The 57671-nt window shown below is 39.2% G+C and carries 52 protein-coding genes and 7 tRNA genes (2 of these 59 running past the window's edge); 13 read left to right on the plus strand and 46 right to left on the minus strand.

Annotated elements, in window-relative coordinates:
• On the plus strand, window positions 1–7 hold the 3' end of the coding sequence (locus FR7_RS13895; RefSeq protein WP_007935372.1) for an ABC transporter ATP-binding protein. It extends 788 nt beyond the left edge of the window; the window shows 7 of its 795 coding nt (coding positions 789–795); the start codon falls outside the window, past its left edge; its stop codon occupies window positions 5–7.
• A gap of 105 nt (window positions 8–112) precedes the next feature.
• Here the strand turns inward: FR7_RS13895 and FR7_RS13900 are convergent.
• From FR7_RS13900 to FR7_RS13950, 11 genes are all read right to left on the minus strand, one after another.
• Window positions 113–188: transfer RNA gene (locus tag FR7_RS13900), tRNA-Trp, on the minus strand.
• Between the two features lies 1 nt (window position 189).
• A tRNA-Gly gene (locus FR7_RS13905) sits at window positions 190–264 on the minus strand.
• 7 nt (window positions 265–271) lie between these two features.
• Window positions 272–347: transfer RNA gene (locus FR7_RS13910), tRNA-Asp, on the minus strand.
• 121 nt (window positions 348–468) lie between these two features.
• A complete protein-coding gene (pyrE, locus tag FR7_RS13915) occupies window positions 469–1041 on the minus strand; it encodes an orotate phosphoribosyltransferase (protein WP_007935374.1) in 573 nt (190 codons plus the stop codon).
• On the minus strand, window positions 1038–1757 hold the full coding sequence (pyrF, locus tag FR7_RS13920; protein ID WP_007935377.1) for an orotidine-5'-phosphate decarboxylase: 720 nt from the start codon (window positions 1755–1757) through the stop codon (window positions 1038–1040). The genes pyrE and pyrF overlap by 4 nt, the downstream gene beginning before the upstream one ends.
• Window positions 1758–1774: 17 nt before the next feature.
• Entirely contained in the window at window positions 1775–2698 is a 924-nt protein-coding gene (locus tag FR7_RS13925) for a dihydroorotate dehydrogenase (protein ID WP_007935380.1), read from the minus strand.
• Window positions 2695–3462: a dihydroorotate dehydrogenase electron transfer subunit gene (locus FR7_RS13930; protein ID WP_007935382.1), complete on the minus strand. Its 768-nt coding sequence runs from the start codon at window positions 3460–3462 to the stop codon at window positions 2695–2697. The genes FR7_RS13925 and FR7_RS13930 overlap by 4 nt, the downstream gene beginning before the upstream one ends.
• Window positions 3455–6676 carry a carbamoyl-phosphate synthase large subunit gene (gene carB, locus FR7_RS13935; RefSeq protein WP_007935384.1) on the minus strand — a complete coding sequence of 1074 codons (3222 nt, stop codon included), beginning with the start codon at window positions 6674–6676 and terminating at the stop codon, window positions 3455–3457. The genes FR7_RS13930 and carB overlap by 8 nt, the downstream gene beginning before the upstream one ends.
• Window positions 6677–6678: 2 nt before the next feature.
• Window positions 6679–7743, minus strand: a complete 1065-nt coding sequence (gene carA / locus FR7_RS13940) for a glutamine-hydrolyzing carbamoyl-phosphate synthase small subunit (RefSeq protein WP_007935386.1) — start codon at window positions 7741–7743, stop codon at window positions 6679–6681.
• Window positions 7740–9029 carry a dihydroorotase gene (locus tag FR7_RS13945; RefSeq protein WP_007935388.1) on the minus strand — a complete coding sequence of 430 codons (1290 nt, stop codon included), beginning with the start codon at window positions 9027–9029 and terminating at the stop codon, window positions 7740–7742. Before FR7_RS13945 ends, carA begins: the two co-directional genes overlap by 4 nt.
• A complete protein-coding gene (locus FR7_RS13950; protein WP_007935389.1) occupies window positions 9013–9969 on the minus strand; it encodes an aspartate carbamoyltransferase catalytic subunit in 957 nt (318 codons plus the stop codon). The genes FR7_RS13945 and FR7_RS13950 overlap by 17 nt, the downstream gene beginning before the upstream one ends.
• A 674-nt stretch (window positions 9970–10643) precedes the next feature.
• On the opposite strand from FR7_RS13950, the gene mmdA reads away from it, so the two are divergent.
• Window positions 10644–12173: a methylmalonyl-CoA decarboxylase subunit alpha gene (gene mmdA, locus FR7_RS13955; protein ID WP_007935391.1), complete on the plus strand. Its 1530-nt coding sequence runs from the start codon at window positions 10644–10646 to the stop codon at window positions 12171–12173.
• Between the two features lie 108 nt (window positions 12174–12281).
• On the opposite strand, the gene FR7_RS23905 is transcribed toward mmdA, so the two are convergent.
• A complete protein-coding gene (locus FR7_RS23905) occupies window positions 12282–12440 on the minus strand; it encodes a hypothetical protein (RefSeq protein WP_007935393.1) in 159 nt (52 codons plus the stop codon).
• A gap of 184 nt (window positions 12441–12624) precedes the next feature.
• Here FR7_RS23905 and FR7_RS13960 point away from each other — a divergent pair, with 184 nt between their 5' ends.
• Both FR7_RS13960 and FR7_RS13965 read left to right on the plus strand, forming a co-directional pair.
• Window positions 12625–13047 (plus strand): LysR family transcriptional regulator, encoded by a 423-nt coding sequence (locus tag FR7_RS13960; protein ID WP_237715576.1) that lies wholly within the window; start codon window positions 12625–12627, stop codon window positions 13045–13047.
• Between the two features lie 94 nt (window positions 13048–13141).
• Complete coding sequence (locus FR7_RS13965; protein ID WP_007935395.1) at window positions 13142–14398, plus strand: ATP-binding protein; 1257 nt, start codon at window positions 13142–13144, stop codon at window positions 14396–14398.
• A gap of 71 nt (window positions 14399–14469) precedes the next feature.
• Here the strand turns inward: FR7_RS13965 and FR7_RS13970 are convergent, their stop codons facing one another.
• From FR7_RS13970 to FR7_RS14025, 12 genes are all read right to left on the minus strand, one after another.
• On the minus strand, window positions 14470–15144 hold the full coding sequence (locus tag FR7_RS13970; protein WP_007935396.1) for a uracil-DNA glycosylase: 675 nt from the start codon (window positions 15142–15144) through the stop codon (window positions 14470–14472).
• A gap of 206 nt (window positions 15145–15350) precedes the next feature.
• Window positions 15351–15533: a hypothetical protein gene (locus FR7_RS13975; RefSeq protein WP_007935397.1), complete on the minus strand. Its 183-nt coding sequence runs from the start codon at window positions 15531–15533 to the stop codon at window positions 15351–15353.
• Window positions 15534–15793: 260 nt separating this feature from the next.
• Window positions 15794–15879, minus strand: a tRNA-Leu gene (locus tag FR7_RS13980).
• A gap of 49 nt (window positions 15880–15928) precedes the next feature.
• Window positions 15929–16014: transfer RNA gene (locus FR7_RS13985), tRNA-Leu, on the minus strand.
• Window positions 16015–16139: 125 nt separating this feature from the next.
• Window positions 16140–17771: a peptide ABC transporter substrate-binding protein gene (locus FR7_RS13990; protein WP_017531331.1), complete on the minus strand. Its 1632-nt coding sequence runs from the start codon at window positions 17769–17771 to the stop codon at window positions 16140–16142.
• An 82-nt stretch (window positions 17772–17853) separates the two neighbouring features.
• On the minus strand, window positions 17854–18393 hold the full coding sequence (locus FR7_RS13995; RefSeq protein ID WP_237714860.1) for a lytic transglycosylase domain-containing protein: 540 nt from the start codon (window positions 18391–18393) through the stop codon (window positions 17854–17856).
• Between the two features lie 113 nt (window positions 18394–18506).
• The gene (coaE, locus tag FR7_RS14000; RefSeq protein WP_007935400.1) at window positions 18507–19121 is read right to left on the minus strand and encodes a dephospho-CoA kinase; all 615 of its coding nucleotides are present in this window, start codon (window positions 19119–19121) and stop codon (window positions 18507–18509) included.
• Between the two features lie 25 nt (window positions 19122–19146).
• On the minus strand, window positions 19147–19971 hold the full coding sequence (gene mutM / locus FR7_RS14005) for a DNA-formamidopyrimidine glycosylase (protein ID WP_007935401.1): 825 nt from the start codon (window positions 19969–19971) through the stop codon (window positions 19147–19149).
• A 29-nt stretch (window positions 19972–20000) separates the two neighbouring features.
• Window positions 20001–22625 (minus strand): DNA polymerase I, encoded by a 2625-nt coding sequence (gene polA / locus FR7_RS14010; RefSeq protein WP_007935403.1) that lies wholly within the window; start codon window positions 22623–22625, stop codon window positions 20001–20003.
• Window positions 22626–22836: 211 nt separating this feature from the next.
• Entirely contained in the window at window positions 22837–23769 is a 933-nt protein-coding gene (locus tag FR7_RS14015) for a L,D-transpeptidase (RefSeq protein ID WP_007935405.1), read from the minus strand.
• Between the two features lie 108 nt (window positions 23770–23877).
• Window positions 23878–25017: a two-component system sensor histidine kinase NtrB gene (locus FR7_RS14020; RefSeq protein WP_007935407.1), complete on the minus strand. Its 1140-nt coding sequence runs from the start codon at window positions 25015–25017 to the stop codon at window positions 23878–23880.
• Between the two features lie 397 nt (window positions 25018–25414).
• Window positions 25415–25777 carry a hypothetical protein gene (locus FR7_RS14025; protein ID WP_007935409.1) on the minus strand — a complete coding sequence of 121 codons (363 nt, stop codon included), beginning with the start codon at window positions 25775–25777 and terminating at the stop codon, window positions 25415–25417.
• A 183-nt stretch (window positions 25778–25960) separates the two neighbouring features.
• Between FR7_RS14025 and FR7_RS14030 the strand changes: the two genes are divergently transcribed.
• Window positions 25961–26046, plus strand: a tRNA-Leu gene (locus FR7_RS14030).
• Window positions 26047–26152: 106 nt separating this feature from the next.
• Here FR7_RS14030 and FR7_RS23910 read toward each other — a convergent pair.
• Window positions 26153–26317, minus strand: coding sequence for a hypothetical protein (locus FR7_RS23910; RefSeq protein ID WP_007935410.1), 165 nt, complete (start codon window positions 26315–26317; stop codon window positions 26153–26155).
• Between the two features lie 466 nt (window positions 26318–26783).
• Here FR7_RS23910 and FR7_RS14035 point away from each other — a divergent pair, with 466 nt between their 5' ends.
• The 4 genes from FR7_RS14035 to FR7_RS14045 all read left to right on the plus strand — a co-directional run bounded on the left by FR7_RS14035 (window position 26784) and on the right by FR7_RS14045 (window position 29005).
• The gene (locus FR7_RS14035) at window positions 26784–27428 is read left to right on the plus strand and encodes a hypothetical protein (RefSeq protein ID WP_007935411.1); all 645 of its coding nucleotides are present in this window, start codon (window positions 26784–26786) and stop codon (window positions 27426–27428) included.
• A 263-nt stretch (window positions 27429–27691) separates the two neighbouring features.
• The gene (locus FR7_RS23915) at window positions 27692–27847 is read left to right on the plus strand and encodes a hypothetical protein (protein ID WP_007935412.1); all 156 of its coding nucleotides are present in this window, start codon (window positions 27692–27694) and stop codon (window positions 27845–27847) included.
• A 247-nt stretch (window positions 27848–28094) separates the two neighbouring features.
• Window positions 28095–28180: transfer RNA gene (locus tag FR7_RS14040), tRNA-Leu, on the plus strand.
• An 87-nt stretch (window positions 28181–28267) separates the two neighbouring features.
• Window positions 28268–29005: a M48 family metallopeptidase gene (locus FR7_RS14045; RefSeq protein WP_007935414.1), complete on the plus strand. Its 738-nt coding sequence runs from the start codon at window positions 28268–28270 to the stop codon at window positions 29003–29005.
• Window positions 29006–29027: 22 nt separating this feature from the next.
• Here the strand turns inward: FR7_RS14045 and FR7_RS14050 are convergent, their stop codons facing one another.
• From FR7_RS14050 to dat, 4 genes are all read right to left on the minus strand, one after another.
• A complete protein-coding gene (locus tag FR7_RS14050) occupies window positions 29028–29537 on the minus strand; it encodes a hypothetical protein (protein ID WP_007935415.1) in 510 nt (169 codons plus the stop codon).
• A gap of 17 nt (window positions 29538–29554) precedes the next feature.
• Window positions 29555–29884: a hypothetical protein gene (locus FR7_RS14055; RefSeq protein ID WP_007935416.1), complete on the minus strand. Its 330-nt coding sequence runs from the start codon at window positions 29882–29884 to the stop codon at window positions 29555–29557.
• 126 nt (window positions 29885–30010) lie between these two features.
• Window positions 30011–31441: an MFS transporter gene (locus FR7_RS14060; protein ID WP_007935417.1), complete on the minus strand. Its 1431-nt coding sequence runs from the start codon at window positions 31439–31441 to the stop codon at window positions 30011–30013.
• Between the two features lie 112 nt (window positions 31442–31553).
• Window positions 31554–32414, minus strand: a complete 861-nt coding sequence (dat, locus tag FR7_RS14065) for a D-amino-acid transaminase (protein ID WP_007935418.1) — start codon at window positions 32412–32414, stop codon at window positions 31554–31556.
• 138 nt (window positions 32415–32552) lie between these two features.
• Between dat and FR7_RS14070 the strand changes: the two genes are divergently transcribed.
• Window positions 32553–33689, plus strand: a complete 1137-nt coding sequence (locus FR7_RS14070) for an acyltransferase (RefSeq protein ID WP_007935419.1) — start codon at window positions 32553–32555, stop codon at window positions 33687–33689.
• Between the two features lie 23 nt (window positions 33690–33712).
• Here FR7_RS14070 and FR7_RS14075 read toward each other — a convergent pair whose 3' ends face one another.
• From FR7_RS14075 to FR7_RS14090, 4 genes are all read right to left on the minus strand, one after another.
• Complete coding sequence (locus FR7_RS14075; protein WP_007935420.1) at window positions 33713–35074, minus strand: hypothetical protein; 1362 nt, start codon at window positions 35072–35074, stop codon at window positions 33713–33715.
• 107 nt (window positions 35075–35181) lie between these two features.
• Window positions 35182–36945, minus strand: a complete 1764-nt coding sequence (pyk, locus tag FR7_RS14080) for a pyruvate kinase (RefSeq protein WP_007935427.1) — start codon at window positions 36943–36945, stop codon at window positions 35182–35184.
• A gap of 36 nt (window positions 36946–36981) precedes the next feature.
• Window positions 36982–37182 (minus strand): hypothetical protein, encoded by a 201-nt coding sequence (locus FR7_RS14085; protein ID WP_007935429.1) that lies wholly within the window; start codon window positions 37180–37182, stop codon window positions 36982–36984.
• Window positions 37183–37489: 307 nt separating this feature from the next.
• The gene (locus FR7_RS14090; RefSeq protein ID WP_007935431.1) at window positions 37490–40918 is read right to left on the minus strand and encodes a DNA polymerase III subunit alpha; all 3429 of its coding nucleotides are present in this window, start codon (window positions 40916–40918) and stop codon (window positions 37490–37492) included.
• A gap of 231 nt (window positions 40919–41149) precedes the next feature.
• On the opposite strand from FR7_RS14090, the gene FR7_RS14095 reads away from it, so the two are divergent.
• Genes FR7_RS14095 through FR7_RS14105 form a run of 3 tightly spaced genes read left to right on the plus strand, consistent with a single transcriptional unit; the run spans window position 41150 to window position 45341 of the window.
• Complete coding sequence (locus FR7_RS14095) at window positions 41150–42019, plus strand: ABC transporter substrate-binding protein (RefSeq protein WP_007935433.1); 870 nt, start codon at window positions 41150–41152, stop codon at window positions 42017–42019.
• A gap of 37 nt (window positions 42020–42056) precedes the next feature.
• A complete protein-coding gene (locus FR7_RS14100; protein ID WP_007935435.1) occupies window positions 42057–44003 on the plus strand; it encodes a peptidase U32 family protein in 1947 nt (648 codons plus the stop codon).
• A gap of 45 nt (window positions 44004–44048) precedes the next feature.
• Window positions 44049–45341: an aspartate aminotransferase family protein gene (locus FR7_RS14105; protein WP_007935437.1), complete on the plus strand. Its 1293-nt coding sequence runs from the start codon at window positions 44049–44051 to the stop codon at window positions 45339–45341.
• On the opposite strand, the gene FR7_RS14110 is transcribed toward FR7_RS14105, so the two are convergent.
• The 13 genes from FR7_RS14110 to FR7_RS14170 all read right to left on the minus strand — a co-directional run.
• Complete coding sequence (locus tag FR7_RS14110; protein ID WP_007935439.1) at window positions 45342–45632, minus strand: hypothetical protein; 291 nt, start codon at window positions 45630–45632, stop codon at window positions 45342–45344. It lies immediately after the preceding gene.
• A gap of 140 nt (window positions 45633–45772) precedes the next feature.
• Window positions 45773–47788 carry a molybdopterin-dependent oxidoreductase gene (locus FR7_RS14115; protein WP_007935441.1) on the minus strand — a complete coding sequence of 672 codons (2016 nt, stop codon included), beginning with the start codon at window positions 47786–47788 and terminating at the stop codon, window positions 45773–45775.
• Window positions 47789–47827: 39 nt separating this feature from the next.
• The gene (locus FR7_RS14120; protein ID WP_007935443.1) at window positions 47828–48775 is read right to left on the minus strand and encodes an MOSC domain-containing protein; all 948 of its coding nucleotides are present in this window, start codon (window positions 48773–48775) and stop codon (window positions 47828–47830) included.
• Complete coding sequence (gene moaC / locus FR7_RS14125) at window positions 48760–49251, minus strand: cyclic pyranopterin monophosphate synthase MoaC (RefSeq protein ID WP_007939486.1); 492 nt, start codon at window positions 49249–49251, stop codon at window positions 48760–48762. The genes FR7_RS14120 and moaC overlap by 16 nt, the downstream gene beginning before the upstream one ends.
• A gap of 103 nt (window positions 49252–49354) precedes the next feature.
• Entirely contained in the window at window positions 49355–49843 is a 489-nt protein-coding gene (gene mobB / locus FR7_RS14130; protein WP_007935447.1) for a molybdopterin-guanine dinucleotide biosynthesis protein B, read from the minus strand.
• Between the two features lie 33 nt (window positions 49844–49876).
• Window positions 49877–50848, minus strand: a complete 972-nt coding sequence (gene moaA, locus FR7_RS14135; protein ID WP_007935449.1) for a GTP 3',8-cyclase MoaA — start codon at window positions 50846–50848, stop codon at window positions 49877–49879.
• A gap of 215 nt (window positions 50849–51063) precedes the next feature.
• A complete protein-coding gene (locus FR7_RS14140; RefSeq protein ID WP_007935452.1) occupies window positions 51064–51723 on the minus strand; it encodes a response regulator in 660 nt (219 codons plus the stop codon).
• Window positions 51698–52768 (minus strand): PAS domain-containing sensor histidine kinase, encoded by a 1071-nt coding sequence (locus tag FR7_RS14145; RefSeq protein WP_007935455.1) that lies wholly within the window; start codon window positions 52766–52768, stop codon window positions 51698–51700. The genes FR7_RS14140 and FR7_RS14145 overlap by 26 nt, the downstream gene beginning before the upstream one ends.
• A 36-nt stretch (window positions 52769–52804) precedes the next feature.
• Entirely contained in the window at window positions 52805–53239 is a 435-nt protein-coding gene (locus FR7_RS14150; RefSeq protein ID WP_007935458.1) for a GAF domain-containing protein, read from the minus strand.
• Between the two features lie 123 nt (window positions 53240–53362).
• The gene (gene narI, locus FR7_RS14155) at window positions 53363–54064 is read right to left on the minus strand and encodes a respiratory nitrate reductase subunit gamma (RefSeq protein ID WP_007935459.1); all 702 of its coding nucleotides are present in this window, start codon (window positions 54062–54064) and stop codon (window positions 53363–53365) included.
• Entirely contained in the window at window positions 54061–54606 is a 546-nt protein-coding gene (gene narJ / locus FR7_RS14160; RefSeq protein WP_007935461.1) for a nitrate reductase molybdenum cofactor assembly chaperone, read from the minus strand. Before narJ ends, narI begins: the two co-directional genes overlap by 4 nt.
• A complete protein-coding gene (narH, locus tag FR7_RS14165; protein ID WP_007935463.1) occupies window positions 54596–56077 on the minus strand; it encodes a nitrate reductase subunit beta in 1482 nt (493 codons plus the stop codon). Before narH ends, narJ begins: the two co-directional genes overlap by 11 nt.
• Window positions 56067–57671, minus strand: partial view of a nitrate reductase subunit alpha gene (locus FR7_RS14170; RefSeq protein WP_007935464.1) — the 3' portion only. 2085 nt of this gene lie beyond the right edge of the window; only the last 1605 of its 3690 coding nucleotides appear in the window; its start codon lies beyond the right edge, outside the window — the gene reads right to left on this strand; it ends in the stop codon at window positions 56067–56069. Before FR7_RS14170 ends, narH begins: the two co-directional genes overlap by 11 nt.

Genomic DNA, 57671 nt, shown 5'->3' on the forward strand with positions numbered 1-57671 from the left:
CACATAAAGAAAAAAGCAACCACAAATTTAGTGAGTTGCTTTTCACTTGTAACGAAAAATTTAAATAAACTTAAAAACGACACGATAAGATATCGTGTCGTTTGCAAATTTCTGGCAGGGGCAGAAGGACTTGAACCCTCAACCAACGGTTTTGGAGACCGCTACTCTACCAATTGAGCTATACCCCTATGGAGCGGGAAACGAGATTCGAACTCGCGACCCTCGCCTTGGCAAGGCGATGCTCTACCGCTGAGCTATTCCCGCATAATAATGGCGACCCAGATCGGATTTGAACCGACGACCTCCGCCGTGACAGGGCGGCATTCTAACCGCTAAACTACTGGGCCACATTGTCGTGTGATTCACCGACTTAATTATAATAACACAACTTTATCATAAATACAAGAGTTTTTTAACGAATTATGTTAATTTCTTTTTATGATTCTATGGTTATAATGTACTAATCATTTATAATTTTCGACTGCCGCGTTTTGTTATTGGCAGGTTTTGAGCACATGAAGGGCAGTCTTCCGATTGATACGTTTGTACATCCAGGTGCAACAATGCTTGATGAGGTACACCAAAATCAACTTTACCCCCGCTGCGATCTACTAATATACCTACTCCTACAGGAATCCCGCCATGCTCTCTAACAACATCAAGAACTTCTTGTACTGAACCACCTGTTGTAATAATATCTTCTACAATTAATACTCGTTCACCAGGCTGAATGACAAATCCTCGCCGCAAAGTCATTTTTCCATTTTCCCGCTCGGTAAAAATCGCACGAGTTCCTAAGTTCTTCCCCACTTCATGAGCTAATAAAATCCCACCAGTTACAGGACCGATTACTAATTCGACCTGATCCTGAACAAATCTTTCTGCCAATGCCTTGCATAATTTAGCTGTATGTTCTGGATATTGCAGTACTTGAAATTTTTCTACATATTGTGGGCTATGCAAACCAGAAGTCAATAAGAAATGACCTTCCAGGATGGCACCTGTATCGATAAATAACTGCTTTACTTCCTCTTCCTTCATGCTTGTTCCCTCATTTCTCGTAAAATGTCCTTCACAGCCTGCTTTGGGTTTGCCGCAGCAGTAATCGGTCTACCGATTACCAAATGATGCGCACCATTTTTTAAAGCTCTTGCTGGCGTAGCAATGCGGCTTTGATCATCAATCGTTGCACCACTAGGCCTTATGCCAGGTGTAACAATGATAAATTCATTACCACATACAGCCTGAATTTGCGCAGCTTCCTGAGGAGAGGCCACTACTCCATCCATTCCTGCTTTTTGCGCTAATTGAGATAAATGAATCACCTGCTGCGATAAATCTGCATTATATCTAAGAGCTGACCATTCATCTGCATTCATACTCGTTAAAACTGTCACGGCAATTAATTTGGGACGCTGCACTTGTATCTCATCAGCCTTGTTTTTTACCACTCTTGCTGCCGTTTGCATCATAGCTAATCCGCCTGAAGCATGAACATTAAGCATAGTTGCACCCAACTGCGTTAGAGTCGCCAATCCTTGTCCGACTGTATTCGGTATATCATGCAGCTTTAAATCTAAGAATATGTCTTTATTCTGCTGACGAAGATAGGTAATTACTTGACTTCCTACACTATAAAAAAGTTCCATACCAACTTTATAATAGCTCACGCTATCCCCTAACTGTTCCACAAGTTGCTGTACGGTCTCCATGTTATGTACATCCAAGGCTACTATTAAGCGCTGATCACAACTCATTCATTCACTTCCAATACTTATAGATTCACTTTACCTACCAGTTCACTTACATGAGATAAACCACGCTGTTTTATATAGTCCTTCATTCCATCTGCCACAGACTGGGCAGCGCAAGGATTGATAAAGTTCGCTGTTCCCACGGCTACAGCACTAGCACCTGCCAGCATAAATTCAATAGCATCCACTGCTGTTACAATACCGCCCATACCAATAACCGGAACCTTTACCGCCCGAGCAACTTGCCATACCATGCGTACCGCGATCGGCTTCACTGCTGGTCCAGATAATCCTCCTACTACATTTCCTAGTACAGGACGCCATTTATGAATATCAATCGACATGCCTAATAAGGTATTAATAAGGGATATTGCATCGGCTCCAGCGTCTTCTACAGACTGGGCCATAGCGACAATATCAGTTACATTCGGAGATAATTTTACGATCACCGGTAAATCGGTATTGCTTTTTACTTGTTTTACTACTGCTGAGGCACTATCACAGTTAGTACCAAAAGCTATCCCTCCCTCTTTTACGTTAGGGCAGGAAATATTGAGTTCTACACCAGCAACATCAGCTACATTGAGGCGAGCAGCCAATTCACCATATTCTTCAACTGTATTACCTGAAATGTTGACGATAACTGGTACATCATACTCTTTTAAGCGTGGCAATATCTCAGATAAAAATTCATCTACCCCCGGATTTTCCAAACCGATAGAATTTAGCATACCAGCAGGAGTCTCAGCTATTCGCCGTCCCTGGTTGCCGGACCTGGGCAATAGAGTTGTGCCTTTCACAACGACTGCACCAATTTTATTCAGGTTGACAAAGTCCTTATATTCTAACCCAAAGCCAAAAGTCCCAGATGCGGTCATAACAGGTGTTTTCATTTTAATTCCTGCAATGGTTACGCCAAGCATATCACTATCTCCGACGCTCATGATATCACCTCCTGTGCCCAAAAAACCGGACCATCTGTACAAACCTTTTTTCGCAATCCATCTTTCCCAGCACAAGTGCAGGATAAACAACCACCAATACCACAAGCCATATATTCTTCTAAAGATACTTGACAAGGGATATTATAGGTCTTAGCAGCTTTCGCTACACCCTTCATCATAATCCTGGGGCCACAGGTGTAAATCACATCAAAAGCACCACTTTTTAATACATCTGGCAAAAGATCTAAGGTTACACCACAACTGCCTAATGTACCATCATCTGTGGTAATGTGGATCGCATCACACTTGTTATGAAACATATCCGCCCAAAACATCTCTTCTTTGGTACGGCCGCCCATTAGTATTTCTATAGGGCGTGGACATAAGGCGCCAGCTAAAAATAGCAGTGGCGCCAGTCCCATTCCCCCTCCAACTAATAGCGGACGTTGACCATGTATGACAAATCCATTACCCAATGGTCCCATACAATCCACAGAATCTTTGCTAGTCAAAGCCGCCAGACAGGCAGTGCCTTGACCAACTACACGATATATGGTACTTACCGTACCAGTTATATGATCGGCACCTGAAATACTAAGAGGACGGCGCAATAAAGGATAATAGGAATCCGCTACCCTAACATGGAGAAATTGACCTGGTACAGCCTGCACTGCAATTTCAGGTGCATATAGCACTAACTCTTTGACGTTAACACCGATCTCTGTATTGCGCACAATCCGGGCCTCAACCACCATCTTAGGCAAGACTATCCCCTCCACCAACGTAATCTTGTATTGCTAAAACATAAGATAAACGACGTTCTCGCATAAAAGTTAAAACCTCTACTACCGCTTTAGCAGTATCCATGGAAGTAAAACAAGGAATAGCATGTTCTACCGTTGCTCTACGGATCTTATATCCGTCTCGTTCTGGTTCTTTACCATGAGTCAATGTATTAATAACCATGTTAATTTTTCCTGTTTTAATCATTTGTATAATATCAGGTTTATGTTCATGCACTTTATCTACAAGAGTAACAGATAAGCCTAAGGATTGCAGGTGTCTTGCTGTTCCGCCAGTAGCTACCAGATGATATCCAAGATCTGCCAGGCACTTAGCAAGTTCTCCGCCTTCTTGCTTATCTTTATCTGCTACGGTAAATAATACAGTACCATATTCAGGTACATTCATACCCGCACCAGTGATTGCTTTGTATAACGCCCTGGCATAGTGATAGTCAATTCCCATGACTTCACCAGTAGACTTCATTTCTGGCCCTAAGGAGATATCTACTTGCTGCATCTTCGAAAAAGAGAATACAGGCGCTTTTACTGCTGTATAAGGCTTAGCTGGCAGCAAACCAGACTTATATCCAAGGGAGATAAGACTTTCTCCCATTGCTACACGAGTGGCCACATTTACCATTGGCACATCTGTTACTTTACTTAAGAAAGGAATGGTACGACTGGAACGTGGATTTACCTCAATTACGTATACCTGCGCCTCGACTACTACATATTGGATATTAATAAGTCCCTTTACATTAAGTCCCACTGCCAGCCTAGTGGTGTAATCCACAATAGTAGCAATAACTTCCTGGGACAAGGTTTTCGTTGGATATACAGCAATGCTATCCCCTGAATGAACCCCGGCTCGTTCCACATGTTCCATGATACCCGGGATAAAGACATCTTTACCATCAGAGATGGCATCTACCTCCACCTCTGTGCCTTGCATATAACGGTCCACTAACACTGGATGCTCTGGCGATGCTTTTACCGCTCTGGTCATATAGTCTTTTAGCTCTTCTTCTGTATAGACAATTTCCATAGCTCGCCCGCCTAATACATAAGAAGGTCTAACCACTACTGGGTAGCCAATTTTATTTGCTTCTATAACTGCATCTATCCCATTTGTCACTGTAGATCCTTTTGGCCGTGGTATATTATTTTGTTCAAGGAGCTCATCGAATCTCTCCCGATCTTCTGCACGATCAATACTGTCTACACTGGTGCCCAATACCTTGACACCAGCTTTTGCTAAAGGACCGGCTAAATTAATCGCCGTCTGACCGCCAAATTGCACAATAACGCCTTCAGGCTTTTCTTTATCAATAATATTCATTACATCTTCTGGAGTAAGAGGTTCAAAGTATAGGCGATCGGATGTATCAAAGTCAGTACTTACCGTTTCTGGATTATTATTTACAATAATCGATTCCAGCCCCATTTCCCTAAGCGCCCAGACTGAATGCACCGAACAATAATCAAATTCTACCCCTTGACCAATACGAATGGGCCCTGAACCTAATACCATTACTTTACGCTTATGAGACACTGTTACTTCATCTTCTTGCGCATAAGTTGAGTAATAATAAGGCGTAGCCGCTTCAAACTCAGCTGCGCAAGTATCTACCATTTTATAAGAAGGCACTATATTTTGCGCTTTACGGGAAGATCGAATTTCTTCAGTGGAACTACCAGACAATGCCGCAATTGTTTTATCTGTAAAACCCATCTTTTTGGCTTTTAGCATACGTTCCGAAGTAATCTCTTGCGTTTGCAGCAGTACTTCCATCGCAACAATGCCTTTGATCTTATTTAAAAAGAAAGTATTTACATTTGTAATTTTATGAATTTCATCCACTGAAATTTCTCTGCGCAATGCTTCTGCGATCATAAATATACGTTCATCGTTGGCTATATTCAATTTTTTATGTACATCTTCAGTTGATAAGTTAGCCATTTCGGGAATCTGCAAATGATTGACTCCAATTTCCAAAGAACGTACTGCTTTTAACAGGGCACCTTCAAATGAGCGATCGATAGACATTACTTCTCCGGTAGCTTTCATCTGCGTACCTAAGATTCGATCGGCAAACATAAATTTGTCAAAAGGCCAGCGGGGAAATTTAACTACCAAATAATCCAATGTTGGTTCAAAGCAGGCCATTGTTTTTTTGGTAACTGCATTTTGTATTTCATCAAGATGATAGCCAATCGCAATCTTACTAGCCACTTTCGCAATGGGATAACCAGTGGCTTTTGAAGCCAAGGCACTTGAACGGCTTACCCGAGGATTTACTTCAATAACATAGTATTGATTGCTATGAGGATCAAGAGCGTATTGTGCATTGCAGCCACCTTCAATTCCCAATTCTCGAATAATCTTCAGTGATGCAGTTCGCAGCATCTGATACTCGTGGTCGCTAAGAGTTTGTGACGGAGCTACTACAATACTATCTCCCGTATGAATGCCTACAGGGTCAAAGTTTTCCATGTTACACACTACAATACAATTGTCTGCCGCATCCCGCATGACTTCATATTCAATTTCTTTCCAGCCAGCGACACTGCGTTCAACGAGCACTTGACCAATCATACTATACTTTAGCCCGCGAATAACGACATCAATCAGTTCACTTTCGCTATTCACGATACCACCACCGGCGCCTCCCATAGTGTAAGCAGGGCGCACAATGATCGGATAGCCAATCTTCCGGGCAAATTCACAAGCACTTTCTACATCTTCTACGGTGATACTCTCTGGAACAGGCTGACCGATGGATTGCATTGTTGCTTTAAACAGTTCACGATCCTCAGCTTTTTTAATAGCTTCTAATGAAGTCCCCAGTAGTTCTACATTAAAATTGGCCAGTACACCATTCTCATACAAATTGACAGCCAAATTAAGCCCTGCCTGACCACCTAAGGTTGCCAAGAGACCGTCGGGCCGTTCTTTCGCAATAATCGCTTCTAGAAAATCAGGAGTTAAAGGCTCTATATATACACGGTCTGCAACATTGGTATCTGTCATAATCGTAGCTGGATTACTGTTGACCAACACGACTTCCAATCCCTCTTCTTTTAGAGCACGGCAAGCTTGTGTACCTGCATAATCAAACTCCGCCGCTTGTCCAATTACAATTGGACCAGATCCAATTACCATTACTTTTTTAAGGTATTTCTTTTTCGGCATAATTATACTCCCTTCGGCAACAGCGCCATAAATTCATCAAACAAATAGGTATTATCGTCGGGCCCTGGCGATGCTTCCGGATGATACTGCACCGAAAATACTGGTAATTTTTTGTGACGCATCCCTTCTACAGTATTATCATTTACAGATCGATGAGTGATCAATACATCTATATTTTCTAAAGAAGATTCCTCTACCGCATATCCATGGTTTTGGGATGTAATATGCACTCTGCCTGTCAATAAGTTCTTTACAGGCTGGTTGGAACCTCGATGACCAAACTTCATTTTATAAGTATCGGCACCCAAGGCTAAGGCTATCAGCTGATGGCCTAAGCAAATACCAAATATCGGTTTCTTACCAATTAATTCTTTTATCGTTTCTATCGCGTAAGGCACATCTTTAGGATCTCCCGGTCCATTTGATAAAAATATACCATCCGGATTCAGCTTTAAAATTTCCTCAGAAGTTGCATCTGCTGGTAAAACCGTTAATTTACAGCCAAGATTATGAAGGGAATTTAAAATATTTCGTTTTATGCCAAAATCCATTACCACAATATGAGGTCCACTATTCTCCATCACATAAACCTCTGGAGTGGTTACTTCCTGTACTTCTTTCATAGCGGGTACTAGGTCGAAATATTTTTTTATTACTTCTTCACTAACATCCTCTGGGACAATAACACCTTTCATCGTCCCATTTGAACGAATACGCCGGGTAATGGCCCGAGTATCTACTCCATATATGCAAGGAATTTCATTTTCTGTCAAATATTGTATCAACGTATTTTCACATTGATAATTGCTGGGCTCTTCACAAAGCTCGCTAATAATAAAACCTCTTACAAAAGATTTTCTTGATTGCTGGAACAAATCTGCTACACCATAATTTCCAATCAAGGGGTACGTTAAGGCTACGATTTGTCCACAATAAGAAGGGTCTGTTAAAATTTCTTGATAACCCGTCATCCCTGTATTAAATACCACTTCACCAACAGCAGTACTGTCTCCTACTAATGTACCGTAAAACACAGACCCATCTTCTAATATAAGTTTTCCTTTCATATACACACCTTACCCTTACGCATCACAAATTTACCACTTACTATGGTGGCAACTGCTTTGCCCTTTAGTATTTTTTTATCAAATGGAGTATGCTTGCCTTTTGTATAAAAAGCACTACTGTCTACAGTCCATTCTAATTCAGTATCAATAATAGCAATATCTGCTGGCACACCTGCTTTTAAACTGCCTGCCTCAATATTCAATATTGAAGCTGGAGCAGTTGACATCTTTTCAATAATCTCAACCAATGTAAATTTTCCAGTATGGTAAAGCTCGGTCAGAATGACTCCCAATGCTGTTTCAAGGCCTGCAAATCCAGGTGGAGCCTGTCTAAATTCAATATCTTTTTCTTCAAAAGCATGAGGTGCATGATCTGTCGCAATGGCATCCAAAGTTCCATCTTTTAACCCTTCTACCAAGGCAGCAACATGATCTGCAGAACGCAGGGGCGGATTTACTTTAGCTGCTGTATTAAATGCTTTGACTGCTTCATCCGTTAGCGTCAAATGATGAGGCGTTGCTTCAGCAGTAACTTTTACACCACGTTTTTTTGCTTGACGAATTAATTCTACTGCCCCTTTACTACTTACATGAGCAATGTGCAGAAGTGAGTCAGTGTATTCTGCAAGCATTATATCCCGAGCCACGGCAATGTCTTCTGCCACAGAGGGCCGACCCTTCATTCCTAACATAGCCGAAACAGCACCTTCATGCATAACTCCCTCATCCACTAAAGACTCATCTTCAGCATGAGAGATCACAGGACATCCAAACATGCTTGTATATTCCAGGCCTATTTTAAAAAGGCGATTGTTATCCAAGGAACTTCCATCATCAGAAATAGCCACTGCACCAGACAATATCATATCACCAATTTCAGCTAATTCTTTGCCTTGCTGTCCTTTACTTAAGGCTCCAATCACCTTTACATTGACGGCTCCTTCCAGCTGAGCTCTATGCAATATTCCCGAGACTATAATTGCCTGATCTACTACCGGTTTTGTATTGGGCATGCAGGCAATAGTGGTGAAGCCTCCCGCAGCGGCAGCTTTCGTACCTGATGCAATATCTTCTTTTGCCTCCAAGCCTGGTTCTCGCAAATGTACATGCATATCAACAAATCCAGGAGCAATCACCAATCCTTGGGCATCAAAAACTTCTGCTCCTGCCGTACTTAAATTCGCTCCTATTTGCGCAACAAGACCATTTTCAATAAGTAAATCAGCTACCTGATTATAATTCTGAGTAGGATCAATAATGGTTCCACCTTTAAGCAGTAGTTTCAATGTTCTTACCTCCTGTCAGCACTAAAAACAAAGCTGCCATCCTGATTGCCAATCCATTTTTTACTTGCTCCTGAATAACAGATTGATCGCCATATGCTACATCAGGAGATATTTCTAATCCTCGATTCATCGGACCAGGATGCATAATCAATGCATCTGGTTTAGCTAAATCCAAGCGTGCTTGATTAATACCAAAAATACGAGCATATTCTCGCGCTGAAGGAAATAATCCTTTATGCTGCCGTTCTCGCTGAATGCGCAGTACATTTACAACATCAGCTCCCTCAAGAGCTTCTTCTACCCTATTATGCACATGTACTCCAACTTCCTGTATGTAATAAGGCATTAATGTTTTAGGTCCTGCTAAATGTACTTCGGCTCCCATTTTTAAAAGTCCCCAAATATTGGATCTAGCAACTCGACTATGAAATATATCACCAACGATAGCTACTTTTAATCCATCAAGTTTTCCTTTGACTTCTTTCATCGTAAACATATCCAGCAATCCTTGAGTAGGATGTTCGTGAGCTCCGTCTCCAGCATTAATGATGACAGGCGACGCTACATTGGCTGCATATTGTGCTGCCCCTTCTGCTTCATGGCGCATAACAATTACATCAACGCCCATAGCTTCAACCGTATATAAAGTATCTCTAAGACTTTCACCTTTTGTCACGCTGCTGGCACTAGCAGTGATATTAACCACATCTGCTCCCAAGTATTTACCTGCTAATTCAAAAGAAGTGCGTGTCCGAGTACTGGCCTCAAAAAATAGGTTTACAATTGATTTCCCTCTTAATGTAGGTACTTTTTTGATATCTCGATCAATAATCCCCTTCATTTGACATGCTGTCTCTAAAATCACTTCTATTTCAGGCACTGTCATCATTTCAAGACCTAAAATATCTTTGCCGCGTAATGATATCTGGCGTTTACTCACTGTGACTCCTCCTTATATAAAAAACTCCTTACTATATACGCAAGGAGTTTCAATAACAACAAGACAAGCTTGTGCCAAACAAACATCCTTGCTAAACTCTCTGGATTAGCTTAAAGGATAGTATTTGTATTTTTTCTAAAGAATACGCCCTACCAATATTAATTACAATACAGCGTTTTATATTTATGCATGTTTTGCTCATATATATACTATCAAATTATTGAAATGATTGTCAATCCTTTTAACAAAACATAAAAAACCTTCTCACGTGTGGCAACGCAAGAAGGCATAAATATACACTCTATTACATGTCTCCTTTGCAGCCTCACAGGACTACGTTAAAGGCAGTATTCTATTGAATATACTATATCAAATCAGTGTATATTTGTCAACAATATTAAGCATTCCATTATAATATGGATTTAGCCACCCATTCGCATAAAAATGTAGACGTTAGGTAGAATTTTTATTGCCCTTGCATCTTACTCTCATTTATTTAGCAACTCCAACTTGATATAGAGTTTTTTCTTTGTTATAATAAATCATCGCAATTTTAGCACCAGATACTATCATCTGGTAATATTACTTGATTGCAAATTTTTCTTTTGAAATTTCATTGCAAAAGGTAGAGGAAAAGACCCTACCCCCTGCAAAATATTGGAGGCAATAACAACATGTCAACTGTTTTTGAAAAAATCAATGAACTAAAAAGAAAACAAGAAAAGATTAAGCAAGGTGGAGGAGAAAAGCGCATTGAAAAGCAACATGCGAGCGGTAAGCTTACCGCTCGTGAACGCATAGCTAAACTTCTTGATCCTAATACTTTTATTGAATTTGATCAGTTTATCAAACACCGCTGTAATAATTTTGGCATGGAAGAACAGGAAAATCCTGGCGAAGGAGTTATAACTGGCCATGGTACGGTCAATGGTCGCTTAGTATTTGTATTTGCGCAAGACTTTACTGTCATCGGTGGTTCCCTGGGGGAAATGCATGCAGCTAAAATTGTAAAAGTTCAAGAAATGGCCTTAAAAGTAGGAGCTCCTATTATTGGAATTAATGATTCGGGCGGTGCACGAATTCAAGAAGGTGTTGATGCATTAGCAGGATATGGTGATATCTTTTTCAATAATACCATGGCTTCAGGAGTGATTCCTCAAATCTCAGTTATTATGGGTCCATGTGCTGGTGGAGCGGTCTATTCTCCTGCACTCACTGATTTTGTTTTTATGGTGGATAGGACGAGTCAAATGTTTATCACAGGGCCGCAAGTTATTAAGACGGTTACCGGCGAAGAAGTCTCTGCCGAGGTACTAGGCGGTGCAATGTCTCATAATTCCACATCAGGGGTTGCCCACTTCATTGCTGCCAATGATGAAAATTGCCTGGAACAGGTTCGTTATTTATTAAGTTTTCTACCAAGTAACAACCTCGACTCTTTGCCTACATACGAAACTACAGATGCGCCTAATCGCATGGATGAATCCTTGAATACTGCAATTGCTGATGATCCTTCGATTCCCTATGATATGAAAAATATTATCAGAATGATTGTAGATATTGGTGAATTTTATGAAGTCCAACCTTTTTTCGCACAAAATATCATTACTTGCTTCGCTCGCATGGGCGGTCAAAGTGTAGGAATTATTGCAAGCCAGCCTAAAATAATGGCGGGATGCATGGATATTAATACATCTGATAAGAGTGCTCGTTTTATCCGTTTTTGCGATGCCTTTAATATTCCTTTAGTGACTTTAGTAGACGTCCCTGGTTTCCTGCCAGGCACTAGCCAAGAATATGGCGGAATCATTCGTCATGGTGCTAAAGTCTTATATGCCTATTCTGAGGCAACCGTTCCTAAAATTACTGTTATTACCCGTAAATCTTATGGCGGGGCATATATCGGCATGTGTTCAAGACACCTGGGAGCCGATATGGTATTCGCTTGGCCAACAGCAGAAATTGCCGTAATGGGACCTGCTGGAGCAGCTAATATTATTTTTCGAGGAGACGCAGAAGTCGCAGAAAAAACACAAAAATATGTAGAGGATTTTGCAACACCTTACAAAGCTGCCGAACGAGGCTTTGTTGATTGTATTATTGATCCCAAAGAAACAAGACCCCGTATCATCGAAGCACTTAACATGCTTAAAACAAAAACAGAAACAAGGCCCGCAAAAAAACACGGTAACATCCCTCTATAAAAGTCAAAAGCGCTACATCCATTTCGTGTGGAATGTAGCGCTTTTCTTTCTAAATACTCTTACGTATATTTAGAAAGCGCTTTCAAATGTAACAGAAAATTTCAATTGTTAGCTAAGTACAGCTAATGTAGACCAAAATTCTTTAGTTTGTGTAATATCTACATTTTTATTTTTCTTAACATTTGCCTTTTCTATTCTTGTTTTATCTTTTTTCATAGCATTCATTCCTCCCATAAAATTTTCTTGATATGCTTGTTGATTAATCATAAAAGCATCTCCTCACTCTCTATATAAAACATTTTTCTCTCTCTTGTTTCTCTGCTTTCATTTTAAATCCAATCCTTTTATAAGTAAAATATATAATTGCAATCTTTACTATAACTAAAATAGATAGTAAACTGTGTTCAGAGGTGTTTACTATGGATATACGACATTTAAATATTTTGTTGAAGTGGCTCGTCAAAAAAGTTTTAGCAAAGCCGCTAATATAACACACGTATCCCAGTCTGCGATTAGTAAAATGATAAAAGATTTGGAAGCCGAATTGGGAACCTCCCTGTTTAATCGAACTTCGAAATATGTACAGTTAACTGATGCAGGCATAGTCTTCTTAGATCAGGCACAACAAGTAGTGGTAATGTTTCATAATCTTACTACTGAATTCGAAAATAAAATCAAAATGGAAAAAGGCAAAATTTTCATCGGCCTGCCTCCAATCACTAGTTCTACCATATTTGCTGAGTTACTGGGAGAATTTAAAAAGAAGTATCCACAAATCGAAATCAACCTATCAGAATATGGATCAAAAAAAGTAGCACTCGCAATCCAAGACGGAACCTTAGATATTGGCGTAATCTGTATCGTACCAGAATAGCAAATAGTATAGACAATGACTCGCTATACTATTTGCTATTATTAATTTCTTCGTGATAAAATGAGTTTTAAATTATAGAAAGAAGGATTCTACCATGAATAACAAACATTTTCCACTACAAAATTTATTACTGTATCGCAGCATCCTCTCCGACAGCATTGTAAAAAAAATGCAAATTCTCTGGGAAAGGAATTGCCCTCATTATATATATTATGAATTGTATAGTGAAGTTTTAATCAAGGCGGAACAATTGCACTTAGAGGGAGATCTACTAAAAAATTATATTATTTATTTAGTTTCTAAAGATGAAAATCTTTTTAGTAAAACTGCTGAAAAGAGCAATGGAATGCTAGATACAAATTCCTCTTTATATCAGGCAGCATTACATGATTGCAAAGTTTTTAAAAATTTTCTAATTCGAGATTTACCTACTATAACAGGAAAAGATAGCATCGATTTAATTCATAATTTTGTACCAACTGCGTACAGTAAAGCAACAAGCAATATATCAACCCTTTATAATCACTTTGCTACAGAATCCTCCCCACTTGATGCGCTGGTTCAAGAATTAATGAATCACTATTCTTCTTATTCTTGTGGCATCATGTCTGACTATACCGCCTTGCGCTGGAGCAGCAGTACAGGCCTTATAGGAATAAAGAATTATGACACCATTCAACTGCAAGATATAACAGGATATGAGCACCAAAAAGAAACATTGCTGCAAAATACTCTTGCCTTTCTTAATGGCAAACCAGCAAATAATATTTTACTGATTGGTTCTCCAGGAACAGGAAAATCATCTTCTGTTAAAGCACTCTTAAATGAACCGATGATCAAAAATCTTCGTCTCATAGAAGTTTCTAAATTAGAACTAAAATCTTTCAATCAATTACTGGGGATTCTCAGAGAATATTCTCAGAAGTTCATTATTTTTCTGGATGATTTATCTTTTGAAGAATTTGAAATTGAATATAAATATTTGAAATCCATTATTGATGGCGGTGTGGAAAGAACCCCTTCCAACGTTCTGATTTACGCCACTTCTAACAGGATGCATTTAATCAAAGAAACTTGGGATGATCGAAAGGGAGATTCAGATGATGTACATCGCTTTGATACGGTAAATGAAAAGTTGTCCTTATCCGACCGTTTCGGCATCACTCTCACCTATTTGTCCCCAAATCAAGTAGAATACCTTATCATTGTAGAGCAACTGGCAATAAAAAATAAAATCAGCCTGCCATTAGAACAATTGCAGGCTGCAGCACTAAGATGGGAACGGCAGCATAACGGACGTTCAGGACGAACAGGACAGCAATTTATTAATCATCTTTTAAGCCAGAGATAACACACAAGACCTCAGCTATAGAGCTAAGGTCTTGTGTGTTGTATATATTTTTTTAGAAAAATCAGCAACTATTATAGATTATCAATCTGCCAATTGATCGGACTTTGTCCTCTTGATGCCAGAATTGTATTTGCTTTCGAAAAAGGCTTACTTTTAAAGAAACCTCTGCATGCAGATAATGGACTAGGATGAACCGATTTAATAATATGATGATTCTTATTCGTAATTAAGCTTGTCTTGGACTGAGCATTACTTCCCCATAAAATAAAAACAATGGGTTCTTCTCTTTGGTTCAACAAGCTGATAATCTTATCTGTCACCTGTTCCCACCCCATATTCCTATGAGAATTCGCTTGCCCTGCTAAAACAGTAAGAACGGTATTAAGAAGCAACACCCCCTGATCTGCCCACTGCTTAAGATAGCCATGATTCGGTATATAACAATTTACATCATCTTTTAGCTCTTTATAAATATTCATTAAAGACGGCGGAGGCTGGATTCCCGGCTTTACCGAGAAGCTTAGCCCATGAGCCTGATTCGGTCCATGATATGGATCTTGCCCCAATATGACTACTTTTATATTCTGATAAGCTGTATAATGGAGAGCATTAAAAATATCATATTTATCTGGATAAACGGTCTTGGTTCGATATTCTTGTATTAGAAATTGCCGCAAGTTTAAGTAATAGTCTTTTTTAAATTCGTCTTCAAGCAATTCTTGCCAATCATTTTTAAATATTATCATATTTCATCACCGTTTTTTATTATAGCATACATAAAACGTTAATTAAATAGCTTCAAAACACAAATTTCGCCCCTTTTCACCAGTCACACAGACAGCTATCTCTTTACGAAAAGCCTTTAGAAAAAAATTCTAAAGGCTTTTCAAGAGCGATTTGGCAAACTAACGAATAGAATGTTTCCTTCTGTACAGGCCAAATCTTTTATTTTTTATTTTTTTAGGTTTTCTTCACTTTCAAAACCATCAAAAGAAATATCAGGTGCTCCACAAGTGAATGGAGTGTTACAGAACGGACAGTTTGTTGGTAATTCTCCCTTTTCTGTTGAAATGATAAAGGGATAATGGCAATTGTCACATAGATATTTCTTACTCGTTATAACATTTGTATACATTTAAATCCCCTCCTACTATTCACAACATTATTATCGGATAATTCTTACATCTTTCCTTGTTATTATTTTAACATACTTACTTTGTTAAAACAATAACTTTCTTTTTATGAATACAATATACTCTTTTAAAATATTTTTTGGTAAAATGCAACAGCTGACCTTAGATCCTTCTAGGAAATTCGTAATCACACCTGGCAAAAGATATCTATATAAAATTAAAAAGCTTATAAGCAAAAGCCTATAAGCCATTAGTTAAGGTTTGGTGCGGTAGAATGGATTTGAACCATCACGAGGTTGCCCCCGCCAGCCCCTCAAGCTGGTGCGTCTGCCGTTCCGCCACTACCGCGCATGAAATATGCAAGCATATTTGTTTAACAAAATAAACATCGAAAAGTTGGTGCGGTCGAGAGGACTTGAACCTCCACGAAGTTTCCCTCACTAGAACCTGAATCTAGCGCGTCTGCCGTTCCGCCACGACCGCATAGTAAGTCATTTCAGCACAACTTTATATAGTTTGATTTTGCCGACATATACTATTATACCTTTTCATAACAAAATGTCAACAAAGATTTTCAATTATCTTTGTAAATTGGTTTTCTCTTCCTGCTACTTTGCTGCAAAACCCCATTGCCAAGCATTCCACAAATTACCAGAGGGAGTTGGGTTGGCCTGATAATTCATAACCGTCTTTTTTACTACATCGATATTGTTTCTAAAATAAAGGGGTATGATTGGGCATTCTTGTATAATCAAATCCTGAATACGAAAAGATATTTGCTTACGTCTTTCAATATCGACAGTACGGATACCTTGATCTGTCAAAGCATCAATTTCTGCATTTCTCCAACCAGAGTAATTCTGACCATCATATTGATTGTTTCTATTTGGTATTTTTTTAGAATTCCACAAATTAAAATTATTCGGATCAACCCCAGCAACCCAAGCATACATAGCTGTTTCAAACCGACGATTCTTTAAAAGATCATCAAAGAAAATTTTTCCTTCTACCATCTTAACTTCTACTTGAATGCCAACTTCTTTTAATTGATAAGATATAGCTTGAGCTGCAAGCTCTCGTGTTTTATGTCCCGTTGGCACACTGAGGGAGAATGATAACTTACGTCCATCTTTTGCAAAAATTCCATCCATTCCTGGCTGCCAGCCTGCTTGAGATAAAAGTTCGCGAGCTGCTGCGACATCATGTGCAACTGGCGTTATTGCAGGGTTATATCCCCAGGATAAAGGGGATTGATCACTTACAGCTGTACTTGCTGAATTTTTCAGCACATTGGCAATAAGAGCTTGCCTGTCGATTCCTAAAGCAATTGCTTGCCGCACCTTTACATCCTGAAACAAGGTATTGTCTAAATTAAAATCAACATGCTCCCATATCATAGTAGGAGTATTGACTACCTGAATACCTTCGATACCTTTTATTTGATCGATTTGAGCTGAAGGTACTTTAGTCACAATATCCAATGCGCCAACTTTTAGTTGACTGAGCATAACATTTGTATCAGGTATGACTTTATAAAGGATGGAATCAAGGTTAGGCTTACCGCGATAATACGCTGTATTGGCTTCTAATAAAAGAGCTTCCGACATATGCCATTCCTTAAGTTTAAAAGGGCCTGTTCCAATAGGAGCCCGATTGAAAGAAGATTTATTGATGTCTTCTTTTTCTAATATATGCTTTGGCAAAATGCTCTTAAACAGGGTTAAATAAGGTGGATAATATTCTCGATATTGTATAATCACCGTATAGCTGTCAGGTGTATCAATAGCCAGAATTTTATCATAGCCTTCTCTGGATATTACATTGACTCCTGAATTCATAATCATTTGCCAAGTAAATTTAACATCTTCAGCAGTAAAGGCTTTACCATCATGCCAAGTTACACCAGAACGAAGTTTATATTTTATCGTTAAGCCATCGGGGCTTACTCCGCCATTTTGCAAAGTGGGAACTTCAAGTGCAAGATCCGGCAGCCATTCTCCCTTTGCATCATTTATTATTAAACCGCTAAAAATCAAACTACTGACCTCTGCAGTTGCTGAGAGATCCGACAATAATGGGTTTAATGTGTTTGGTTCTTGCAGACTACCATAAACTAATTGCCCGCCTTGTTTGATCTCATTCTTTGGAGATTCTGGCAGGGTTTTAGAGCTGCAGCCACTAGCCAGCATAACAAACACTAGCAGACACAGCATTATACTACATCTGCGACTAAGTATCATTACAATTCTCCTCAGAGGAGCCCGATTATTCATCTCGTATCTTACTGACATTGTTCTTCCATATCGCAAAGCTACCGCTCTCCTATCTACCATATAACTCCTGATAGCGCTTTTTACTATATAAAACTCGATCTACATATTTTTTAGTTTCTCCAAAGGGAATTTTTTCAGAATCGTGAAACGACATATCCCATGCATATTGCCCCATCCACTGCTTTACATTGCCCCTGCCACCATTATAAGCAGCTAACATTAATACTTCATTGCCCTTAAATTCTTTTTTTAAGGATGCTAAATACCAAGTTCCCATACTAATATTTATTTCAGGATTCTCTAGCTGCGTAGTCGTAAAGTCATTGTTTTCCATCTGTTCGGCTACCCATTTTGCCGTTTCAGGCATCATCTGCATCAATCCTAAAGCTCCCTTAGGAGACAAGGCTTTCCTATCAAATTTACTTTCTGTTCGTATCACACCAGCAACAAGAAAGGGATCCAGCTCTCTCTCCAGGGCGTACTGATACACAATATCCTGGTAAGGAAAAGGGTAAATATATTTTTTTTGAAACCAGTCAGTATTATATACTCCATATCCAATAATGGCCAATATTACTATATTTCGCACCAGGACTTTCATCCAGGTTAAAATCCCCAAGAAAATCACTCCGTTGCTATGTTAGTAGGTATCATCCTACAAAATTCTACTCAAAACACGAAGAAAGTAGAACAACTAATCCTTCACGCCATAACATTATTCACTTTCTCACGTACATTCTGCCATGCTGCTATGACCTGCTGTTTTGTGTTCTTAACATCTAACGTATTATCAATTACCAAATGAGATCGCTTAGCCTTTTCAGTTATATTGAGTTGTGAATTAATTCGATCCATAGCCTCCTTGTTTGTTAACTGATTGCGAGAGATTAACCGTGAAAGCTGTACTGATGGATCAGCGTAAACTACCCAAACTTCATCGACCTTACTTTGCCAACCCACTTCAAACAATAATGGTATATCGATAACAACAGCTTTATGCCCCAGCTGTTCCGCTTTTTTAATGCAATTATCAACTTCTGCTTCAATATAGGGATGAATCATTTTCTCCAAGCAGGAACGTTCCTTCGGATTTTGAAATATAATATTTCCTAACATTTTTCGATTCACATTTCCATCCGGAAGCATAATTTCATCACCAAAGTGAGCCATAATCGCAAGCAAGGCAGGCTGCTTAGGCATAACCACTTCGCGGGCTATCTTATCTGTATCAATGATGTAAGCTCCCAGTTTTGCCAGCATAGAACTTACCGTACTTTTTCCACTTGCAATCCCACCAGTTAGACCAATCACATACATGAAGCATTCCCCCACAATTCGGTGCTTATTTTTGACACTTTGGACAAAAATGAGTTCCACGGCCGGCTACCTCTTTACGCTGAATCGGTGTGCCGCAAGAAAGGCACGGCTCATCTTTACGTCCATATACGTTAAGGTGATACTGATGACTGCCACTTTTCCCATCACCATCACGGTAATCACGGAAGGTCGTTCCTCCATGCTCTATACCATCTGCAATTACTTTATTAATCGCATGATACAATTTTTCATTTTCGTTTTCACTTAAACTGCTCGCGATGCGTTCTGGATGGATACCAGCAATAGCCATGCATTCGTCCACATAGATATTGCCCAATCCTCCTATATATTTTTGATTCAATAGGATCGCTTTAATTTTTCCGTGGTGTTTTTTCAGCATTTCCGTTAAGTAAATTAACGAAAATTCAGGGGTTAGGGGTTCTGGGCCCATAGTAAAAAGACCAGCAATCCTCCACAATTCATCAAAGGGCATTAGATATAAAGTTCCCAATGTACGAGTATCCGCATATACCAATATATCACCATTATCTAATTTAAATAGAATACGAGTAAACTTGTCTTTTTCTCCATCCCGCGTGATATACTGCAACCGCCCTGTCATGCGAAGGTGTATAACCAAGACTTGCTTATCGTCTAAATGAAATAATAAATATTTACCTCTCCTGGCTACAGTCTCAATTTTTCTGTTTGTTAATACAGCTTGAAACTCTGCAGACGAAGGCCATTTCACCAATCGCGCCAATAAAAACTCAACTTCTACAATTGTACGCCCTGAAATTTTCTCGATGAGGCTGCGCCGAATGATTTCCACCTCTGGCATTTCTGGCATGTTTGACCTCCTAGTTCATGTCATTGATGTTATTTCGCATCTGCCCAATTCTTTCCGATTTTTACATCCACGACTAATGGGACTTTTAACGCAACACTTTGTTCCATTGCTTCTTTAACTATTTTAGAGACTTGCTCTACTTCACCAAGAGGTACTTCTAATACCAATTCATCATGTACTTGCAATAGAATACGACTTTTTAATTTTTCTTTTTGCAATGCTCGATATACATCAACCATCGCTTTTTTTATAATATCAGCAGCCGTCCCCTGAATGGGAGTATTCATGGCCGTACGCTCTGCAAAGGAGCGCTGATTAAAATTCTTGCTATTAATATCAGGCAAATAGCGACGACGTCCCAGTAAAGTAGTAACATATCCCTGTTGATGAGCCGCACCAACAGATTTGTCCATAAAGGCTTTCACACCATTATATTTAGTAAAATAATTCTCAATATATCGGCCCGCCTCTTTGCGACTGACACCTGTATCACGTGATAAACCATAATCACTGATACCATAGACAATACCAAAATTTACAGCCTTTGCCCTTGAACGCAATTCTGAAGTAACTTCTTCCATCGGAACTTCAAACACTTCTGCTGCAGTACGAGTATGCACATCTTGCTCTTTGTCAAAGGATTCAATGAGATTAGCATCACCCGACATATCAGCTAAAACTCTCAGCTCAATTTGAGAATAATCAGCAGACATCAGATAATCATACCCTGCACCAGGTATAAACAACTCTCGAATTTTCTTGCCAATTTCAGTACGTATAGGGATATTCTGCAAATTTGGTTCCGAACTGCTAAGTCTGCCTGTAGCCGTCACCATTTGATTAAAGGTAGTATGTATACGACCTGTTGCAGGAGAAATCAGATCAACCATTCCATCCAGATATGTCGATTTAAGTTTGGCTAACATTCGATATTCTAAAATCGTATCCACAATAGCATGTTGACCTGCTAACTTTTCCAATACCTCTGCGTCAGTAGAGTATCCAGTTTTTGTTTTTTTCATAACAGGCAGGTTTAGTTTTTCAAACAGAATGACTCCTAACTGCTTTGGAGAGTTCACATTGAATGTTTCACCTGCACATTGATAAATCTTAGTTAATAATAACTCAATCTTTACCCCAATTTCCACTGACATAATTTGCAAATATTCACGATCTACTTTAATTCCGTGATTCTCTACTATGGATAACACTTCAACTAAAGGAAGTTCAATTTCGTTATACAAATGAATCAGCTCATTATCAATCAGACCTTGTTTTAATATAGGGTATATGTCATGTATGACTTCAATAGCCCATACAGCAAAAACAGGTTCTTGATACATTTTTTGCCATTGAATCGTACTGAATTTTCCAAGATATTTTTCTTTCAATATTGCAAGTGAATACTCATTTGCAGTGGGTTCCAAAAGATATGCTGCTAATATCGTGTCAAATACAAGCCCTCCTAAGAAAGTCCCCATACCAGCGCATGCGTGGTACATCTTCTTAGCATCATGAGTAACTTTCATGATTGTTGCATCCGGAAACAAAGTCAGAAATTCCTGCCACCCTGCCATTTCACTGGAAATATATTTAATTTTCCCTTCCAGGATAATTGATAGACCTCCTACATGAACAGAAGGCAAATCCCCTGTAATTATTGGATAAAATTCTAAGATTCCAGTTTTTCTTATCTGTGTAATTAAACTCGCCAACTCAGCAGCATCGGTTATCTCATCAACCTGAGGCAGTGCTTCTGCCTCTATTTCTTGCTCTTGCTCATGCCCAGGGAAAATACTGTGTACTCGCGCTAGAAGACTTTTAAATTCAAATTTAGCAAAGAGTTCTTTCATTTTTTCAAGATTAGGATGGATTCTAAAATCATACTTTGTAAAGTCGATGGACATATCACATTTAATAGTCGCTAATTGTTTTGACAACAAGGCGATTTCTTTATTATTACGCAAGTTTTCCTGGAGTTTTTTCCCTGAAATATTTTCAATATTCTCTAAAACATTTTCGATAGAACCATATTCGACAATTAGCTTTATAGCTGTTTTTTCTCCGACCCCTGGAACGCCTGGAATGTTATCCGAAGCATCCCCCATTAAGCCTTTGAGATCAATTTGTTGCCGTGGATTCACGTTATATTTAGCAAAAAATGCATCTTTATCAAAAATGTCCATATCAGATATACCTTTTTTCGTTAGCATTACTTTGGTGTGAGGATTAATCAATTGCAAGGCGTCACGATCGCCGGTAACAATGATCACCTCATGCCCTGCTTGCCCTGCCTTAGCCGCTAAAGTACCAATAATATCATCGCCCTCATACCCTGCTTCTTCTAGCTCTCTAATTCCTAATGCTGCCAACACCTCTTTTGTTAATGGAAATTGTTCCGACAACTCTCTTGGCGTAGGCTTACGCTGTGCCTTATATTCAGCATATACGTCATTACGAAAAGTAATTTTCCCTTTATCAAAAGCTACAACCATATAATCTGGTTTTAACTCACCGAGTAATTTTACCAGCATAGTTGTAAAGCCATACACTGCATTTGTATATTGTCCGTTACTTGTAGTTAATGGAGGCAAAGCGTAAAACGCCCTATGTACCAAGCTGCTTCCATCGATGATTATAAACTTTTCAGGCATATGCTTACCACCTTAATTAATAAATTTCAACCTTATATACTTAGCTAAACAGTTGCAAAATCCCTTTATATTTCCCATTTTTTTATTTTAAAAAGGATGCTGAAATAGAAGGAAATCTATCCCAGCATCCTTTTTCTATTTTATGCTAAATAAGCTGCTTTTATCAGCACTCTAATAAACAACATTTTTTATACTGCTACTAATGCAGTTTTTAATCACTATTGAGCTCTAATTCATCATTCTCCCGAAAATCCGTCCGTAAGCTAAATAACTTTTCAATATTTTCTATTTTACTATAAATAATATCATTTTTAATCAGACCTTGATATGCAATATTATCTTTCCAAATTAACTTTTTCTTATCATCCCATATAAAGCCACTTTTACAGGCTGAAGCAACAGCCCAAACTGGCAGATAAGTGGAATTGCCAACCAAAATTCCTTTCTGATCCAATCGAGTATGATTTATTTTTATATTCTGCTCCTTGGCAAATTCTACTTGCTTACCACTCTCTTCTCTTAAAATCGCTGACAAAAACTCTTCATTTACAAATCCCGTATATCCATATTCAGCTAGTTTTGCATTCACATCAGCTAAAGTAATAGCATTATAGCCATAAACATCCGGATAAATCCCAATTGATGCTTTCCCACTTTTTCCAATATCAATTTTAATCCGCTCATAGGTTATTGTTACTGGCGTATTATTCGTAACAATCTCAAACAACTCTTCCGCTTCCTCCTCTCGCATTCGCACGCAGCCATTCGATACTGCCATGCCGATTGTCCAAGGAGCATTGGTTCCGTGTATTCCATATAAAGGTAAAAACTCCATCCAACGATACCCCAAGGGATTATCAGGTCCTGACATTACAACATAATTACGTCCGGGGGGAATCCAAATGGGATCACGTTCCTTACTGACAATATAAAAATTACCCATGGGAGTTGGTGTAGAGGGCTTACCAATTGCTACATAATATTCTTTGTTCATTGTATTACCATAATACAATTGCAAAGTGCGGCTAGGCAAATTAATAATAATCTGAGGTAAATTATTTTGCTGCGCCGCAGCACTAATAGGCAACAGGATAAAAATCAATAGAACAAATATGCTGATTACATTCCTTGAAGAACAAAACACAGACATCCCTTCTTTATCAAAAATTAAAGAACACTAAACATATATGAAGGATGTTCTGAGCATATGACAGGATATATTTTTCCATATTTTAAAATAACAAGGTTTACGTTACTGTAAGTTTAAGATTTGTTGATGCACTACTGCTAAGCGATTGGTACAATCATCAACAATTGGCAGGTAAACATGTACTTTTGTACCGCCTTTTTCACCTGCACTAATATTAACAAAACCACCATGTTCTGCAATAATACGATTGGCAATAGGCAGTCCCAGCCCGACTCGATCCAATTTAGTTGTATAAAAAGGTTCGAATATACGTGACAATATTTCTGGTGTTATACCTGCCCCAGTATCATTTATCGCAAGCACCAACATACTAAGCTCTGCATTCATCCACGATTTTATGCTCAATACCCCTTCTCCATCCATGGATTCTATAGCATTTTGCATAATATTCATTATCGCTTGCTTAATAAGATTTTTATCTGCAGTAATAATAGGAAGATTCTTAGCTAATTCCTTATTTATATTGATCTTTTCACCACCTAACTCTTTAAAACTTAGCAATAATGCCTCTTCCAGCAAACGATTCAAATCAACACCCGGTTCTTTTTGCACTGGTGGTTTTGCAAAAAGAATTAATTCTTTTACTACATCATTGATATAAGACACTTCACCCAGTAAAGTTTCTAATACATCACGGCGTACAGTATACTTATCATCATCAATACGCCCTAACATAACTTGCAGATACCCACTAATCGTAGTTAAGGGGGTTCGTACATGATGAGCCACACCAGCTGCTAATTCCCCCAATGACACTAGCATCTGTGTAGTCTGTATTTGCTTTATGGCAGCTCTGACAGCAGATACATCCTGTAATATAACGATCATACCATTGAATTCACCCAAAGAATCGACCAGTCGCAATGCATCAATATGAAGGTAAATAATTTGATCATTCATTTTCAAGCTAATATTAGCAGTCTTAATATCCTCATATTCTGAAACATCAAAGATTTTCAGGAATTGTTCACCATATTTTCTAAAAATAAATTCCGCCCTTTTTCCGATTACAGCAGAATGATCCACTCCTCCGATTCGTTCTGCCTCCCGATTCAAACTTTTTATGCGCATTTCTCGATCAAGATGTATAATCCCATTTGTCGTCGATTCAAAATATTCTTTATACTCATCTTCTTTTACTAAATGTACTAATCTATTTTGCGAAGTTGCCGCTAAGTACATATTTTGCCCTCTCCTTACCTTCCTATTTATTAAAGTGATACTTAATATTCTTGTAAATAATTGTAAGTCCTGCTAAATTAGACTAAGTTCTTTTCGTAAAATTGCGACATAATTCTAAGTAAACCAGCCCGTTTTGTCGAATATTCTTATGCAAAGCCCCAGCGCCCTAGTGTTAACAAGCTTGTTCCGATTTGATTTTCTACTTCATTTCGACACAATAACTTTTATTTGCTATAGACATTTTAACATCGAACCGTATTTTTTACCATTTTATTACATTTTTAATCTATTTTACCATATTTTTACACATAATTGTATGATGCTTGCTTTATAAAAAAAATAAGGATGGCAACGATGCCCTCCCTATAACTATAAAATTGATTCAAAGATTTTTTACTTACTCCCCAAGGTATTTTTGATGAAAATATCCAGGATCAACTGTTTTAGGCACTACCGCATGAAACCGCAGCCATTCATTTCCTTGTTCTTGCTTCGCTAATAGATAACTTTTCACAGGAAAATCGTTATCATCAACACTTAAGAGAAGACTTTGGTCAGCAGCAGAATTCAAATCGCCTTGAGGATTACGATCCGTATAAAAATACTGATCAACAAATTGTAAATTACCTTCATTATCATACCCTACATCAAAATAAATCGAATCACAGTCAATAATAAATTCATATTCACCTTCATTGCTAAGTGTCTTGCTGTTCAATAAAACTTTTTTTACAGGTAAACGCCCCATTTTTGTTGCCATAATACCATCCTCCTCATCTCCATAGATGTACTCTCAGAAAACAGCCCCATATATGATACAATTGTTTCCAAAAAACAAATAATTATACCAACTACAGAATTTATTCTTGACAAGCTTCTTCTTATCATGGTATTATATCAATTGTCTGGTGAGCAAAAGCCTAACACCAAACAACTTAGCAGTGCCGAAGTGGCGGAATTGGCAGACGCACCTGACTCAAAATCAGACGTGTACTCCACGTGCCGGTTCGAGTCCGGCCTTCGGCACCAGTATTTTATAAGACTTTGCATTTATGCTAAGTCTTTTTTTCATGGGAAAGTAAAACATTCTGAACGCGAAGATTATGGTCTTTGCCTCCTTTATAATCTTCTATTATTAAGCTTTCTTCTTTAATTCTTCAATAACCTTTTTGGCTCGTTCTCGGTCATTATCACTGTTAAAGGAGAATGTTCCATCTTCACAGATTCGGTAGCTGATCCCCGCTCGATTGAATGCTTCTAGCATCTCTACCGCCTCTTCAAAATCATATTCTACACTCATAACGCACCATCCTTATTATTATCATCCTCTGGCAAATATTGTTCAATTATTGATATTTTTATTATGCATTTTTTAGAAGCTTTAATTCACAATAATATTTCAACACGCATCCTTTTATTATTTTCTACTTCCCTGCACGGTTTGGATTGATACAGTCCATAAGGGGGTGAAATTTTATCAGCTTATCGGTTATTCTTACAGTGATCAATATAACTATGGTTTCTATGCTACTGAACCCTACGCCAATCTAGGAAGTGACCGCGAAACTATAAATAGCATACTCTCTAGTATTAAAATACTAAAATGACCACACGCCAGCACTCAATGCTGGTTTTTTCTTATCCCGCCCTTTCAGATTTTTTAGTGCTGTATTGGATAAATTGTAAGATATAACGAATAATATTTTTATAATCGTTTTTGATAGGAAATACTAACTTTTAAATTACTTGGTAAAAGGAGTGCTCTCTTGGATACTATAGAAATGATTATTCAGACAAAGTCTACACTTCATAACCTTGTGGTAACCAAATGGTTTACACAAGATCTATTGTCTATTAAATGGTGGGGACAAATAGGATTTGTTATTTTCTCTTACATCCTTTGTTTTTCGTTAATGGATAAGACTAGGCTAACAAAAACAATATTATTTGGAGCTCTCATATCTGTATTTGCTGTTGTAGTCGATATAGTCGGTTCTAACTTCAATTACTGGACACATACAGTATTCATTCTCCCAATAACACCAAGTATATTTCTTTACGACATTACGGCGTTACCTATGTACTACATGCTTATATATCAACACGCTTACTCATGGAAAAGCTATGCAGTGTGGAATATAGGAGCATCTGCAATTATGGGATTTGTCTTTTCGCCATTACTGGTAATACTGGGTAGTATACAGTTTAGTAACTTTTCTTATCTCGATAACTTCCTGATGATATCTTTTATTGGTTTTCTGGCAAAGGCAGCAACGTCTCTTATTTTTTCTTTTGAAGATCAGTACCAATCAACCCAGCGGACCTCACAGCCTTTCGCTCGCTTACAGCCATCTATGAAACCATTAGATGAACCAAAAGAAAATCAGGATGACACAAGAGATAGTCAATAGTCTAATACTCTGGTTAACGGCCTCATGTTATCCTCCGTCCCCAATATTACCTCTCTATTACCATCCTCATAAAATCGTTTAAGCTTTTATCAATAACCTCTGCAGTAGTCGCATTAGCTTCATTCCCTAGCCCGATAAATCTGATTCTACGCATTTTTCTTTACATAGTCACATGGCTCTCGCCCCCTCATAAATACATTAATTTTTATAGAGAAGTAAATTTTTATACATATTGGTTACACTATCAGTAGGAGGTGATTATTATGAAAAAGGAAATCAATGAAATGGATTCTAGTATTCCCGAATCTGAAATAGTTACCGAAAACCAAGATTCTGCAGACACTGAGATGAATACGAACACACAAGCTAAAAACAACCACGGGGGCTTCGTAATAAGTAATAATCAAATGCCAAGTTAATGAAAGGCGCTGGTGTTACCCAGCGCTTTTTGCTATTAGATATTTACCTCGTAACATTTAGCACACGGACTGTCACTGACATATATCCACATACCGACCTGTTCTTTGCATTTCTTCGCGACCTTCGCAGTTCATTATTGGTTCTATTTATAACTTTTTTACCCAACTTCCCATTACCGCAACTTGACAATAACGGTCTGTTATGTTATCATGATATTCGTTGAGCCAAGTGCTCAATATAATTTATGCCGAAGTGGCGGAATTGGCAGACGCACCTGACTCAAAATCAGACGTGTACTCCACGTGCCGGTTCGAGTCCGGCCTTCGGCACCAGTATTTTACAGCCTCTAATTTTCAATAATTAGAGGCTTTGTTTATTTCTGCAGGAGTTTTACACGATACTGTCTAATGAAGGATATTATGAATACACTTAAAATTGATAATCATCAACTAACATATACTATTGTATCTCAAAAAAATCGAAAGTCGATTCAATTAAAATTAACATCATCCAGTCATCTAACTATAACTGCCCCTACCCGCTTTCCTAAGGAAGACATTGAAAAAATAGTATTTGAAAAAAGAAAATGGCTTGTAAAACAAATAACAAAATTGAAAGCTGCAGCAAACAACCCCATTAATAAATCAGTTTGTGATAATGCGGCAATACTGTTTTTAGGGCAGCCCCATATCCTTAAATTTATGAGTAAAGATACTCATAAACCTACAGTTCACTTAGAAGAGAATCAAATTATGCTGAATATTCTTCCTTTAACTGAGAAGGATGCAAAGGCAATAGCCGAAAAACTCCTTAAGCAATGGTACATCCACTATGCTACTGACACCTTAGCCGCAAGAACAGCTTTTTGGGCATCGGTCATTAAAGTAAATCCAAAACGAATTACCATTAAAGAACAAAAAACCCGCTGGGGGAGTTGTTCTTCTAAAGGCAATATCAATTATAATTGGAGAATCATCATGGCACCGATGGAAGTCATTGATTATTTGGTAATTCATGAGCTTTGCCATTTGCGCATACCAAATCATTCTCAAGCTTTTTGGCAGGAAGTAGGAAAATATTCACCTCATTTCAAACAATGTCGGGAATGGCTTCGCACGAATGGAACGCTAATCATGACCCTCCTCAGCTGTACATAAAAAAGACGTTTGACATTGTTAGTTATAACAATGTCAAACGTCTTTTTATTATACCAGCAAGAATGCCGCCCATTATTCCAGTTATAAATTGTGGCCAACTCATAACAAAGAGTAGGCCTGCGGCAATTTTTGTAGGAATCGCAATGAAAGTTAACAACCAATTAAAGGCAACATACATCAAAATACTTTTGCCTGCAGCAGCAGCAAGAATTTTCATCCAGTACTTCTGATTTTTTCCTATTAAAAATATTCCTATAAATATAGCATTTCCCAATGCAACTGGTATGATAAAAATAGGAAGAGGCAACACTTGCTGAAAATATGCCACTATAGGCACTAAGGATACAAGGACAATAGCAGGTCCCGCTCCTGCCGTTTCAGCAGCAATCAAGAAACAAGTATTCATCAGGCTACCAATTAAAAAGGTAGACAGAAGAGGAGGTATAGGAATTAACAAGCGTATTGACTGAAATAGCAATGCGAGAGCCAACAATAATGCTGTACGAGTGAGAATCGCAACCTTTGGTCTCATCGTGATAAAGCCCCTCTTTACTTATGCCATTTATGACGGTTCACTGGTCGATTATTAGAGCCACGAGAACGGCCAAATAGCATCCATGCCAACAATGCTATAATAAGAATATTACCAACAAGACCACTAATAATTCCCACATCAATTAAGACGGAGACAGCTGTTAGTCCACCAAGAAATGACATGCTCGACTTTAAATCAATAAAAGGATATCGCCTTAAAATCAAATAGGCGATCCCAAATATCGCCAAATCAATACATACCCAGATAAAAGGGTCAACAACTATATACTTGACAACACTGCCACCAATCATTACCATGAATATCCGCAACCATATTTGATTCATTTTTTTGCCCTCCTTTAATAATACACTTGCCATTACACTTTTTCTGCTGTTATATACTTTTACTATAAATAACAAACAATACTCTTGTCAACTTTTTACCAAAAATAGAATGGCAAGAAGCAGCTTTCATTTAACAACTCTTAAATGTACATGCCCTTTTCTACTTAATGAGATAATGAGTCCAATACCAGCAAAACAGGCACCAATTATTAATGCAAGATGATATGCTGCCAAAAATGCACTCATATATGCATCCTGATTTAGAATTAAAGCCCCCGCCAGCTCTTGCTGTCTCTTACTTTCAAAGACAGATACAGCGACTGCTGTACCACTTACCATCCCAACATTGCGCATTAAAGCACTAATTCCGCTTGCCAATCCTACTTTTCTAACGGGTACGGAACTTAATACGCTATTATTATTCGGTGATTGAAACATCCCATTACCAATCCCCATAATCCCCTGACCTATAGCAACATGCCAGATAGTAGAATATGCATCCAATGCAGCTAAATAGAATAAACCTAGCATCAAAATTCCTAAACCGCTGCTGGTTAATAATACAGGACTAACTCGTTCCGATAAATAACCACTAAGAGGAGCGGCAATTGCCATTAATAGGGGAAAAGGAGTGATTGCCAAGCCAATCTGAGTTGGTGTCAGCAGCAAAACAGAGTGCAAATAAAATGGCATGAGCATATTATTAGAAAACATAGCCATAAAAGATAATAAGCCTGATACATTCCCTGCAAGAAAAGGCCAACGTTTAAATAAGGATAAATCAATCATCGGCTCTTTAATTTTTCCCTCAAACCAGATAAACGTACTCAGCAATAACAGGCTTATTATGCCAATACTGCCTGTTATTAAAGAATTCCAGCCCCATTCATGTCCTTCGCTTAATACCACGAGTAACCCCGTCATTCCTAAAGCAAATAAAGCAGCTCCTTTAAAATCAAAAGTTCCAGCCGCATATTTCTTCTCAAAAGGTAAAATGTAGTATCCTAATAAGTAGGCAAGAATTCCAATTGGCAAATTAATGTAAAAAATCCATTCCCAATTAAATAGTCCTACCAAAATCCCACCTAAACTCGGTCCAGTCATAGCAGCTAACGCCACTACCGTACCATTCATTCCAAGGACTCTCCCTCGCTCTTTGCCAGGGAATGTTACACTTATAATCGCAGGAGCATTGGACATTAACATGGATGCACCGGCACCCTGCAGCACTCTTGAAGCTACTAAATACCAAATCGTACTAGATAAGCTACACAATAGTGAACCAATTGTGAAAATCGCAAATCCTAATAAATAAATCTTACGTCGACCATACATATCACCAATCTTACCAAACAAGGGCAGCAAACTTGAAATAACCAATAAATATGCCGTTACCACCCATTGTACATCTGTTAATTCTACGCCAAAACTAGCAGCAATTAACGGTAGAGCGACATTTACAATACTAGAATCCAAAACTGCCATAAATGTCCCCATTACGGTAACAATAAAGATCAGCCAGCGATAATAAGGTAAATTCTTCAACTTATCTTGCATCCTTTAGCCTCCATAAAATAAAGCGCAAATTCTCATTACTACTATATACAAAAATAGCAAGGTCCATCCCCTGCTATTTTTGGTATATCACATTTGATTCATAGGAATGCGCTTAATTCCATCCGCATTCTTCATCAATTAGCTGCGTATATGCAGCTTGCAATTTACGCGTAATCGGACCGACAACTCCATCATTTACCAGTTTTCCATCAATAGAATTAACGGGCATAATTTCGGTACTAGTCCCTGACAAAAATGCTTCCGATGCGCCTTTTACAAAAGATACATCAAATGCTTTTTCCAAAATGGTCAAATCTAGCTCTTTCGCAAGTCGTTCTAATAAAATCGTACGAGTTATACCTTTTAAAATTAAATTCGTTGCTGGATGCGTCCAAATCACGCCATCCTTCACTACAAAAAAGTTGCTGCTCGTCCCTTCTGTTACAGAGCCTTCTCTTACCATTACCGCTTCATAACAGCCAGCTTCTTTCGCCTGTTGCTTACCTAGTACATTACTTAATAAGTTTAAGGACTTAATGTCACAGCGCAGCCAGCGTTCATCAGGTATCAATATGATTTTCACACCATTATCTCGCAATTCTTGCTTAACCGGTCCGCTAGATCGAATAGACATAGTCAAGCATGGCACTACTTGCTCAGGAAAAGGATGGACTCGAGGCGCAGCCCCTCGCGTGATCTGCAAGTAAATAGCTCCTTCTGTAATACCACTTTCTTTTATTAAAGCCTCATGAAATTGAACTAACTCTTCAAAGGTATACGTTGCAGGAATACGAATGGCCCGCAAAGATTGGTACAGGCGATCTAAATGCGGCCTTAAAGCAAAGCATTTACCATTATATACTTTGGTAACTTCATATACTCCATCACCAAATTGATGTCCTCGATCTTCCATCGTAACAACCTTCTCATTCATATCGACAAATCTACCGTTTATTAATCCTAGTTCTCTCATTACTAAATCCCCCTAAAAATTTTATATGCTTAAGACTCCCTTATTCCCCATCTGCTTTATAGCAGACAAGCAGGAATATGATATCCGCATTACGAATAAGATAATTTTACATAAATCTAAACAGAAAGGAAATTTACCATGTCTCAGAAAAAGATAATAGCAATTGAATATATTCGGGGCATATCCATGCTTGGAGTGATTGGCATCCATACTGGAGCCTACTCCTTAAGTAATCCCAAAGTAAACATCCATTTGTTTGCTTTATTGGAGATTCTCACACGCTTTAGCGTTCCGATTTTTTTCTTTGCTTCAGCTTTTGGCTTATTCTTCACACAAAACCTTACAGCTCGATTCAACTACAAAGACTTTCTCGTCAGACGATTACGTACTGTTTTAGTCCCATATCTCGTATGGTCCATTATATATATGATTCATTATACCTTCGTAAGTGGCGATAGTACCATATGGCACCCTCCCCTTCTCTATGAGTTTGCTTTCTTTGGACTGGCTTCCTATCAGCTTTACTTTCTGATTATTTTATTATGGTTTTATGCCCTCATGCCTTTATGGCGAATTGCCGTATCCTACATCATCCAGCATCCTGCCCGCAATCTGAGCATCATCTTACTATTGCAGATACTCTTTAACTATTATTCCAGCTATATACTACACGCCGATTTCAGTAACCACTATATAAATAAATTAATCTATCATCGTCTGAGTTACTGGATTTTCCACTATCTATTTATCTTCTTATTAGGAGCTGTATGTGCTGTAAAATATGAGCACTTCAAAGAATTGATCAAAAATCATCAAACCGCTGTCGCAAACTTTTTTTATCTAACTCTGGCAGGAATCTTATCTTACTATTATTATTTGCTATATTGGCTGCACTACACACCAGAAGCTGCTGTCAATACCGCTCACCAGCTTAGTCCTATCGGAGTACTATATACCTTATCCACCACATTATTTTTGTTCATGATATTCAACAAGGAAAAGCTTCCCCTTGGAATCAAAAGCATCCTTTCCAGGTTTGGTGAACATTCCTATACAGTTTATCTTGTCCATCCTTTGGTCATGTATTATCTCATCAATTATATCGCTGGACAAAACCTAATGATGACCGCCCTTGTCACCATTGCATTTTATCTAGCAGCAACCCTTATCAGTCTGGCCTTTTCTCTTATTGTAAAACGAGTAAGTACATTTCTGCCAATTATCAGCCTTTTATTAACAGGCAGTAAATTATCAAAACCAAAATCCGGTGTATAATTATACCCGGATTTTTTTGCTCATTACATTTTAAATCGTAATCTCTCACTATCTGTAAATAAAATAGGCTCAGTAAGCACATTCGTATAAGGCAGATTCTTTTTTACTTTCCGTTTATCCTTTAACCAAAAAAGTAATAACATTTGACAATATTTTTTTATTGATTTGTGATTTGCTGCCATGGCAGGGTTCTCTACCCAGCACTTAAAAATATCTACAATGGTTTGTCCTGAAGAACCAACTAACTCTTGTTTGGCAGCAAAAGAAATAATAATCAGGGATTCTTTAACCACTGCAAATAGCATCTTATGCTTATATTCATCAATACACTGAACAAATCTCAGTTCAGACCATAATAACGATCTTCCCACTTCCAGCATAGGATGAAATACTGTGAAAGCTCCTAAAATCCCATGGCGAGAAACAGTTAACTTTATTACTCTTCCCGCAACCTCCACTACCTTTATCCACTGGCAATAATCCTGCCTTAAGATAGCGATGGAAAACAAGAACTTTAAGATATTTCCAGCTAACAAATTATTCGGATTTAGGCAAGCAGATGCTGCAAGATTGCCCCATTCTTCATATAATAATTCCAACTGGCTATCGAGTACCTTTGATTGAATTAAAGCATCTGTAAACTCCTCTATCATCGCAAATAATGCCATGTTATTAATTCCAACAATACGATGAAGCCAAGCTGTTAACATACTTACCAGCTCTTTTGCAACCTCTTCGTTAGGCTGGTTTGCAGTAAACCAAGCAGATAAGCGTATACTCATTTCTCTAAATAAAGCAATATCACGGCGCCGCAAGCTTAAAACACCCATGGCCTTAAACGATGTAATTGCTGCAGTTATGATTTTTTTATCTTTCGCTGCATCTCCCCTGTCCATAATTAAAAAAATGCATTCTGTTATCTTCGCAACTAAAAAATTTTGTCTTTGCTTTAACGCTATAACACCAATTAATGTTAATTGCTCTGCTGCACCAGGAATACATTCAGGTGATAGCTGACGAATCAACGGTCTAAACGCATCCAAGATGAAGCTGGCCATATCAGGCTGTTTCTCATTCAATGCTGCTACACTAATAGCCATTAACCGTACTGCCTCGTCCTGACGCATTATTCCATAGCCAAAAGCCAATTTAAGTAAATCAATCGCTTGATAAGCCATAGCAGTATCATTACTAGCGATACTTTTATGTAAAAGTACATACACTTGTTTTAATAATCGTTGCGCTGCTTTTTTATCCCTACGGGAGCTGCGAATCAATGTATTCAAACGAAATGTTAATATTTTAAAATTCCAATTACATTTTCGATAATAATAACGAATTAATAGTATCGTTAAAACACTGCTTATCGATGCTACCCAAAACAATAGCAACACCCTCCGCTCATCTTAGATTCTTTAAAGCACCATAAGGCTCCGCTAAGCGAAAGCCTTATGAGTATAGCAGCGACAAGATTTAAAAGAATCATAGCTCTCTATCTAGCGTTAATTTCTCCCTGATAGATGAGCCCTCTTGCTCCATCAACAGTAACCAGCATTCCATCCTGCAAACGTTTCACTGCACCATCTACCCCGATTATCGTTGGTATTCCAACGCTAATACCAACGATAGCGGCATTAGAAGTCAATCCCCCCTCCTCTGCAATAATGGCTGCTGCTTTAGATGCATAAATAGCGGTTTCTTCATCGATGCCTGTTACGACTAAAATATCTCCCGGACGAAACTTGCTTTTAACTTCTTTAATGGAGTGAGCAACACAAATATTTCCAGATACCGATCGCTGACCAATTCCAACTCCTCGCAATAAGATCCTTCCAACAACATGAACACGAATCATATTGGTCGTACCAGACATTCCAGCAGGCACACCCGCGGTGACAACAACTAAATCGCCTTCATTAACTAAACCTTGTTCCACGGATTTAGCGGTGGCATTTTGTACCATTTCATCTGAATTTTTGGTAGTTACGCCTAAAACAGGTTGAACACCCCAAAACAGCATCATACGACGTAAGGTCTTATCATGGGGCGTAACTGCAATGATGTTGGCTTGAGGACGATATTTCGAGATCATGCGAGCTGTATGCCCATGTTCTGTCGCCGTGATAACCGCAGCAGCATTTAATTCATAAGCGATCTGTACCGTAGCATGGCTAATCGCGTCCGTAGTTGTATTTTTCAATGTCATACCTTTCGAGAGTAACAGCGTGTTATATTTCAAAGACTCTTCCGTGCGCATGGCAATCCTCACCATTGTTTGCAGAGTCTCAACCGGATAGCATCCTGACGCGGTTTCACCACTGAGCATGATACAATCGGTTCCATCTAAAATAGCATTGGCAATATCACTGGCTTCCGCCCTTGTCGGGCGAGGATTCATCATCATCGATTCTAACATTTGTGTCGCGGTAATAACAGGTTTTCCCACCTTATTACATTTTTCAATTAAGATTTTTTGTACAATAGGAACTTCTTCAGCAGGAATTTCTACACCCAAATCACCTCTAGCTACCATAATTCCATCAGCGACTTTTAATATTTCATCAATATTTTTCACGCCTTCAGCGTTTTCAATCTTAGCAATAATCTCCATTTGCCCATTCACAACTTCTAATAATTTACGAATCTCTATTATATCTGCTGCACGCTGGACAAAAGACGCAGCAATAAAATCCATATCCTGCTTAACGCCAAATAAAATGTCTGCCTCATCCTCTTTTGATAAGAAAGGCAAATTAAGACTCACACCAGGCACCGCTACTCTTTTACGATCACTAATTTCACCACTGTTTTGTACAGTGGTAATAATCTCATCTCCGATTACATCATCCACATGAAGACTGACTAATCCGTCTGATAATAAAATCGTATTACCAGCAGCTACTTCTTGCGGCAATGACTTGTAATTTACGGACGCCATCTTTACAGTTCCTAAGATCTCCTTTGATGTCAAAATAAATGCTTGTCCTATTTTTAACTGAACTTTCCCGTTGACAAATTTACCAAGCCTTATTTCTGGTCCTTTGGTATCTAGCAAAAAGGCAATGTTCTTATTTAATTGTTTACTGGCTGTGCGCAACATTTGGATACGCTTTCCCTGCTCTTCATGAGATCCATGAGAGAAATTAAATCGACTAATATTCATGCCAGCTTCCAGTAAACTTTCCAAAACACCTGGCTTATCAGTACTTGGCCCTAATGTACAGATAATTTTCGTCTTTTTTATTATGTTGTACACCCCCTTGTTTAACCATTGCTCATTATCTATGAATCATTACTTTATTGCATGTTGACAAAGAATCGCATGGGCTTCATCCGCTTCTGATTCTAATACTAATATTTCATACAAACCATCACCGACAACAGACGCAACTCCAGCTTGCCTAGTATTTGCCAAGATTCCTTCTGTACATAGTAAATTCTTTAATTGGTCAGCTTGCGCTTTATTCTTTGCGATATATATTACAGTCCACATATTTCCTCCTGCTACTTCTTTCATTTTTTTAACAATTGTCTATAAATCTACGAAGCATTCTATTTCAAAATAAAATCTATACATTGCTTTCTCCATATTAGAGCGTATTCCTGCTAATTTTTCTTAGGCGTGACAAAAATATAATTTCTTCATCTACTTTAGAGCTAACGCCCACTATTTAAGGAAACTTTGTAATATCTTGTCTACCATATTATAATAATATGGACGGGAAGGAGCAGCTATCGCTGTACTGCTTCTCACAGGAAAATAAGGAAAACACTTGGCTTACAACCAAGTGTTTTCTTATTTATGCAATGGTTACCTGCCCTTTACCAATGATAGTTTCTAATGCTTCTATCGCTTCGGGAGTAGGCCTGATCCAAAATTGCTGTTCTGTTTTTATCACACGCCGACTATCTGTCAGATGCAAAAAGACAACACTAGAACCGGGAAATTTCCTAAAGGTTTGTTTTAATTTTTCAAAAACATCCCCGCTTTCTTGCACTTTACTAATTTTAAGCCGCACTTCCAGATTTTGCGGATCACCAAGTAATTGAATATCATCTGCAATTACTTTCGCCTTATCCTCACTCATGCTCAATCTGCCAGATACCCGAACAGGTGTATCTGGTAATAAAATTTTATTGAATTTATCAAAGGTTTTAGGGAAGATCACGATTTCTATCTGCTCTGTAAAATCCTCCAGAGCAATAAAACACATCATTCCACCATTCCTAGTAGTAATACGCTTTGCACTAATAATCAGTCCCGCTACTTTAATATTCTTGCCATCACCATATTCACCAGTAACCAACTCAATTAGAGGAGTGAAACTGTTCATCTTCTCTCTATACGCATCTAAAGGGTGTCCCGTTACATAAAAGCCAGTGATTTCTTTTTCCAATACCAGCATCTGTTCTTTTGGGATCTCGGGAATATCTGGCAGAGTAATCTCATCTGCATCATTTAAAGTCTCTTCACAAAACAAGCCGATCTGCCCACTGACCTTATCCCGCTGACGCACTGCAGCCATGTCGATTGCTCGTTCTAGTACTGCTAATAACTGTGAACGCTTTGCACCCAATGAATCAAATGCACCGCATTTAATTAAACTTTCGATTACCCGTTTATTAATTAAGCGCATATCCACTTTAGTACATAAATCTACCAGCGACTCAAATTTTCCATTAGAATCACGAGCAACTACCATATTTTGAATAGCATTCTCGCCAACGTTTTTTACTGCTGCCAAACCAAAACGTATCCCATTCCCATCTACACTAAAACTACTTTGACTGGCATTGATATCAGGCGGCAGTACATCAATACCCATTTGACGGCAAGTCTCAATATAAGAGCCAATTTTCTCATTGGTCCCCATAACACTTGATAATAAAGCTGCCATAAATTCTTGAGGATAATTCGCCTTTAAATAAGCAGTTTGATAGGCAACCAAAGCATAAGCCGCACTATGGGATTTATTAAAACCATAATCAGCAAAATGTGCCATCAAATCAAAAATTTCCCCTGCCATCTTCCGTTCAATGCCCCGCTCACCAGCCCCCTGCAAGAAATTCTCCCGTTGGGCATCTAGTACATCGTGCTTCTTTTTCCCCATGGCTCGTCTAAGCAAATCTGCTTGTCCCAAGGAAAAACCAGCCATCACCGAGGCAATCTGCATAACTTGTTCCTGATATAAAATAACACCGAAGGTATCACATAAAATTGGCTCTAATAAGGGATGTACATACGTAACTGTTTTTTTACCATGCCGACCATTGATAAAGTCTTCTACCATGCCACTTCCTAAAGGACCTGGCCGATATAGCGCCACTAGAGGTATTAAATCGGCAAAGCATTCAGGTCTTAGATCCTTCACTAAAGTAGTGATACCGCTTGACTCTAACTGAAAGACGCCTGCTGTATCGCCATTAGTCAGCATAGCACTTACTTTAGGATCATCTAAGGGAATATGATCAATATCAATCTTTATCCCCCGACTTTTCTGTACAAGCTTAATCGTATCACCAATAACAGTTAGTGTTCGAAGCCCTAACAAGTCCATCTTTAATAAACCCAGTTCTTCTACCTTATCCTTATCATATTGCGTCGTTAAAAATCCTTCGGCAGAATTTTGCAGCGGCACATAATGAGTCAAAGGCTCTTTAGAAATCACTAGCCCTGCAGCGTGGGTAGAAGCGTGCCGTGGCAATCCTTCAACTGCCATTGCTAAATCTAATAATTTTCCTACCGCTGATTCATTTTCATAAGCAGCACGAAAATCCGAACTGATTTCCAAAGCCCGCCGCAGAGTAATCCCCAATTCATTCGGTACCATTTTGGCAATTCGATCGACTTCACCATATGGCATATTTAAAGCTCGCCCTACATCTCGAATAGCTCCTTTAGCAGCCATCGTTCCAAAGGTAATAATCTGGGCTACCCGATCGGCACCATAACGATCCGATACATATTCAATGATCTTGCCGCGATTCACATAACAAAAATCAATATCAATATCGGGCATAGTAACCCGCTCAGGATTCAAAAATCGTTCAAACAACAAGCCGTAAGCAATTGGATCAATATTAGTGATCCCCAATAAATACGCAACAATACTACCTGCAGCCGATCCACGGCCTGGTCCTACGGGAATTTCTTGCTGTCTGGCATAATTAATAAAATCCCAAACAATCAAAAAGTACCCCGAATAATCCATCTTCATAATAACGCCTAACTCAAAGGCCAAACGATCATTAATCTCTGGAGTGACTTCACTATAGCGTTCTTTCAACTGATCCCGGCACAGCTTTTCAAGATAGTCATTTGCTGTAAGACCTTCTGGTACAGGAAATTCAGGCAAATATAAATTGCCAAAATCTAAGGTCACATTACAACGCTCTGCAATGCGGCAAGTATTTGCAAGGGCTTCTGGATACGCCCCAAATAACTGTGCCATTTCATCAAAATCTTTCAAATAAAATTCATCACTGAAGAATTTCATTCTAGCAGTATCATCTACGGTTTTTCCCATTTGAATGCATAACAACACATCATGACATTCTGCATCCTGCTTGTTAATATAATGTAAGTCATTGGTCGCGACTAAGCCAACATCAAATTTACGAGACATTTCGATCAAAAGCGTATTTACCTTTTTTTGTTCCGGTATCCCATGATCTTGGATTTCAAGAAAAAAATTATCTTTTCCAAAAATGTCAATATACTCTTGAACCAACGCCTCAGCAACAGTGATATTATCTTTTAATAGCCAGGAAGGGATTTCTCCTGCAATGCAGGCACTTAGGCAAATGAGTCCCTTACTATATTGGCTAAGCAGTTCTTTATCAACTCTCGGTTTATAATAAAAACCTTCGGTATTTCCTCTCGATACCAACTCAATCAAATTACGATATCCTTCATCGGTTTCAGCCAATAATACCAAATGATAATAGGCTTCCCCTTCCACCATAGTTCTTTCCCGCCGGGAACGAGGAGCCACATAGACCTCACAGCCAATGATGGGTTTAATACCTTGCTTTTTTGCTTGCTTATAAAAATCAACAATGCCATACATTGTACCGTGATCGGTAATCGCGATTGCTGGCATATTGAGTTCTTTTGCTCGTTTTACCAGACTTCCAATACGGCTGGCGCCATCAAGTAAGCTATATTCTGTATGTACATGCAAATGCACAAATGACCTAGCATTAGAGTGCTGCAATTGTTTTTCCATCTATTTCACATCCTTTTAGATGACACAATTCTTATTCCTATAGAAAAGTTCATTTTTATTATACTTTATAGTAAGAAATAACGGAACCACTATGTAATTCATTCTTTCTGATTGAACAATAACAGATGTCTTTGTAGGTAAGACCAATATATTTTTTGTTATGTTTCGCAGGTATTTTCATAAATAAGTTGAATATATAGAGGTTATAAATGTTTAAAGAGGTGTTGTGAATTGTATACTATAGGCATTCTGCAATTGACGCAAAATTTAGATGATGCCGTCCATGGTTTTAAAGCAGAACTTACAGAACACGGTATTCATGCCGAGTTTCATTATTTAAATGCCGATGGCAATATAGATCAGCTTGCTAAATTAGCAAATCAACTAGCCGAAAAAGAAGTGGATCTCATCTTTGCTTGCTCGACGCCAGCTGCTGCGGCTGCTGTAAAACTTACACAAGATATTCCAGTAGTATTTACACCTGTATTTGATCCTATCGGTGCTAATTTGGTACTTAGCATGACAGAGCCTGGCGGTAAAGCAACTGGAGTTGCAGGCATGGTCAAAGCAGAAGATAAATTAAACTTTATAAATCGTCTCTTACCTGCCATCAAAAAAATCGGTATGCTTTATCATACTGAGGACTCTAATGCGATTGTAGAAGTAGCAAACTTTCGTAAACTAAACAATCCCAAAGTGCAATTTATAGAAATTCCTATAAAAGAAGCAGAGAATTTATCCAATTTGCCGGATATATTACCTCATGATTTAGATGCTTTATTTCTGCCAATCGGCAAAATCATTGAAGATAATTTTGCCACTATCGTTTATTATACGGATACCCTTGAAATTCCTGTCATTGCTTCTCATGCCCCCAATATATCTGACGGCGCCTTGGCTGGTTTGGTAGCTAACCACTATCAGTTAGGTAAAGATTGCGCCGTGAAAGCGATGCAAATTTTAAAAGGTGCTAGTCCTAGCCAAATACCTGTCGATACTGTAAAAACACCAGAAATTTGGCTGAATCAGTTTACTGCGGATAATCTAGGGATATCTTTTGCCGAAGATTTAAAAGAAGAAGCCACAGAAGTTTTTGAATAAAACTACCCTATCTAATTAAATTGCTGGAGATGAAAAAATGCTATTAACACGAGACTCTGTAGAATTACTCGCTCCCGTTGGTACATGGGATGTATTAGAAGCTGCGATTGAAGCCGGAGCCAATGCGGTATATTTAGGCGGAAAACGCTTTAATATGCGTATGTTTAAAACAACTGCCAATTTTGATGATGCTACTCTTGGTAAAGCAATTGAATATGCCCACCGTCACAATGTCGCCTTACATGTCACTGTCAACAACCTAATTAGTGATCGTGAGCTTGATAATATGCGCTCCTACCTTAAACTCCTTGATGAGTTAAAACCAGATGCACTCATTGTACAGGATTTATCCATTTTACAATTGGCTCGTGAAATGAATCTGAGCGTTCCCTTACATGCTTCAATTATGATGAATACTCATAACGAGCATGCCGTACGCGCTTTACAAGGCTATGGAATCAGCCGGGTCGTCGTAAACCGCGAAATGTCCTTATCCCAGCTTAGTCTACTAAAAGAACGTACTGGTATTGAAGTAGAGTATTTTATTCATGGTGATATGTGCATTTCCCATAGTGGCCAATGTGTACAATCAGGAGTTGTTTTTGGACAAAGTTCCAATCGGGGCCGCTGTCTAAAACCGTGCCGTTGGCCGTACCAATTAGTAGATGCAGCAACAGGTCTTCCAATCGACGATCAGGCCCCTGGTCCTTACAAATTAGCCATGAAAGATATGTGCTTGTATATGAAACTGCCTGAACTGATCCAAGCAGGTGTATCTTCTTTCAAAATTGAAGGGCGCATGCGTACTGCGGATTTTGTGAGTGGCATTGTTAAAACATACCGTAAAGCGATTGATCGTTATATTGCAGATCCAATGGGATACACACCTGATTTACAAGACTGGGAAAACTTGCAGAACACACGTTCCCGAGACTTTTCCACTTGCTATGCCTTAGGCAATCCTGGAGCAGCAGCGATTGGTTATAGTGGTAAACGTGAGCCACGTTTCTTCAGTCAGGCCGTACGAGAAGCGGATATGGCAACCCTTGCCAAACGATCACTTCCAAATCCAACAAACAAACTCTTTGCTCCTGCATTAAGTGTTCGCGTTGCTGATCTAGCTTCCCTGATCGCCGCTTGCCAAAATGGTGCTAATACGATCTATATCGGTGGCGAAGTCGCAAAACCTGGTATTCCGTGGACGCTCCAGACAATGGTACAAGCTGTAGAAGAAGCTGGCAAATATGGTGCAAAAGTTATTATTACGACACCACGCATCACGATGGAACGAGAATGTGGTGAATTAGAACAATTTTTCAGTTCCCTTGCAAAAATAAATCCCCATGGCTTAATGGTCGGAAATTTAGGTGCCTTGACTTTGGCTCAGCAGCATACTGCTCTTCCACTACAAGCTGAGTTTTCTTTTAATGTCTTCAACCATGTAGCAGCGCAGTTGTTAAAAAATAAGAATGTGAAAAAAGCCACGATTTCTCTCGAAGCCACTTATGAACAAATCATGCAATTGGTTGAGAATAGTCCCCTTCCTTTAGAATTCATTGTTCATGGTTCATTGCCAGCAATGATTACCGATCATTCCATACCAGAAGCTGTACTTACTAACCAGTATCAAAGCGACTATGATCCGGCATTGGATACAACTCGATACGCTTTGCTGGATACAGCAGGCCAGCAGCATCCTATTATGGTAGATCAATATGGACGCAGCAACCTTCTCTTTGCTAAAGACTTGTGTTTATTACCCCATTTGCACTCCTTAAGAACTGTACAGAATTATCGCATTGAAGGTCAATATTATACTCCGGAACTTGTTGGACTGATTACAAAAATTTATCGTGAAGAACTTGATAAAATCGCCGCCGAGCAATCAACCTATCACTTCGATGAAAGCCAGCTAGAAAAAATTGCAGCAGCAAGTCCCAGAGAATTAGGTATCGGTACTTTCCGCTACCGCTTATCCAAGTAATTTAAAAATTCCTCGTCCTATAAAAAATCGAAAGGTGAGATTGTTTTGAATCACTATATTGGCCCTGAAGAAATTTTACGTAAAAAGCGGGAATATTTGATTCCCTGCGCATATCACTTTTATAATCAACCTATGCAATTAGTCCGGGGTAGTATGCAATATTTATATGACTCCGCCGGTAAAGAATATCTGGATTGTTTCGCTGGTGTATCCGTTGTTAACTGCGGTCACTGCAATCCCGAAATTACCAAAGCAATCTGTGATCAAGTAAACACATTGCAGCATACTTGTACGATTTATTTAACAGAAAACATTGTAAATCTAGCGGAACAATTAGCCCGGCTCACACCTGGAAGATTGCAGAAAACTTTTTTTTGTTCTAGCGGCAGTGAAGCCAATGAAGGCGCTGCTTTGTTAGCCTCTTTATACACAGGGAGTTCTGAATTCATTAGTTTACGGCAAGGGCTTCATGGGCGTACTAAATTAGGAATGAGCCTTACTGGTCTTAGTATGTGGCGCACCGACAATACTCCTGTTGGCGGCATTAACTTCGCCCCTAATGCTTACTGTTACCGCTGTCCTTTAAATAAAAAATATCCCGAATGCGATCTAGCCTGTGCAAATGAAATTGAAACAATAATAAAAACAGCCACTTCCGGAAAAGTGGCTGCCATGTTTGTCGAACCGATTCAAGGCAATGGTGGTATGATTACTCCACCATTGGATTATTTCAAACGCGTCAAATCAATTCTGGATGCCTATGGTATTTTGTTAATCGTTGATGAAGTCCAAACTGGTTTTGGACGTACAGGTACTTTTTTTGCCATGGAACATTATGACGTAGAAGCGGATATCATGACAATGGCAAAGGCACTTGCCAATGGCACGCCTGTTGGAGCCTTCACTGCCAGAGCCGAAATTGCAGATGTCTATACTCGTCCTGGAGCATCTACTTTAGGTGGAAATCCTGTAACAGCTGCCGCAAGTCTAGCGACGCTGCATTATCTTACCAAACATGATCTCCCTGGCAAAGCTGCTGTACTAGGCAAGATACTAAAGGATGGTCTTATTGTCCTACAGCAAAAACATCCCATTATTGGAGATATACGCGGCTTGGGACTTATGATTGGTGTGGAATTAGTATACAGCGATAAAACACCTGCAATTAAAGAAACTGATTTCATTTTGGAAGAAATGAAAAATCGCGGCATTTTAGTCGGCAAGAATGGTCCTAACCGTAATGTCCTGGCATTTCAGCCACCACTGGTAATTACTGCTGAAGATCTTCATCGGCTGCTAAATAACTTAGATGATGTACTATCTTTGATAGAAATCTAATTATAATTCACGCATTAAGCGTTCCGGGCGTATCCGTTTATGGGTATGCTCTTCTTTTTTCAGCATAACTTGTAGTTGTGACGGGCGTCGTTTCACTGCTTTTATTGTTCTCGCATGAGCAATAAAAGCTACAATTGCTATCATTGCCCACAAGCCGACAAAGACCCGCCCCGCTGATGATGCAATCAGCTCAGGTATAAAGAGGGAAAATAGCGTCAACATTGTCATTAACGCTAAGATGCTTATTAAAGATCCAAATTTACCTATCTTTTCTTTAAACAAAGTTCTCATAACAGTCACTCCTTACTTAGTTCAATTGGCCTGTAAATAAGTGTGCTAGTTTAATTTATTCTAACTTACAATTAACTATTACCAAAATCTTAGATTTTATGTACAAAATATAACCAAATTCAATCCTACCACAATGTTGACTAGTGAAAGGAACGAACATCAACCTTTGTATCGTAAAAGGTACTCGCTGCTCCACGATCTGTAAGCCGCTGGGATGTTAATGCATTCACCGAACTTTTTCCCGGGGTATTTTTGATCCAGAAGATTCCTTCTGTCACAACAATGCCACTTGGAACTTCAGAGGCTATTTTAAGAATAAATACAACTTCGCCTCGTTCATTAAAAGCAATAACCTCCTGTCCATTTTTAAATCCCTTCTTTTCAGCATCATAAGGATTCATCATCAAATACATCGCTTTTCTTTTTTCCAAAAGATCAGGCCGTTCATTAAAGGAGGAGTTAAGCGAATATAAACCTGGAGCATTCATGAGCCAAAAAGGTGCATCATCCCCATGAGATGGCTTATAGGTAGGGAAGGGATCTATTTCCCGCGGGTTAAAAATCTCGATTTTTCCCGATGGAGTTTTAAATGTTATTTTGTAATCAGGCGGCAACGGCAATTCTGCTGCCATTCCCTCCTGAACCTTGTTCATATCAATTTGTTCCAGCCATGGCTTAGGAGATTCTAGCAGCTGCTGAATGATTTCATCAGTTGTTTGCTCAAAGAAAGATTCCTCAAATCCCATAGCACTTGCTAATAACCTGAAAACATCCCAATTGGATTTTGCTTCTCCTACTGGTGGAATCACCGGATATGCCCGTTGAACACAATAATGCCCATAAGAGCGATAAATATCAGAGTGCTCTAAAGAACTGGTAGCTGGCAGCACTAGGTCCGCATAACGAGCTGTATCGGTCATAAAACGTTCATGAACAATCATAAACAGCTCTTCCCGCAATAGCCCTTTCACTACAGCATTCTGATCTGGTGCAACAATAGCAGGATTAGAATGATATACATACATACTCATAATAGGAGGATTTGTTATCTGCTGCAAAGCATGACCTAATTGATTCATATTTACAATTCGGGTGGGTTCTTGCATAAAATCCTCCCGGATTATCGAATCCATAGCAAAAGCACTTCCTGTGCCAATACTTGCTAATAGCCCGCCCCCCACTTTTGCCCAAGCTCCCACAAGAGCTGGAAGACATGTAATGGCACGGACTGTCATCGCGCCATTACCATAACGTGATAGACCGCTGCCCATAACAATAAAAGGAGCCCGTGCCTTTCCATATAGAATCCCTATCTCCTCGACACTAGCAGCATCAATTCCGGTAATTTTACTTACTGCATCTAATGAATATTCTGGCAAAGATTCTTTCTCGAAGGCCTCAAAGCCTTGTACATATTGAGCAACAAACTCTTCAGCTATTAACTTCTTGTCAACTAAGACACGCATCATACCTAAAGCCAAGGCACCATCGCTGCCAGGTCGCACCATGATTACCTTATCAGCAAATTGAGCCGCTGATGATTGATAGGTCTCAATCAACCAAACCACTGCTCCTGCTTTCTTGGCCTCTCGTATCTGATACAGCAAATGAATATTCGTCGCTAGAATGTTCGTCCCCCAAAGAATAATTAAATCACTTGCTGATACTTCTTGAGGATGGGGTGCTAGGCTCGAACCCATAACTGCCGACCAGCCATACCCCTTAGCTGAAGAACAAATTGTCCGCTCTAAACGCGATGCCCCTAAACGATGAAAAAAAGCCTCACCAATATTACGCTGCACCACGCCCATTGTTCCAGCATAGGAGTAAGGTAATATCGCCTGCGAGCCATATTCAGCAATAATTCCTTGCCAGCGTTCTTTAATATGAAAAATTGCCTCTTCCCAGGAAATCTCTTTAAATTCTCCTGCACCTTTTGATCCAGTCCGTAATAAGGGTTTCGTCAGCCTCTCTGGGGAATGCACTGTTTTCTCATAATGATTCATTTTAGAGCATAAAGTTCCTCTTGTATGAGGATGATCTGGATCTCCTGTAACTCTTACCGCTTTCCCCTCCACCGTTTCCACCATAAGTCCGCAGGTATCAGGGCAGTCATAGGGACAAACGGATCGCTTTACTTCGATTTTAGGATTCACTACGCAACCTCCTATTGAACTTTTAATCATCCATTGTCTTTAGTTACAGCCTTTTTCCACTCCACATTCACCACCCGTACCGTGAAGAATCTCTAGAGCATGAGGCAGTACAGGTAAAATAATTTCCAAACATTCCCGGACTGCTTTAGGACTCCCTGGCAAATTTACAATCAAACATTTACCTCGAATGCCTGCTACTGCTCGACTTAACATTGCTCTTGGAGATATCGCAGCACTCTCTCGCCTCATGGCTTCTGGTAAACCAGGAACAGCCCTTTCAATAACACGCAACGTAGCTTCCGGGGTTACGTCCCTCGGTGAAAATCCAGTCCCTCCTGTGGTAAGCAAAAGCCCCACACCAAGTTGATCTACCATTTCTATCATAGCTTCCACTAATACATTCTGGTCATCAGGCAGTATACGATAGTCAATCACCTGCCCGTTTATATTCGGCACAAGCTTCTCAATCTCTTTGGCACTGGTATCTTCTCGTTCTCCAATTGCTCCTTTGTCACTAGCCGTAATAATACCTACTGGTATCCCCTGCCAGACTTCAATCTCATCCTCTGCTTTTACCCTGCCACCAACTAGTACTCGGGTGAAAATGCCTTCTTTCGGCATAACGCATTGACCAATCTGCTTGAAAATCTCGCAATGATGATGACAACTCTTGCCGATTTGAGTTACTTCCAGTAAGGTTTCTCCTGTCTTTAAATAGGTTCCAACGGGTAGTTTAAAAAGCTCTAATCCTTCTGTCGTGAGATTTTCAGCAAAGTCTCCCGGAGCGAGCTCCAACCCCTTTTTTTTGCCGATTTCCTTCATTTTTTCAATACTATCTACACTAAGCAAGCTGATCTGCCGATGCCATTTTCCTGCGTGAGCATCGCCTTCCATCCCCCAATTTGCTCTCAACTTCGCCTCACCTATATTTTCTTTGCGCACCCCTTTTTCCTTGCTGATACAAACAGCGGCTATTTTGGCAGACATGAATCATCCTTCCTTTCAAACAGGCCACTCTTACCGCCTTCTTTTTTCATTAAACAAATGTTTGCTATTACCATAGAACGATCAATTGCCTTACACATATCATATATTGTCAGAGCTGTAACGCTAACGGCGGTCATGGCCTCCATCTCTACACCTGTTTGCCCGCTCACCCTAACAGCAGCTTCTATCATGATGGATTGCTGCTCTCTGGTAAAATGGATCTCAACCGAACTAATTAATAGAGGATGACAAAGCGGTATGAGGTGCTGGGTCTGCTTTGCAGCCATGATACCTGCCAAACGTGCTACTTCTAACACATTTCCTTTGGCAATTTGACTGTCATATATTTTTTCTAGTGTTTCTTTTTCCATAAAAATTTGTCCACGAGCTACTGCTTGTCTTTGCGTTATATGTTTAACAGTGACATCTACCATGTGGCTTTCGCCCTGAGCATTAAAATGAGTAAATTCTGCCATAATTATGTACAAATCCCTTCCATTTATAAATAAATGATAAAAATATAGAACTCACCTTTACAGCTGCAGCACCACAGTCTCTGGTCTTCTAGCGATCTGTCAGCTATATCTTTGATAACCGAATTCTATTTTCTAAAAAATCAGCAACCTCTTTGATCGCTTCCAGCTTAAAATAAGGGACACCAGTATAAATTTGCTGATCTGCAACTAAGGCAATCCGATTCTTTTTTAGGCCAATATATTCTCGTCCCTGCCGATGTACCTCAATTTGTGGTTTCTCTTCCAGTTTAAACCCCTCTGTTAAAATTAAATCCACATTGCTAATCCCTTGAATAATCTCATCCAGCGCAAGTGGCTGGGTAAGGGTGTGCACGATTGCTACTTGATGTGCAGAGGCAATGCATACAACATCAGCACCAGCTTGACGGTGCTTCCATGTATCCGTCCCAGCATGATCCATTTCAAAATCATGACCATCATGTTTGATCACTGCAATACGATAACCACGATTTTTCAGCTCACGAATAACCTTTGTCAAAAGCGTCGTTTTACCGCTATTGGAATAACCTACAAAGGAAACAAGGGGTATCATAGTCACTTTCCTTCTTTCTACTATTACTTTAAATTAGCCACCAATACGATGCATACCTCTTTTACCTTTTCCCCCATTCTTCAAGTCACATTCCTTAGGTTTATTCCAGATCACTTGTTTTATCGTATCCAAGAGCTTTTGATCAGAAATTCCTGCACGCAGCCTTTCACGCAAGGAATATTCCTGGTTCGATAACAGACAAGGTTTAAGATTGCCATCAGGAGTAAGACGAATTCGATTGCAAGAACTGCAGAAATGTTGAGAAATAGGAGTAATAAAACCAATTGAGCCCTGTGCCTGAGGGAAGCGATATATTTGAGCAGGTGAGTGATTACTCATTTCAGGAATCAGTTTGGCAAAGCCAGCTTTTAAAAGTTGCTGCTTCATTTTATCTGCTGCAAATAAATATTTTCGTTCCAATGCAAAGGGCATATATTCAATAAATCGAACCTGATAGGGATTATTTATGGCCAATTTCGCAAAATCAGCAATTTCATCTGAATTTATACCATTCATAACTACCATATTTAACTTAATCGGTGTAAGGCCTATTTCTTGCGCTTTTTTTATTCCTGCCAATACCCGATACAATACATCATGTCCTGTTATCTGTTTAAATCGCTCAGGATCTAATGTATCAAGACTCACATTGATACGTTTCACCCCAGCTTCCTTTAAAAGAGAAGCATATTCTTCCAGCATACTACCATTCGTTGTTACAGCCACTTCTTTGATCCCAGGAATAGCTGTTACCTTATGTAAAAAGCCAATAATCCCTTTACGTATCAAAGGCTCACCACCAGTAATACGTACTTTATCAACCCCTAAACTGGCAAAGGCAGTAATAATGCGCAAGATTTCTTCATACCGTAAAATATCATTATGCTCCATCCATTTTACACCTTCTGAAGGCATACAGTATAGGCATCGAAAATTGCACCTATCCGTTACTGCTACTCGCAGGTAATGAATGCGCCTTCCCACACTGTCATATAAACCATTCATCCTGCAACCTCCTGTCTTATTTTTATGCAAAATACTATGGTCTTTATCCGATGACCAACTCGCTATAAGACTCCCCCTCTTCCAAAAGATAGTTCGTGTGCAATTAAGTCCGGCGGATAAGTACAACAAATCGGTCATTTGGTGTTAACCCCATCTAAATCAAGTCTCTTGCAACAATTCTAAATGAAGATTACTCTCATACTGTATTGATAGTATTAGCCTTCCAAATCTAATAATCCTTTTTTCATTGCGTATCTAACCATTTCCGGTCTAGTTTTTAAATCAAGTTTTTCCATGATTCTAGCCTTGTAAGCTTCAACGGTCTTAACAGAAAGACAAAGTTGCTCAGCAATGTCTTTATTAGCATACCCCATAGCCACCAAGCGCAATGTTTGTTTCTCTCGTTCTGTTAATAATTGCAATGACTCAAATTCTTCGCTTTTATTTCCCTGCCGTAAAAATCTCTCAATTAAAGATTTAGCAGCAGATGGATATAAATAAGATTCCCCTTGGTGAACTGTGCGAATGGCTTTGAGTAAATCAAAGTCAGGAGCAGTTTTTACAATATATCCCACTGCCCCCGCCTTTAAAGACTGAAATAGATATTCTTCATCATCGTGCATGGTTAGAATCAGCACTCGAATCTCTGGTAGTAATTCCTTTAATCTAGCAGTAGCAATCAGACCATTCTCACCTGGAGGCATGCTCAAATCCATAAGTACCACCTGAGGAAGAAGTTTTACCCCTAATTCTACCGCTTCTCTTCCATCAGCAGCCACCCCTACCACTTGCATATCCTGCTGGGAATTAATTAACATAGCTAATCCCGAACGGACAACAGCGTGATCATCAGCTATTAGAACACGAATGGTCATAGATTATTTCCTCCTCTTTGCCCAAGGGAACATATACACGAATCGTAGTACCATGATCACATCCGGAAGTAATTTTAAGAGTACCGCCAATCAATTTCGCTCTTTCTCGCATACCATAAAGCCCTAATCCTGTTCCCATCACTTCTATTTTCTCTAGATTAAAACCCCTTCCCAAATCTATAACTGCCAAATACAATAGTTGATCCTGTTCTTCAAAATGTATCTCTAATGTATCAATATTCGCATATTTAGCCGCATTTATCATAGCTTCTTGACAAATACGATAAAGTGCTGTTTCTATCGATGCTCCATAACGACGCTCTTGTCCTACAACGGATAACCTTGTTACAATTCCATAGGTTCGCTCAAACTGTTTAATGAAAGAACGTAAGGCTGGTACAATTCCCCAATCATCAAGTGAGGAAGGTCTTAGATCTACAGCAATATGTCGGACTTCACTCAAAGCTTGAACCGCCATATCTCTCACTAATTGAAAATGACTTTTTAAGTCATTTTCTAGTTCCATCTGTTCAATTATATTAAGTCCTACAATCATGCTGTAAATGGTTTGCCCCACTCCATCATGCAGCTCACGAGACACACGCTTACGTTCCCCTTCTTGCGCCTGAATCATATAATTCGCCATTTTTTTTTGAACATATTTTTGGTCTTGCTTATTGTATTCGGACATATCGCGAAGTACGACGATCAAAAAACCACCAGCATTCTGCGGCAAACGAGTTGTACTAGCTGATACCGAAAAAATATGTCCCTTTCTGTGCAATAAACGAATTTTAAAGGAAGACATACTTTCTAAGGTAGTAAAACAATTTATACAAACTGTAAAATCTGCACACCTTTCCATCCCATGACAAATATCACATAAACTCATTTTATGAATCAGCTCTTCAGTACAATAGCCCGTCAGCATTTCGATTGACGGATTCGCATCAATAATAATACCCTTATCATCTAAAATGACAATTGCATCGCTTCCATACTGAAAAATGTCTTTAAATAATGGCTCCGAAGTTTTCTGCCTCACGCCAATAGCCTCCATTATAGTAAATGCATGCTTTTCTCAGATACCTATTATATTTTCCATTTCTTTAGCAACTTGTTTCACTAATCCAACTATCACTTCTTCTATTCTACATGGATTACGATAACCAATTAATAACACACCTTTTACTCTTCCCGCTATCAAGACTGGAACTCCCAAAGCGGATCGCAGTTCTTCAGCATAAAGAATGGGATATTCTTGAGGGTCATCATGTTGCCTATGCTCATAATTCTCTAATATCATTGGCCTACCTGCCATCAATACTTTTCCTGCAATTCCTTTACCAGAACGTAATACAATTCGTCGAAAACGTTCATTTTTATTACCTACTGCATATTTCCAACGAATAACAGCTTCTCCTGGCTCTTGACAGGCAAAAGCCGAGAAGTCAGCATCAGTCCGTTGTCGTAACTCCTCCAAATATTTATTAATTACTCCTGCTAGTGTATCCATTAAGAAATTCTCCCGAAATATTAATTTTACTTACAATTTAGCACAGTTTCTATTTAAAAGCAAAGACAAAGAAGGTTATGAAATAAGGGCAATCTAAAAAATAACTTTGATTGCCCTTACAACTCAATGAAATGATTTTACTTTTAAGTCCTTACTAAAATATTGAATATATGCTCTGTTGATATATTCAATAGGCATACTCCATACATGTACCAATCTTGTAAAAGGCCACAATGCAAATATTCCAAAACCCACTACAACATGAAGTTTGAACACCAAAGGTACAGCAGCCATAAAGGAAGCAGCAGGCTGCAAAAATAATAAACCTCTAAACCAAGGACCAATGGTTTCCCGATAATCAAAACTACCTGTACTCAGTACATTTGTAATTGTACTTGCCAACCCTAACGAAACTTCAATCAGCACCAATATCACAACAATTAAATCAGCTGCACTACTAACTGCAAATACACGATCATTGCCAAAGCGGCGCAGCGTAAGAATAAGAATACCTGCTAATGCGACCAGGCCAGCTGGTCCTCCACCATAAACAGCAGCCATATGATACATCTGTTCATTTACTCCAATGGATTCAAAAAAGGCCTTAGGGATCAACAGACCAGAAATGTGCCCTCCAACGACGGCTAAAATACCAGCGTGAAACAACATACTACCCCACCATAAACTACGTTTTTCTAATAATTCACTTGATTTAGCTGTCCACCCTAATTGATCCGTATTATAACGATAAATATGCCCAACAACAAAAATAGTTAACGCTATATAAGGATAGATCACCCATAGAAATTGTTCTGTGAATTTCATGATAGATCTCCTCCTGTATGGACAGTTTCTACACATGCCGCTGGTACTGTAGATGGGATGCAAAGCTCAAGCAATGCAGCGTAAGGATTATGTTTTTCCTTAAGTTGCTGCCATAATTTTTCCATACCAGGACCTACAATTTCTAGAACCTGCTTACATGATTCCTGGTTAGCAATCGCTAAGAATTCAAGCAACAGGGGAAGATAGTCAGGTAATTCCTCTGTATCTACCTCAAGTCCAGCTTGTAAATAGATTGCTTTCAAATCTGCCAGCACCTGACCACGCTTTCGATCATCAGGACAGAGCAAGGAGGTAATATACAAATTACAGTGTTCGCTAAAATCAAAAGTGTCTACATATTCTGCTGCTAATTCTTCACAACTTCTGTGGTCCAAATAATCCAGAAAAGTATCTATATTTTCTTTCTTGGGCAAATGTTCCAATTTACTTGCCAGTATACGTAATTGATTGATTTCCAGCCAGCCGCTCTTAGGATATTGCAGCAATATGGAGAGGAATTGCAACATTTCTTTAGCTATCACCTTCTTCACCTCCAGTGCTATAGAAAGAGTTACCCTGGGGCAGAGAATAACCACAACTACCTTGTTGTTTATATACATTCACATATTTTTCTTGATGTGATGTGGGAATAACAAAGCGATCCTCATATTTGGCAATGGCCAGCAGACGATACATACGCTCAGCAGCAATTTCATCAAGACCAGCCTTCCTTAGCTTATCCACATCAACTGTTTTGTTCATATTGATTGATCGCATATAGGTTCGCATCGCAAGCAGTTTACCTAAAGCAATTTTTACAGCTTCTGTATTACCAGCCGTCAAGATATTGGCCAAGTACTCGATGGGAATACGCATATCATCGAGTAACGGAAATAAATTTTGATTTACTCCTTGTTCTTTTGCCGCACTAACAATGGGACTAAGAGGTGGTATATACCATACCATTGGCATGGTGCGAAATTCCGGATGCAGCGGCAGTGCCACCCCATACCGTACAGCTAAATCATAGATGGGGGAACGCTTCGCATCCTCTAACCAATCTTCACGAATGCCATCAAGGCGAGCCTTTGCAATCACTCCAGGATCAGCCGGGTCTAAGAATACACCAAGCTGAGCCTCATATAAATTCTGTTCATTGACAGTGGATGCCGCTTCTTTTACTTTATCTGCATCATACAATATAACGCCCATATACCGCACACGCCCGGAACAAGTTTCCGAACAAATAGTTGGCTGACCAGATTCCACCCGGGGAAAGCAAAAAATACATTTTTCGGCCTTATGGGTTTGCCAATTAAAATAAACCTTTTTATACGGGCAACCCGTCATGCACAGACGCCAGCCTCGACAAGCGTCCTGATCGACTAAAACAATGCCATCTTCTTCCCGCTTATAAATAGCACCTGAAGGACATGCTGCCACACAGCCGGGATTTAGACAGTGTTCACAAAGCCTTGGTAAATAGGCCATGAAGGTCTGTTCAAACTCAAATTTCACTTTTTCCTGCATCTTTACTATATTCGGGTCCTTATTACCAGTTTGATGGGCACCTGCCAAATCATCTTCCCAGTTTGGCCCCCACTTCAACTCCATATTCTTACCAGTAATCACTGATTTAGGACGGGCAACGGGCTGATAGCGCTTGGTGGGACTGTTCAGTAGTTTTTCATAATCATATGTCCAAGGTTCGTAGTAATCATCAAGGGTCGGCATATCAGGATTATGAAACAACTTAAATAATAACTTTGCCAAACGACTGCCGCCTTTTAGCCTGATTTTACCATCTTGTAATTCCCAACCACCTTTGTATTTTTCTTGATTTTCCCATTCCACAGGATAACCAATGCCAGGTTTGGTTTCTACATTGTTAAACCACATATACTCCGCACCCTCACGATTGGTCCAAGTATTCTTACAGGTCACACTGCAAGTATGGCAGCCAATGCATTTATCCAAATTAATTACCATAGCCAATTGAGCTTTAATCTTCAAGCCAAGCTACCTCCTTCAACTTGCGAACTGCAACATAGATATCTCTTTGATTGCCAATTGGCCCGTAATAGTTAAACCCATAGCTAAGCTGGGCATATCCGCCAATACATTGAGTGGGCTTCACATGAACCCGTGTAGGACTATTGTGGGTACCGCCTCGCTGACCGGTAATGGCTGAACCTGGGACATTGATATGCTTATCTTGGGCGTGATACATATAAAGAGTACCCCTGGGCATACGGTGACTCACCACTACTCTGGCGGCAACGACACCATTACGGTTATATACTTCTACCCAGTCATTATCTTTAAGATCTGCCTGCAAGGCGTCCTGATGGTTCACCCATACATGAGGCCCACCGCGGAATAAGGTCAGCATATGCAGGTTATCTTGATAGGTACTGTGTATATTCCATTTGCCATGGGGGGTAAGATATCGCAGCACAATCTCCTTACCTGCTGCTAAGGGTTTATGTTCTTTGCCAGCAAACAGTACCGGTGATAAAGTCGGTTTATATACAGGCATGGCTTCACCAAACTCCAGCATGATTTCATGATCGATATAGAAATGCTGCCGTCCTGTCAATGTGCGAAAAGGCATCAAATGATCGATACTGGTAGTAAAGGGTGAATAGCGCTTATTTCCTTGATTGGAACCAGTAAACACAGGTGTGGGAATAACTTGCCTAGGCTGCACCGTAATGTCATTAAAAGTAAACTTTTCTCCCGCCCGGCCAGCGCTGATATCTTTAAGCTCCATACCCGTTTTCTTTTCCGCATCTTCCCAAGCCTTCATGGCTAATTTGCCATTAGTAGCACTTGACAATGTAAGGATTGCTTCTGCCGCTTGACGAGCAGTCTCAATAGCAGGTCGACCGAAAGCCACACCTGGCACCGTAATCTGCCCATTACTCTTTTTTAGTTCCTCATACTGTTCTTTAACAGGAAAAGCAATACCATGGGCCCCCACTGGATTTTTTCCTAACAATGGACCAAGGGAAGTAAATTTATTATAAATTTCTTTATAATCCCGCTCCACCATTACCAGATTCGGCATCGTCTTTCCAGGCACCGCTTCTACTTCCCCTTTGCGCCAATCCAGCACCTTGCCAAAAGGCTGGGCAATCTCGCCTGGCGAATCATGCATAAGAGGCACTGCCACGATATCTTGTTGCACCTCAGGCAGATATTCTTTTGCTGTAGTGGAAAAGGCCTTGGCTAAACTTTTGAAAATATCCCAATCTGATTTGGCTTCCCAAGGTGGATTAATAGCTGGATTGAACGGATGAACAAAAGGATGCATATCCGTACTGCTTAAATCTGTTTTTTCATACCAAGTAGCTGCAGGCAGTACAATATCAGAATAAAGCGCCGTGCCAGCCATACGAAAATCTATAGTAACCAATAAATCCAGCTTACCTTCTGGCGGTGCATTATTCCACGTAACTTCCTCTGGTCTTAGCTCTTCATTCGGTTCCGATAAGAGACCATGAGATGCTCCCAGTAGATATTTCAGAAAATACTCATGCCCTTTACCAGAACTAGAAATCAGGTTAGAACGCCAGACAAATAATCCACGAGGGTGATTCTTCCT

This window comes from Pelosinus fermentans DSM 17108 (genome assembly GCF_000271485.2).
In the GTDB taxonomy this organism is placed as follows: domain Bacteria; phylum Bacillota; class Negativicutes; order DSM-13327; family DSM-13327; genus Pelosinus; species Pelosinus fermentans.

What these genes read in the sequence shown, in the direction of transcription:
- FR7_RS14070 (WP_007935419.1), top strand. Translation starts at nt 32,553, where the DNA reads ATGTCTCAGAAAAAGATAATAGCAATTGAATATATTCGGGGCATATCC.
- carA (WP_007935386.1), bottom strand. Translation starts at nt 7,743, where the DNA reads ATGAAAGGAAAACTTATATTAGAAGATGGGTCTGTGTTTTACGGTACA.
- polA (WP_007935403.1), bottom strand. Translation starts at nt 22,625, where the DNA reads ATGCCTGAAAAGTTTATAATCATCGATGGAAGCAGCTTGGTACATAGG.
- FR7_RS14045 (WP_007935414.1), top strand. Translation starts at nt 28,268, where the DNA reads ATGAATACACTTAAAATTGATAATCATCAACTAACATATACTATTGTA.
- dat (WP_007935418.1), bottom strand. Translation starts at nt 32,414, where the DNA reads ATGAGAGAACTAGGATTAATAAACGGTAGATTTGTCGATATGAATGAG.
- FR7_RS13975 (WP_007935397.1), bottom strand. Translation starts at nt 15,533, where the DNA reads ATGTATACAAATGTTATAACGAGTAAGAAATATCTATGTGACAATTGC.
- FR7_RS23910 (WP_007935410.1), bottom strand. Translation starts at nt 26,317, where the DNA reads ATGAGTGTAGAATATGATTTTGAAGAGGCGGTAGAGATGCTAGAAGCA.
- FR7_RS23905 (WP_007935393.1), bottom strand. Translation starts at nt 12,440, where the DNA reads ATGATTAATCAACAAGCATATCAAGAAAATTTTATGGGAGGAATGAAT.
- mmdA (WP_007935391.1), top strand. Translation starts at nt 10,644, where the DNA reads ATGTCAACTGTTTTTGAAAAAATCAATGAACTAAAAAGAAAACAAGAA.
- FR7_RS14020 (WP_007935407.1), bottom strand. Translation starts at nt 25,017, where the DNA reads ATGTACTTAGCGGCAACTTCGCAAAATAGATTAGTACATTTAGTAAAA.
- FR7_RS13970 (WP_007935396.1), bottom strand. Translation starts at nt 15,144, where the DNA reads ATGATAATATTTAAAAATGATTGGCAAGAATTGCTTGAAGACGAATTT.
- mutM (WP_007935401.1), bottom strand. Translation starts at nt 19,971, where the DNA reads ATGCCAGAAATGCCAGAGGTGGAAATCATTCGGCGCAGCCTCATCGAG.
- FR7_RS14120 (WP_007935443.1), bottom strand. Translation starts at nt 48,775, where the DNA reads ATGTCTGCCAAAATAGCCGCTGTTTGTATCAGCAAGGAAAAAGGGGTG.
- FR7_RS14100 (WP_007935435.1), top strand. Translation starts at nt 42,057, where the DNA reads ATGCTATTAACACGAGACTCTGTAGAATTACTCGCTCCCGTTGGTACA.
- FR7_RS14055 (WP_007935416.1), bottom strand. Translation starts at nt 29,884, where the DNA reads ATGAATCAAATATGGTTGCGGATATTCATGGTAATGATTGGTGGCAGT.
- FR7_RS13990 (WP_017531331.1), bottom strand. Translation starts at nt 17,771, where the DNA reads ATGATACTTAGTCGCAGATGTAGTATAATGCTGTGTCTGCTAGTGTTT.
- FR7_RS14085 (WP_007935429.1), bottom strand. Translation starts at nt 37,182, where the DNA reads ATGTGGACTGTAATATATATCGCAAAGAATAAAGCGCAAGCTGACCAA.
- FR7_RS14060 (WP_007935417.1), bottom strand. Translation starts at nt 31,441, where the DNA reads ATGCAAGATAAGTTGAAGAATTTACCTTATTATCGCTGGCTGATCTTT.
- pyrE (WP_007935374.1), bottom strand. Translation starts at nt 1,041, where the DNA reads ATGAAGGAAGAGGAAGTAAAGCAGTTATTTATCGATACAGGTGCCATC.
- FR7_RS13965 (WP_007935395.1), top strand. Translation starts at nt 13,142, where the DNA reads ATGAATAACAAACATTTTCCACTACAAAATTTATTACTGTATCGCAGC.
- FR7_RS13925 (WP_007935380.1), bottom strand. Translation starts at nt 2,698, where the DNA reads ATGAGCGTCGGAGATAGTGATATGCTTGGCGTAACCATTGCAGGAATT.
- FR7_RS14140 (WP_007935452.1), bottom strand. Translation starts at nt 51,723, where the DNA reads ATGACCATTCGTGTTCTAATAGCTGATGATCACGCTGTTGTCCGTTCG.
- pyrF (WP_007935377.1), bottom strand. Translation starts at nt 1,757, where the DNA reads ATGAGTTGTGATCAGCGCTTAATAGTAGCCTTGGATGTACATAACATG.
- narI (WP_007935459.1), bottom strand. Translation starts at nt 54,064, where the DNA reads ATGAAATTCACAGAACAATTTCTATGGGTGATCTATCCTTATATAGCG.
- FR7_RS14025 (WP_007935409.1), bottom strand. Translation starts at nt 25,777, where the DNA reads ATGGCAACAAAAATGGGGCGTTTACCTGTAAAAAAAGTTTTATTGAAC.
- FR7_RS14110 (WP_007935439.1), bottom strand. Translation starts at nt 45,632, where the DNA reads ATGAGAACTTTGTTTAAAGAAAAGATAGGTAAATTTGGATCTTTAATA.
- moaA (WP_007935449.1), bottom strand. Translation starts at nt 50,848, where the DNA reads ATGAATGGTTTATATGACAGTGTGGGAAGGCGCATTCATTACCTGCGA.
- FR7_RS14150 (WP_007935458.1), bottom strand. Translation starts at nt 53,239, where the DNA reads ATGGATACACTAGCAGGAGTAATTAATAAATATTTGGAGGAGTTACGA.
- mobB (WP_007935447.1), bottom strand. Translation starts at nt 49,843, where the DNA reads ATGATACCCCTTGTTTCCTTTGTAGGTTATTCCAATAGCGGTAAAACG.
- carB (WP_007935384.1), bottom strand. Translation starts at nt 6,676, where the DNA reads ATGCCGAAAAAGAAATACCTTAAAAAAGTAATGGTAATTGGATCTGGT.
- FR7_RS14090 (WP_007935431.1), bottom strand. Translation starts at nt 40,918, where the DNA reads ATGGAAAAACAATTGCAGCACTCTAATGCTAGGTCATTTGTGCATTTG.
- FR7_RS23915 (WP_007935412.1), top strand. Translation starts at nt 27,692, where the DNA reads ATGAAAAAGGAAATCAATGAAATGGATTCTAGTATTCCCGAATCTGAA.
- FR7_RS14050 (WP_007935415.1), bottom strand. Translation starts at nt 29,537, where the DNA reads ATGAGACCAAAGGTTGCGATTCTCACTCGTACAGCATTATTGTTGGCT.
- coaE (WP_007935400.1), bottom strand. Translation starts at nt 19,121, where the DNA reads ATGTATGTGATTGGTCTAACTGGTGGGATTGCAAGTGGAAAAAGTACG.
- moaC (WP_007939486.1), bottom strand. Translation starts at nt 49,251, where the DNA reads ATGGCAGAATTTACTCATTTTAATGCTCAGGGCGAAAGCCACATGGTA.